The sequence below is a fragment of the Halomonas sp. AOP22-C1-8 genome (assembly GCF_052378905.1).
Lineage (GTDB): Bacteria > Pseudomonadota > Gammaproteobacteria > Pseudomonadales > Halomonadaceae > Vreelandella > Vreelandella citrativorans.
In genome coordinates this window covers 1-53,874 of the sequence record NZ_JBQSYD010000031.1, presented here as the reverse complement: position 1 = coordinate 53,874, position 53,874 = coordinate 1, and the positions used below count along the sequence as shown (strand labels likewise).

Below are 53,874 nucleotides of genomic sequence, written 5' to 3'. Positions count from 1 at the left end.
GCGTTGCTCACCACTTAACGCGGCGTTAAATTTTCAATCGGGTTTAGTGATGAATATTGAGATCGTAGAAAAAGCAGATCACCTTAAGCTGATAGACGTCTGGGAAGCGTCGGTCAGGGCAACGCATGATTTTCTGGCTGAAGATGATCTACAGGAGTTAAAGCCGTTAATTCTGAAGCAGTATTTTGACGCAGTTGATTTAAGGTGCGCTAAAAACGGTAACGGTGAAATTCAGGGATTCTGTGGAGTACATGACGGTAATATTGAGATGTTGTTCATCTCACCTGATGCACGCGGAAAAGGCATTGGTGCCATGTTAGCGGCCCATGCTATCAAAGAGCAGGGAGCATCAAGGGTCGATGTAAACGAGCAGAATGAACAGGCGGTAGGTTTTTATCAGCACATTGGCTTTAAAGTGACAGATCGGTCGCCAGTCGATGGCCAGGGTAAGCCTTATCCGCTGTTGCATATGGCGCTATAAAAATTTAAGGTTCTTCGTCACTTCATGTGGATTTGGCCTGATCGAACACGCGGCCCACCGGGCTGCCAATCAGGTAGATCATGGCGATGAAGTTAGCCTCGTTCCGATAGCCACGTGCGCGTGACCGAGCCGCCTGAAACAAGCCGTTCATCCCTTCCAGCCTTGCATTCGTCAGGCCCGAGTGCCAACGTCTGACCACCGCGTCGGCGTGCCGCTCAAGCGTTGCCAGGGCCTTCCCCATCGCCTTCAGTAGCGGTTTTTTAGACACCGCCGCCTGCATGACCTTCAGGTAATTTGTGATGCGCCATCGAGCCGCTCTGGGCGTCGGGGCCTTCTGGATCCAGCGTAGCTTTTCCTTGATTATCCAGGCATCGGCAGTGGCGCTCTGATCGGCTACCAACTCCTGGAGCGCCGCCAGCTGTTTGGGTGTCAGGTTCTCGTTTTCCAGGTTCTTCAGTAGTGCCCAGCGCAGCGACTTGGGGTGTTCCTGCTCGCGGCGCTCTTTCTTGCGTACCTCCTCCAGTCGCTTGGTGAAGGTCTGCACGATATGGAACCAGTCGACCGTGACCTCGGCCTTGGGAAGGTACTCGGTCACCCCGCTGAGGAAGGCTGGCGACATGTCGCAGACGACCTCGACCACATTGGTCGTATCGCCGCCATGGGTCGCCAGGAAGGCGCTGAAAGCCTTGATGGCGTCCTTGCCGCAGCCTGGGACGGCGAAGACCACTGGTTCCTGCTTGCGCTGCATGTCGAGGAACACCGTGACGTAGCGATGACCGCGCCGGGACGCGGTTTCGTCCACACCGACAGTCGCCACATTGGACAAATCCAGCTCCCTCAACATGCGGCCCACATAGTAATGCACAATGCGCCATAGTCGCTTGTCGGGAATCTCCAACTGCCGTGAGACGGCCAGCACCGGCATCTCCTTGACCAGCGACATGGCCGCTTGCTCGAACAGCAGGGTGAAGTCGCTGCCCGACCGTGCCCAGGGCACCTCAATACGTTTGACACCATGCTCAGGACACTTCGTGCGAGGCACGCGAGCATGCAGGTAGCAGTGGTGCTGGAAGAAGTTCAGATGCCGCCAGGTTTTGTCGGCAAAGTCGTGAGCTTGGCAGGCCTTACCGCACTCCGGACAGGGATACAGACTGCCTCGCTCCGCCTCGACATAGAGATCCAGACGGTGGGGCGACACGGAGGTATCCAGGTGCTGGTCCTTGAGGACCCAGGGCGCTTCCAGGCCCAGGCCGAGAGTTAGAATCTGGGTGCCGTCCATGCCATACCTACCGCTGTTGTGGAGCCCCTATTCTGGCCCAGCTCAGGAGACAAATTCCACACCCAACGTCGAAGAGCCAAATTTAACAAGGCCAGGCACGGCGACGTTTTTTTCGTAGCGGCTTCGCCTTCACTACAAAGCCGTGCGTGCTGGCGGCGTTATTGACCATAAATCAATAATGATACCGGAGCTGCGCAATCAGTAGCGCATCATCCGCCACCTTGTAAACGATCCGATGCTCGTCGTTGATTCGTCGAGACCAGTAGCCGGAAAAGCCGTGTTTGAGCGGTTCGGGTTTGCCTACGCCTTCGAACGGCTGCCGCTGAATCTCTTTGATCAGCTTATTGATGCGGCCGAGAATCTTCTTGTCGGTTTTCTGCCAGTACAAGTAGTCTTCCCAGGCATTCTCGGCAAAGATGAGCCTCACTCCAGGAGCTCCTTCTCTTGGCCACCACCTTGTTCCAGCTCGGCCATGGAGTCCATCAAACGGCGCGCGTTGTGGGGTGAACGCAGTAGGTAAGCGGTTTCCTGTAGCGCCTCATAATCTTCCAGCGAAAGCATGACCACCGAAGGTGCTTTGCTGCGCGTGATGATGACAGGTGAATGATCTTCGCAGACCTGTTCCATGGTCTTGGCCAAGTGGCTTCGGGCGGCGGTATAGCTAATAGCATCCATAATAATACTCCTGTACGCAATATTGTACTGTACAGATTATCGTACATGGATGGGCGGTAGACAACAACTTTCTACTCACGTGCCTGCTTTAACGCCAGTCAGACGTTTTGCTTGGGGCGCTTGATCATTCAACGGCCCGAGTCGATTTATCCCCCGGGCTGGTACCACCCCAACCACCCAAGCGTCATGAGCACGGCAAGCTGTACCGCGAGCCCCGCCTATGTCGTATTTCCATCGCTGCCAGTTAGCAATCGCGTCACGAGTGGTAAACCTGGCTGCGACCGCCATCAATCAGAATGTCGGTGGCATTGATAAAGCGTGCTTCGTCGCTGGCTAGAAATAGCGCCGTGTTGGCGACCTCATCGGCCTCACCGATGCGTTGGCACGGCAATAGATCGACTTGGTGTCGGCGTTCGGCTCCGCTTAAGCTGTCCAGCCAGGCCTGAGCGGGCGGCGTGCGGATTAGGCCGGGTGAGATAGAGTTGACGCGGATGCCGCGCGCCGCATATTCGATGCCCAGTGACCGGGTCAGGCCGATCAGGCCGTGCTTGGCGACCGGGTACGGAAAGGCGCCGGGAATAATCTTGTGCCCGTGAACTGAAGCGATGTTGACGATATGGCCATACTCGCGGGCCAGCATACCAGGTAGCGCAGCCTGAATGACCCGCCACGCGCCTTCCAGATTGACCGACAGGCAGCGCCGCCAAGTGGCTTCATCGGTTTCGAGCGGGTCTGAGAAAACATTGACGCCAGCGGCATTGATCACAATATCAATTCGCCCCAAGGCATTGCCAACCTCCGAAACTGCGCGATTTATCGTGGTCGTCTCGGCGACATCGGCTTCCACTCCCAGGACAGGGCAGCCGCTTTCGCGCTCAAGCCGGGCACATTCCCTGGCGAGCGCCAGGCTATCCCGGTCTAGCAGTGCCACGCTCGCCCCTTCGGAAAGAAAGCGCTCGGCCGTTGCCAGCCCGATGCCGCTGGCCCCGCCGGTAATGAGTGCTGTACGTTGCTTGAGTCTCATGCGTGGTAATCCCGCTATTTATAATTGAGCTGATAGGTAGAGTGCGTCAGGAAGTCATGGCTCCCTTTTCTATAATAGTTATTCCGTCCAATGTCATATTCGGTCGTCCATAGTGGTAAGTCCATGGTTGAAGCAGGATAGGTTTCAGCTTCGTCCTGTGTTCATCCGTGGGTATCCGTCGGGGCATGGCAAGCGCGCCTTCTATTGGCGTAGGAACCTTTATCCTGTGAGCTTGCCCCCTGCCTGGCTAAATCTTATTGTTGAAACGTCAACAAAGCCCAGGAAAATAAGAGGAATGACCCTTAACCAAGGCATCTGCATCATCGCTGTTATGTGTAAGCATGGAGATATTAATGGCACAAAAACTATTTTTTCCGGTGATTGAGACCGAGCGATTGACCATTAAACCGTTAGTAACAGGTGACGCGGATAGTTTACTGGAAATTTTTTCTGATCCTGAGGTCATGCGGTATTGGCACACTGCTCCTTGGGCAACGATTCAGGATTCACTTGAATTTATTAATGACAGCCACGATTCGATGCAGCGTCAAGAGTCACTTGTACTTGGTGTGTATCTGAAGTCTACAGGCGAGTTGGCTGGAAAATGCATGCTATTTAGCTACGACAAGGAATCCAAGCGAGCCGAGATCGGTTTTGGATTAGGCCGTTCTTGTTGGGGTAAAGGCTATGTATACGAGGCGGGAGAGGCGTTGATTCAGTACGGGTTCAACTCATTGGGACTTCGGAGAATTGAAGCTGAGATTGACCCAGACAATCAATCTTCTGCGAAAGCGCTAGAGAATCTTGGATTTTCTCAAGAAGGGCTTCTAAGGCAGCGTTGGGAGGTCAATGGCGTCGTCTCTGACTCTGCAATGTATGGGCGGCAAGCGATCACCCTGCATAGCCAAGCAATGCTTGCGGCAAGCGCCTGTTGTGGACGTTAGACCAAGAGTAGATTCTGGATATGACAATCCCAGAGATAACAAACGAAGCAATACAGGCACAGTTAGTCGTAGAAGACGTCCTGGGTGATTCGATCATCGGTATTTATCTCTTCGGCTCTGCTGTCGTTGGCGGTTTAAGGCACGAAAGTGATGTAGATATTTTGGTCGCCGTCTCAAGGCCTCCTGGCTTATGGCAAAGAAAAGCCCTGGTTGCTCGGTTGATGGGCGTATCTGGTGCGATTGGGAACTCTCAAGCTATCAGGCCGTTAGAGCTGACGGTGGTGACAATTTCTGATGTTGTCCCTTGGCAATTTCCGCCTCGGGCTGAGTTTGTTTACGGGGAGTGGTTGAGAGCGAAATTCGAGGCCGGAAGTGTTCCGGAAGCAGCCCGTGATCCTGATCTTGCCATTGTTCTGAAGAAGGTAAGGGATAACAGTCTTTCGCTGTACGGAAGAAGCGCCGCGGAGGTTTTTGAGCCTGTGCCCATGGCTGATATTAGACGGGCAATGTGTCACTCCTTGCCCACTCTTCTGGCCGACGCTGCGGGCGATGAGCGTAACGTGGTTTTAACCTTGGCACGCATGTGGCGGACAGCGGCCATTGGCGATATTGTTCCCAAAGATACTGCGGCAGAGTGGGCGGAAGGGCAAGCACCTCCTGACCATGCAAGGCTATTGAAATATGCTCGGGAAGGTTATCTGGGGATAATTGAGGATAGATGGCAGGATAAGCATGAGGACGTTGCAGCGCTTGCCTCCTATTTGAAAAATTCGATTGAGGGGTGCCTTGATCCCCCGTAGAACACTCCTCACATGCCTTTTTGCCCAAGTGGCGTTTGATGGAGGGGGCTCTTGTACCTGTTGTCGTGCCGTTGAGACTAAGAGTGACTACAGCCCTGCTGGGACAAGCAACTCCGCCGCTTCCATTACCCTAACACTTGCGGGTTAAGCTGTCACACGCTCCAGGTGAGCGCGCAGGCCAGGCTCACCCAAGCGAGGTAAGGTGCCAGCAGTACACCCGCCAACGGCTTGAGTCGCCAGAACATCACCAGCGTCATCAAAATCAGTACCCAAAGCGCGGCCACGCCGATAAAGGCGATAGCGCCCAACTGCCACGCGAAGAAGAGCCAGCTCCATAAGGCGTTGAGCGCCAGCTGTATGGCAAACACGACAAGCGCGGGCCGGGCGCCGGGTTCACGCCAGGCAAGCCAAGCGGCAATGCCCATAAGGCCGTAAAGTGTCGTCCACATCGGCCCGAATAGCCAAGCGGGCGGTGCCCAAGACGGTTGCACAAGCTCTGCGTAGAAAGAGGCCGCGTTGATGGAGGCCACCGATCCGATGGCGGCGGCAATATAGGCCAGGTATCTGTTTTTTGCGGGAAAGTGCACGCACGTGAGCCTCTGCTGTAAAGTATGAAAATCACTTCAAGCGTAGTGTAACGCGATGGGGTCGGCCACGGCGGCGGTTGAGAAAGAATGAAGCATGGTTGATGCGTGACAGGCGAGCTAGATAAGGCGGCATTAAACAAAGGGAGTGCAACGTGACTGAATCGCTACAAACGCTGTTACTTGAACTCGAACAGTTTGGTGTAAGCAACGATAGGGCCATCACCGACCGGCCTCGCCGTATGTTGAACATCACCCGTGACACGGGAGAATTTCTTTCCGTGATGGTTCGGGCCACGAATGCTCAACGCGTGCTTGAAATTGGAACGTCTAACGGCTACTCAACGCTTTGGCTGGCCTGGGCCGCAGCGGCAATTAACGGCCATGTGACGACCGTTGAACAATCCGATTTCAAACGTTCGCTTGCGGCGAAGAGCTTCGAGCGTTCAGGCCTTGCTCCGTTCATTACCCAGGTTCATGGTGAGGCGGGTGCCGTACTTGGTCGCAGCTCCACATCCAGTATCGATCTTCTCTTTCTCGACTCTGAGCGTTCTGAGTATCTGGAATGGTGGCCCGACATTAAGCGGGTTCTTCGTGTAGGAGGGCTTCTGGTGGTTGATAATGCCACGTCTCATGCTGAAGAGATGTTATCTTTTGTGGCATTGGTTTCCGCAGACCCTGATTTCGCCACGTGTACCGTGCCTGTCGGAAACGGCGAGTTTTTGGCTACAAGGAGCCGATAACATGAAAGATTTACCCCGTCAATGTTTCTCCCTATAAAAGAACGCCAGAATTCACCGAAGAGAGCGTTCCCACAGGGTTGTTGAATGACCACACGACCAAAGAGGGGGTGTGGGGAAAAATAGTGGTACTTGAAGGCTTGTTGGAATACACCATTCAAGAGCCAGCACTGGATATCATCGAGTTAAGCCCAGAGCGGTATGGCGTTGTAGAGCCAACGATAAAACATCACATCAAGCCGTTGGGCCCGGTAAGATTTTTTGTTGAGTTTTATCGTTAATAGGGAAGTACCTGCCAATCTGCTTACTCCCCTGATATTTCCTCACCTTGAGCGGATAGCTGCTGCCTGGCGTTTTCAATCGTTGGCTGCAGGTGATAAAGGCAGTTGCCGTTCCGGTAGATATCGGCTGGCCCGGTAAGGCGTTCGAGATCATTCGTAGTCAGAGTCGTTTGGCACGTTAGGTCATCTTGCGGCTGAGTCGTACCGAGTAGCATCAAATGGCCGAGCAACAGCCAGTCGCCATCGTGCTCGCCATACGCCTTGCCCACCGCGCTATAAGGTTCATAAACCAGCCACTGGAAGGGCGTGCCGCTGCTTATCTGTAGGGTTTGGCAGGGTTCTGTCTGGCTTAAACAGGCAGAATTCTGCTCAACCAACAGGTTCAGCAAGGGCTCTGGGAGAGTGTCGCCGTCAGGGCTTTCGCTGAACTGTTGGGCGACGTCATCCAGGTTCTGAGTATCCACCAGTGGTTCCTGGCTCCAGCGTTCGGTTTGCCTGAGCGAAAGTTCAATACGCCGAGCTAACTCAGGCTGCGATTGGGCAAATTTGCTCTCTACCAAGGCTTGCAAGGCCAGGATGCCCGGCTGGCCGAGTTGGTAGCGCAGGTAGTTAACATCAAACGCCTCGGCTGTTGTGCGGCCATCCTGCAACCGCTTGATTTGCTGCTCGGCAACCCAGTGGCGCATATCTGCCAGCGGCGTGTTAACCACGATCAACACAAGGGCCACCAGCAGGGCCAGGCCAACGTTGGCGCGCTGTAGGCTGGGAAGTGCTGCCTGGCGGCGCCACAGCAGAAGCAGGCTATAGCTTACGGTAAATGCTGCTGTTAGCACTTGCAGCAGGGCAGCCCATAGCCTGTCCAGGCTAAGGCCGTATTGATCTATACGCAGCCAGAGCGCCCAAGCGGCCAGCACGCTACCCACCGGCAGCAGCACAACGGCCAGCAAAACAAGGCGGCGTAGCCAGGTGGGATAGGGTGGGGAATCGTGCTGCGGGCCATGCGCTTGATGAAAGACCGCGTTGAAGAACAGCAGCAGGGTTAACATCAGCGCCATTAATATGCAGGAGGCTCTGCCTGTATCCCAGACGGGCTGCACACCGGTAAAAAGGAGCATGGCAAAAAACAGCAGAATGATAAGGGCTACCAGCGGCAGTAACGCTTTGATAAGTGCCTCGCTCATCTGCCGCACGCTTTGAATCAGGCGAAAGCGGTTACGAATCATCACTAGCGTTAAACCGATCACCAGCCAAGTGACGGGGTAAATAAACACGGGTTCACTGAAAAGCGTCTCAAAAAAGCTCACGCCAATAGCTGAAAACAGCGTTGCCCCCAGCAATAACAGGCCCCAAAACACGCCAATAAACAGCGTTAATTGTGAAAGCGTCTGGGTGAATTCCCAGGAGTAATTCAGCAGCGGTGAATAGGCGGTAGGCCAGGTTCTGCTAGTGGCGCTACTCCGAAAAAAAAGCGCCAGGATGAAAAGCGCTACGCCAAGCGATATACAAAAGGCAAACGTGAACGTATGCCGTGCCCACGCTAGCGGTTCGGGCGTCTGCTCTACCCAGCCAAGGTGCCAGCCCAACCAAAACAACAGCGGGGCCAGCAATAGCGGGAGAAAGTTGAGGCGATCACGTAGCCGCTCCATTCCGATTAGATAAAACGCGGGCAGGGCGATTGCTACAGTATAAAGCGCCTTGAGCCAGCGCTGGTCAGCGGCCAGCCAGTGCTCATGCTCAATCGCCAGATGAAGGGCCAGAAGCGCAATCCCTTGTACCACGGCCAGCAGAATCAAGCCCGCACGGGTGGGCTTGTCCAGCGTGTTTGCGCGATGATCATCCATGGCAGTTGTCCGTAGGTGAAGTCAGCGTAATAAAATATACGCTGCTTTAAACATAATCAGGGTAGCGTTGGATTAAATAACAACATCACCATGGCAGGGAATGAAAATGTATCGAATATTGCTGGTTCTTTGCAGAGGAGTACGTTGCCAATGGCGGAACGCTATTCCGCCGTGCTTTCTTAACGGCCTCTGTTAACATTCGTGGCTTGTCGCCTGCCATGTTGGACAGGGCGTTTGAAATACCACTGGGAATTACTAATGAGCCATCCACAACCCAATAATCCGTTACATGGTTTAAGCCTTGAAAAGATCTTGACGCGTTTGGTTGAGCGTTACGGCTGGGACGGCTTGTACGCAGAGATCAACGTTAACTGCTTCTTCAATGATCCTTCTATTAAGTCGTCGTTGAAATTCCTGCGTAAAACGCAGTGGGCACGGGATAAAGTAGAAGCGCTGTATATCAATACCTTTACGGATTAACGCAGAAATAAGTGTAGCGGCGGAGTGGGCTATGAGGTTTACGCTCCTCGCGCCGTTTATGTGGCCATTGAGAATAAAAAATACATTGTAGCTTGTCGATTTCTCTCACGCTCGAACGACTAGTGATAGTTCGCTCATGCAATCACAGACCGTTTGAAGTATCGGCTTTCGTGAGGAAATTAATGATGATTACGATGTATGGATTTGGAAAAGTAACGCCGCAAGTGGTGGGGATTACGAGGGATTTACGTGTGCTGTGGGCACTAGAGGAGTGCGAACTGCCTCATCAGGTTAATGGGCTTGATGATGTCGCTGGGGAGCTACATAGCGCTGATTATTTGGCAATCAATCCCTTTGGCAAAGTACCCGCGATTGACCATGATGGCGTGATCATTTTTGAGTCAGGGGCTATTGTTATCTACTTGGCGGAGCAATCAGGAAGGCTTCTGCCGACGAGTGAGTCAGAACACGCTAAAGCCCTGCAATGGACGTTTGCTGCCCTGGATACAGTGGAGCCACCGATGACGCAAATTGCCGTGATTGATTTATTTGAAGCGGATGCCGAGTGGGCAAAGCTGCGACGTCCGGCACTCGTGGAGATGGCTAAGAATTACCTCGCGGTGCTCGAAGACGTACTTATCAGCAAGCGCTATCTGCTTGGCGACCAGTTTACCTATCCAGACATTCTAATGGTTGCGGCGTTAAGTCAAATACAGCATACAAACCTTCTAGATGAGTTTCCTAATGTCACTTCCTATTTAACGCGCTGTCACGACCGACCAGCGTGGCATAAATGCCTTGATGCCTACAATCGGCGCTTGGCAGCGTGAGTGATCAGCATCACGCACGCCAGCACGTTGGCGAAGTTTATAAGTGTTGGTGCGGATCGACGTTAGGGTTTGTACGAAAAGTCGCTGAGCGAAGGCCAGACAAGGCAAAAATCAGCGAAAAAACGGAGTTTACATAGGTAAATGAGTATCTTGAGCTGATTTTTAACGCCGTATGGTCGAGCGCAAGCAGTTTTCGTACAAAGCCTAGACATGGAACACACCGGAGAGAAAGATCATGGCTATAACTAAACAACCATTGCCGAGTGTCGTATCTTTGGAAGAGTGGAAATTAGCGCTGGATCAGTTTCTTGTAAAAGAGAAAGCGCTAACCCGCGCGCGTGACGCACTGAGTGCTGAGCGTAGGAAATTACCTGTAGTGAAGGTGGCTAAGCATTATACGTTTCAGGGCGAAAACGGCCCGGTGTCTCTGCTCGATCTGTTTGAAGGGCGCCGTCAACTCATTGTGTATCATTTTATGTACGCACCTGACTGGAAAGCGGGGTGTGGCGGATGCTCGTGGGTCGCCGATGCCATGACTCACCCGGCTCACCTGCATGCTCGCGATACCTCGCTAGTGATGGTGTCACGCGCCCCATTGGAAAAACTCGAGCAGTATCGGTCTCGTATGGGATGGGCTTATCCTATTCCATGGTACTCGTCTTATGAGAGCGACTTTAACTATGATGTTGGCGTAACGACTGCGGAAGGTGAAAAGCACGGCGCCAGTGTATTTATTCGTGACGGCAACACCATATATCGCAGCTATTTTACAGGGGCGCGAGGCGTCGAATATCTCGGCAGTCTCTGGACCTATTTAGACTTGACCCCGTTTGGCCGTCAGGAAACCTGGGAAGATTCTCCAGAAGGCTGGCCACAAACTGAGCCGTATGGCTGGAATCGCCGCCACGACGAGTATGGCGTATAAGACTCATTATAGCGGCAACTTTTCTGTTTTGGCTTCGCCTACTCGGTATTACTTCACACCAGCTCCCGCTTATCGCGCCGCGCCGCAAGAATGTCTTTTAGTGTGGCCAGGCCGATGACGCCCAGTACGGAGAGTGAGATTAGCGGCCAGATCAATACATATAACGCCAATATAAAAGTTTGCATGTGTTTTCCTAATGTTTGGCTGGTGCGCTATGGCGCACCAGCGGATGAAGTGATTTCAACGTCTTACACAGGGCTTATTGCCCAGCCCTTATCACCCAGCCCTTGTCACAGAGAGCTTAGGCCCGAGTAGCAGGCTTAGCCGGGTCATAGTTGATGACATCCTGATTAATCTGCGCGAAGTCGAACTTGCTGGTGCTCATCAGGCTGACGCCGATGCACACAATCGTGCTGACGCCGTAGGCCATTAATGAGGCCAGTAGCACCGTGTAGTCCCGCAGGAAGCCAACACAGAAGTAGGCCAGGACGAGGGCGCTGAGTGCGCCGACAATCAAGCCGACACGGCGACCGCAGAAGCCAAAGGCCATCAGGCCAAGCACCACACCACCGCCTACGGAGGCCAGTAACTCAAATAGCCCTGCCATCAGACCGGCCATAGGCACCAGTTCAAATCGTGCGATGCAGAACATCACCAAGCCTGCGAGCACCGCTGAGGTAAACGCCGTATTGGTGACCCGGTTCCAGAAACAGCTGGCGATCACCGGGAATACAATTGCCCCCCACAGCGCACCCACGAAAACCAGCATGATCAGAATGTCCATGGAGAAACTGGCGAGAATCACCCCAATCAGCGTCGCCACAATCATGGTCAGCCTGCCAATAAACAGCATCTTGGTCGGGTCGGGCTTGTTTTTAGCGATGTTCTTGCCATACACATCGGCCATGACAATCGCAGACATGGCTGAAAGGTCCGAGTCAGCGGTCGAGGAGAGTGAGCCGATCACCAGAATAAAGAACAGTCCAATGAACACCGGCGAAAGATACATCGAGACCATCTGCGGGATCAGGTTGTTCATGTCGCCATTAATGGGCTCCATGCCGGTCATCAGCGCCATCAAGCCAATCATGCCCAAGCCGATAACAATCGCACCGTAGCCAATGGTCGCGGTGATAAAGGTCGGTTTGATATGGTCTTCACGCACGGCAAACAGCCGCTGGGAGATAGTCTGGTTGCCAATCGCGTAGGCCAGCACCGCCACAAAGAAAGGTGCGCCCTGATTGAGGATGGCGTCCATCGAGAACAGGTTCGCTTGCTCTGGAGTGAGCAGACTCATGCCGTCCGATAACGTTGCCGGCCCGCCGAGTGCGAACATCACTGCGGGGATGATTAGAATGGCAATGGCCATCATCGCCATCAGCTGGGCAAAGTCAGTAAGGACCGAAGCGCGGAACCCCGACCATAGGGTGTAGGACAGCACCCCAACGCCTGCGATCACCACCCCGGCTTGAAAGGAGAGTGGCGAGAGTACTGAGACCAGAGCGCCGGATGCGGTGAAGTTGACCATCAGGCTGATGATACTGCCCAGTATGTTGGAGGAGGCAAGAATCAACTGGCTGGAGGCGCCATGCCGGGCGTGAATCAGCTCACCCAGAGTGTGCGCATTGGGCGCCAGCTCGCGAAAGCGACGGCCAAAGGGATAGATAAACAGGATCATCAACGCGCCCCACAACCCGTAATGCAGGGGGCCTGAGATGCCATAGGTATAACCCGAGGTCGCAGCGGCGTAAAAAGAGGCAGCCCAGATCCAGGTGGCGGTCATGCTGGCGGCGCCAAGGCCAAAGCCGATCTGATGGTTAGACACCATGAAGGCGTCGGTATTTTCCTTTTTCTCCTTGATCAGTAGGGTCAGCAGATAAGTGCCGCCGTAAAAGAACACCAGTAAAGCGAGGACCGTCAGGGTCGAGAATTGATAGAAGTTTTCGTTGTTCATGGAATACCCATAGGCTTTGCAGCCCTAGCATCCTAAATAGCAACCAGCGTTCCGTTGTCGGAAGGGTCGCCACAGGACGTAAGCAAAAAACAGAACATCTTTCTAGGTATGTCTGTAGCGAGATGAGACTGCGGTTGGCAGTCTGGCCGTGCAAGCGTCAGGTGCTGAAAGCACCTTAAACCCTAAATAGGGGGGCCTGGTCAACGTTTACCATGAAGCGTAATAGCGAACGCAACAACGCGATGGCAAGGTCGAACCGAAGAGCTACCTTACGCTTTTACACTCCAATAGTACAGGTTGACTTTCGCGCCGCTGTATGCTAGGTGGGGCGCGAACATATCCGCCCCAGGTTGGCCCCACTTAAGCAGGGTCGGTTGATGGGACTTGCTCTTCCTGCAGGAAGGCTTCTAACGAATCGTCCATAGCACTCATCCATGGCGTATGGTGCGCAGGTGCCAAGGTACCCGTCAGCGTAGAGCGGTAGCTCTTGTTACGGTAACCAAGGATGTCCGCTTCCTTATGGTGCTCCCACTCCTTGAAGATATCGGCAACGCCAGTGACATCAAAAGGTGGGTAGTCGGTAGGCTCAAGCAAATTGAGGATATAGGCCGCTTGAAAATCAATGGCCTCAAAAGGATTAGCAACCTGCTCCTCACGCGCCACCCATTTCTGTGTATCGGCCAACATGGCATCGTTGGTGGGCAGCTTGATGCGGTTAAGTATAAGGTCTCGGGCATACCAGGCTTGCGCATCAAACATGTTGAAGGTGTAGTACTGGTCCTGCATGCCAAGGAAGAACAACTTCGGATTGGCCAGGGAAGCGATCCCCTTGTACAGACCTTCCGGGTAGAGCCGGTTGTGTGTGTTCAACGACAGCTCGTTGGGTAGGAACGGAAAGTGATGCTGATACCCCGTGCACAGGATAATTGCATCGACCGTTTTACGGGTGCCATCCTTGAAGTGAGCTGTCTTGCCTTCTACGCCAGTAAGCAGCGGCACCTCGGCAAACGATGCTGGCCAATCAAACCCCATGGGCTTGGAGCGATAGCTGAAAGTCACTGATTTGGCACCGTACTTGTGGCACTGAGTGCCGATATCTTCTGCAGAGTAGCTGCTGCCAATCAGCAGCAAATCCTTGCCCTGAAACTCGCAGGCGTCACGGAAATCATGGGCGTGCAACACACGGCCGGGAAACTGTTCCAGGCCTTCAAAGTAAGGTGCATTGGGGGTCGAAAAGTGGCCTGTGGCGACAATCACATGATCGAATGCTTCAGTACTCAGCGCGTCCTGTTTTAGATCCCGAACGGTAACCGAGAACTTGCCGGTATCTTCGTCATATTCAACCCAATGTACCGCTGTATTGAAACGGATGTGCTGGCGCATATTGCTCTTGGCGACGCGCCCCATGATGTAGTCGCGTAGCACCGCGCGCGGGGGGTAGGAGGCGATCGGGCGGCCAAAATGCTCTTCAAAGCTGTAATCCGCGAATTCCAGGCACTCTTTAGGGCCATTAGACCAGAGATAGCGGTACATGCTGCCGTGAACTGGCTCGCCGTATGCGTCCAGACCGGTGCGCCATGTGTAGTTCCACATGCCGCCCCAGTTGCTCTGCTTCTCGTAGCAAACGATCTCAGGGATATCTGCGCCATCGCGCTGGGCTGCTTCAAAAGCACGTAATTGGGCTAGGCCGCTTGGGCCAGCACCTAGAATGGCAACTCTAAACGTCATAATATTTCCTGTTTTCAGTCGCTGTATCGTACATTGGGCCAACGTTAGCCCGACGACGATGAAGCGCGAAAAAGAGCGCAGCTCAACCCGTTATGGTGATGCCATCAAGCTCTATAGTGATGCGCAAAAGATCGGATATGCCGAGAGCGCAATATGATGAAGGCTGCATCTGTATCTGTGAGTGAAACAGAAGGCCTGGGGCGGGCGGGCCGCTAATTGAACGCGAGGTATCGAGAAAACACCGGAAGAAGATGCTCGAATGGGGAAGCAAGGGAAAAGTACTTGATAACGCGTATACCAAGAGCGTTACTTTATCACAAAACGGGGATCGGCGCTTTGCGTCGTTACTTATTGATGATTCGCCAGAGCGGTACATTGTTTCCAATCCGTTGCTTTGGATTTCTAGCCAATCACCTTGTGCCGCCTCTGCTTTTCTCTTTTACTACAACTTGTTATGTCATTAAGGTCAAAAGATGCTAAACCCGGTTATTCAGGAAGAACAGACCGGCTGCGGAATTGCTTCTGTAGCGGCTATTCTGGGTAAAACCTACCCAGAGATGAAGGCCATTGCGAACGCGATGGGCATTGCCGCAGACGATGAATCGCTGTGGTCCGATACCCAGTATGTGCGCCAGATGCTGGCCCAAGCGGGTGTGGCTACCTCGCCGGATGAAACACCGTTTACCACGTGGCAGGCGCTACCGGCGCTGGCACTGCTGGCGATTAAATCCCATCAAAAGGAGGGCAAACACTTTTGGCACTGGGTGGTGTTTCAACGTATAAATGGTCAGTCTGTGGTGTTGGATTCCGCCAGCTATTTGCCCGCCAATATCCGCACGGATTTTGACGATATGCATCCTGCCTGGTGGATTGAGGTCCTTAATCCATGACTCAAGTGACGATAAATAACGCCACTCGCGCTGACTATTCTGCGCTTCTAGAGGTTTGGGAGGCTTTGGTTCGTGCCACCCACCCTTTCTGGAAGAGAGCGATTTGCTATTACTAGCTTGTGAGCGCATATAAAAAACGGCCCGTGGGCCGTTTTTTATACCGTGGCTAGCTGCTTGCTTGGCTAACCCTTATACGCTACAGCTTATCTTGGGTTTTATGCTCAAAGTCGCTGGCATCGTGGCGTTCATGCAGCTGTTCGCTGGGCTCGCCAAATGTGCGGTTAACCATACGACCACGCTGTACGGCGGGGCGTGCATCAAGTTCTTCTGCCCAGCGGAGCACATGTGTATAGGTGTGCGCTTCCAAAAACTCAGCCGCTTCGTAAACGCGGTTTTTCACCAGGGCGCCATACCAGGGGTAAATCGCCATATCCGCAATAGTGTACTCATCACCGGCCATGTAGCGGTTATTGGCCAAATGGCGGTCAAGTACATCGAGCTGGCGCTTTATTTCCATCGTGTAACGGTCGATAGGGTACTGGTACTTTTCAGGCGCGTAAGCGTAGAAGTGACCAAAGCCACCGCCGAGTATCGGGCCGCTGCCCATCTGCCAGAATAACCAGGAAAGGCACTCGGTACGCTTGGCTGGGTCGGTTGGTAGGAAGGCGGAGAATTTTTCAGCCAGGTAGAGAAGAATAGCGCCTGACTCAAAAACGCGCTGAGGCGGGTTGGTGCTGTGGTCCATCAACGCCGGGATTTTGGAGTTGGGATTAACGTCTACAAATCCGCTGCCGAACTGGTCGCCTTCACCGATTTGGATCAAGTAAGCGTCATACTCAGCGGCTTCGATGCCTTTTGCTAATAGCTCCTCAAGCATGATGGTCACTTTAACGCCATTGGGGGTGGCCAATGAGTAGAGCTGAAGCGGGTGTTTACCAACGGGCAGCGCTTTATCGTGAGTAGGCCCCGCGATAGGGCGGTTAATGTTGGCAAATTTACCGCCATTGCCCGGTTCCCATTTCCAAACGCGCGGTGGGGTGTAAGACGTATCGCTCATCATGGCCTCGCTGTGTCGTGTCGCGGGCAGCGCCCGGTGGTAAAAATAATCAATTCAAACGCGATAGGTACTCTATGAGGGTAGTAAAACGCAGGTACAAGGGGCGAGAATAATTAGCCGCGTAATAAACTGACGGATAAGTCACCAGGGAGGCAATCATGCAAACCATTGGAGTGCTGGGCGGAATGAGCTGGGAGTCCACGCAAAGCTATTATCGCGCCTTGAACGAGGGCGTAAAACACGCGCTGGGCGGTCTCCACTCGGCCAAAATTGCCATGGTGAGTGTCGATTTTGCTGAGATTGAGGCGCTGCAAAAGCAGGGCGATTGGGAAACCGCTGGAAAAATTCTTGCTGAGGCGGCGTACAATATTGAGCGGGCTGGCGCTGACTTTTTACTGCTGGCCACCAATACTATGCATAAAGTGGCGCCCGCGATTGAGCACGCTATCAGCATCCCGCTGTTACACATCGCTGATGCGACCGCAGAGCAGCTGCGAAAGGACGGTATAACGCGTGTTGGCTTGTTGGGTACGCGCTTTACGATGGAGCAGGATTTCTACAAGGCGCGTTTGCGGGACACATTTGGCATTGAGGTCGTGGTGCCAGAGGAGGAGCAACGCGAGATGGTTCATCGCATTATTTTCGATGAGCTATGCCAAGGGAAGATCAACGATGACTCCCGTGAGCACTATCTGAAGGTGATCGCCAGCCTGCATCAACAGGGTGCTCAGGCGGTCATTCTAGGCTGTACAGAAATTGCCTTACTGGTAGAGCAAGCACATACCGCTGTGCCGCTTTACGATACCACTGCCCTGCATGCCAGCGGAGCAGTGGAGCGTGCGCTTAATAATTAACGGGTGATTAACGCTAAAACGTTAAGCAAGCGTTAGGGTAACGTCGATATTGCCACGGGTAGCGTTGGAGTAAGGGCATACGACATGGGCCTTGTCGACCAGATCCTGAGCGATGCTCTTGTCAATGCCGGGAAGGCTGATTGTTAGCTCGACTTCGATACCAAAGCCGGTAGGAATGGCACCAATACCTACACTGCCTTCAATGGCGGTATCCTGGGGAAGCGTTACTTTTTCCTGGCTGGCAACATGTTTTAGAGCGCCTAAAAAGCAAGCAGAGTAACCCGCCGCAAACAGCTGCTCCGGGTTGGTACCCTCACCGCCTGCTCCGCCCAGCTCCTTGGGAGTGCTGAGTTTGACGTCCAGCGCGCCGTCAGACGACTTGGCACTGCCTTCACGACCACCGGTCGCGTGGGCATGGGCGCGGTAAGCAATTTTTTCGATAGACATAGCAGTTTCCTTTTTGGGACGAGTAATTGGGACATCTTTTAATGATGATCAAGTTCCAGCTCACTGCACGGCTCTCGCCTACAAGGTCCTAGGGTTTGTCTGAAAAGTCGACGAGCGAAGACAAGACAAGGCAAAAATTGGCGAAAAAACGGAGTTTACATGTGTAAATGAGTATTTTGAGCCAATTTTTAACGCCGTATTGTCGAGCGCAGACACTTTTCAGACAGAGCCTAACGCGGGCATGTCGGCTCCCTACTTGATGCAATGCGTTAATGTAGCGTGTCATACGTTCGCTTACCAGCGCTAGACGTTGGTTGTAAAAGGGCGGTTTTGCTTTGACACGTCTGTGTTGGGTCTTTTAATCTTCAAGCGCTTGTTACCGGTAACAGTTGGTGTTCAAGCTGTAGATATCCAGTCAATCCGCTACCTGCCAGGCACCCTGACAACGGTGGTTTTGTGCCCTCGCACATCAGGCCTTTTCGGAGAAATTATCTAATGAGCCCTACTTCTTATCGTATTTTGGTGATGGGTGCCTCCGGCTGCGGCAAATCCCACATTGGCCAGCAGCTAGCAGCCGCCATGAATGCCACGTTTATTGACGGTGACGATTATCACCCGCCTGCTAACGTAGCCAAAATGGCGGGCGGGACGCCGCTTAATGATGATGATCGTCAGGAGTGGCTTGAGAAGCTGTCGTCACTGTTTGCCCACTACCAGGCTCGAAATGAAACCGCTGTGATTGCGTGTTCGGGCTTAAAGCGGCGTTATCGGGATTGTTTGCGCAAGGGCGATTCAGCACTGCAAATTCTGTACCTGGAGGGGAGCGCTGAGCTATTACGCGAGCGCCTGGCCACCAGAGAAGGGCACTTCTTTAAAGGAGATAACATGCTGGCCAGCCAGCTTGCTGATTTACAACCGCCGGGTGATGATGAGGCCGTTAGCCTGTCCATTGCGCTCTCTCCAGAGGAGATTGTGAGCCGATTTAGTGGCACACTCGATGCGCGGCTACCTTCGCCATCCAGCTAATCGTTGTTACAGAGGCAGTATCCCGTTTGAAGAAAAAACGCCCAACGCTACAAACTATTGCTGACCAGGTCGGGGCAACCAAAATGACGGTGAGTCGTTGCCTAAGAGACCCGGAAACTGTTTCAGAAGGCTTGCGCGAGCGTATTCTTAGCGTGGCCGAGCAGGTCGGCTATATTCCCAACCGAGCGCCGGATCTACTTTCGCGTGCTACCAGCCACTCTATTGGCGTGCTGGTTCCTTCGCTGACGAACCAGGTCTTTGCTGATGTCATCGTGGGGATTGAGAAACGTACCGAGCCTGCCGGTTATCATCTTATGCTGTCTCACTATGGGTATAGCCCGGCCGTTGAAGAGCGAAGCTTGGCATCGGTGCTGTCTTACAACGTGGATGGGGTGATTCTTTCGGACCATCATCACACTCCCCGCACGCTGCGAATGCTGGAAACCGCCGGTATTCCTGTGGTGGAAATCATGGACACCCATCATAAGCCGTTACAGCAGGCGGTAGGCTACGACAACGTTGCCGCAGCGTTTGATATGGTGAGTGAAATGATTCGCTATGGTCGGCAGCAGATTATTTATCTGGCTGTGCGGCTGGATGAGCGCACGCTGCAACGTGAGCAGGGCTACCGCCAGGCGATGGAACAGCACGGCCTTACGCCGGTAACGCTGCATAGCAGTCAACGCTCCTCTTACAGCGTAGGCGCAGCGCTTCTAGAGCAAATTTTAAACGACTACCCTCATACGGATGGCGTATTCTGCACTAACGATGACGTGGCCGTTGGGGCGTATTTTGAGTGTCAGCGCCGCGGTATTAACGTGCCTGAGCAGATGGCGATTGCGGGTTTCCACGGCCACGACGTGGGGCAGGCAATGACGCCAAAGCTTGCGAGTGTCATCACGCCACGCCAAGCCATTGGCGAGGCTGCCGCGCAAGCACTGCTGGCCAGGATTCAGGGCGAAGCGGTGGCTGATCATACGGTCGACTTGGGCTATCGCATCGAAACAGGCGCCACGCTATAGCCGGTTTTCATCGGGCTATTACCAAGAGAAGCCGCACTGGTGATAAGCGCGCTGGCTGGTTAGAGTAACCATTTTCGTTTGTATCGAGGCTACCGTGCATATCTCCGAGCTCAATATTTATCCGGTCAAATCCTTAAAGGGTATCAGTCTTACCCACAGTGAACTGCTGCCCACCGGCCTTGCGTGGGACCGCCGCTGGATGCTGGTTGATACACAGCAGCGCTTTGTGACTCAACGCCAGCGGCCTGCGCTAGCCACGGTAGAAGTAGCCTTAACCACCGATGCCTTGGTACTTTCACACCCCCATGTTGAGCCACTTTCGATACCGCTTGCAGAACCGAGCGGCAACCTGCGTATTGTTCAGGTCTGGAATGATCACTGTAAGGCGTGGCCTGAAAGCAGCGACGTTTCAAGCTGGCTGGAAGCTGCTTTAGGTGAACAGGGCAGTGGCCTGAGCCTGGTCCGTTTCGACACGCAGTTTAAACGTCCGATAGAAACGGCGTTTTTAAACGGGGATGACGCCGACACGCTTTTTGCGGATGGTTACCCCTTTCTGATTGCTTCAACCGGCTCTCTCAATGCGCTCAACCGTGCCCTTGAGGAGAGTGGTTGTCAGGCTATTCCCATGAACCGTTTTCGGCCCAATATTGTGGTCGAAACCGACAAGCCATGGGCTGAAGATGGTTGGCAAGGGCTACAGGCTAGTAATGGAGCATTTGAACTTATTCTGCGAAAACCGTGTAAACGCTGCAAAATTACCACGGTAGACCAGCAAACGGCCCAGATACTTGAGCCTGCCGAGCCGCTTAAAACGTTAATAGGCCTGAATACCCAGCCTGAATTAAAAGGCGCTTATTTTGGACAGAACGCGACGCTGCATCGTGGTGAAGGAAGCATTATTCATGTGGGGGATACGCTGGTGGCTGAGGCGCGTGGCGCTTGAGGCGCAGCAGCCGGGTGGCCACAGCCGTGCCGAGCAGGGTAATTACCATGCCTATAGCGATCTGAAGGCTAAGTGTCTCACCCAGTAGTAAATAGCCCCACAACAGGGCGCTAACGGGTACCAGGAATGTAACGGTTGAGGCGGCCGTGGCACCTGCGCTGGCTAACAAACCAAAATAGAGTAAAAAAGCCAGCGTAGTGCTGAATACAGCAAGTGCTATGGCATTGCCCCAGGCAAGTGGGCTAATCGGCTCGCTGGGCCAAAGTAAAATGCCGGGGATAAGAAGCACCAGGGCTGACATTGCGCAGCTGCCTGCCGCAAGTACCCGAGGCGGCAAATGGCCCAGGCGTGTTTTAGAGTAATTGCCCGCCATGCCGTAGCAAAAGGTTGCCCCTAATACGGCAATGATAAACCAGCCATCGCCGCCCAAAGCAAAGTCCAGCCTATTAGCAGTAAGCACATAGGGAACCGCTGCATAAATACGGCCGTTGCTGCCTAAGTGCCACCGGCAGGGTAAAATAGAAATTTCCACTGTCCGACAGAGTTTCCGATGAAGCAGATCTCGTTTGCTCAGGCTGAGCACCAGAACAAGAAGAAGATCACTCGCCGGGAACGGTTCCCGGCACAGATGGATGCCCTAATGCCATGGCAACGCCTAATCAAGGCGTTGTCGCCGTCTTGCTTCCTTAAATCGGCGGGGGCAAGCGCGGTCGGCCACCGATTGGTCTGGAACGGATGTTGCGGGTCTATTTCCTTCAGCAATGGTACGGACTGGCCGATGAAGCGCTTGAAGATGCCATCCATGACAGTCAGGCCATGCGTGACTTCATCGGTATCGACCTTGCCATCGAGAGTGTTCCCGACGCGACCACGCTGCTTTGTTCTGGTCAATAAAACCGGACACATTAATTTGCTAATTTCTCATACTCCGCTGGAGCCTGATCACCTTTCGATGAATGCAGTCGCTCCAGGTTGTAATACTTCATGTAGGCCTCAACATCTCGCTTCATGTGAGCCCGTGTTGGCGGGTGTACTTTAAGTAGCCAATCGTGTTTCACGCTGCCGAAAAATCGCTCAACAACCGCGTTACCCCAGCAAGCACCTACATCGCCCATTGAGGCTCGTATGCCATAACCCTTCAATAGCTTCGCAAACGCTTTGCTGGTGTACTGGGACCCGCGGTCGCTGTGGAAGACCAAACCTTTCGGTGGTTGCCTGAGATTGCAAGCCTTGATCATGGCTCGGCAGATCACACTCGTCGTCATCCGCTTATCAATGGCTCAACCAACAATCCGGCGTGAGTACAAATCCATCACAATGGCCAGATACATCCAGCCTTCACCTGTTTTCAGATAGGTTATATCCCCAGCCCAAACCTGATTTTTGCCGAGTGGATTAAACTGTTGGTTCAGCAGGTTGTCCGCGACTCGATCGCTGTGTTTACGCTTGGTCGTGATCTTGTATGCCACTCTCTGTATCACTCGCAGCCCCTGTTTTTCCATGACCAGGCCGACCCGATACCGAGTCACCGAGAAACCTTCCTCCTTCAACCGTTTGGCCAGTTCGCGACTGCCAGGATTGTTTTTACTGGCTTCAAACAGCAGCCTGGTGCGCCGGTACAGTTTGAGCTCTTCTGCACTGATTACCCTGGCTGGGCGGGCTTTCCACGCGAAGAAAGCCGACGCCTTTTTTAAAATTTCTTTCTCCATGCGCAAGGTTTTGACTTCCTGGCGAAGGCGTTTCAATTCCTCCAGCTCCGTTTCTGTTGGTTTCGACTCACTGACCGACTGCTCGTGCTTGTCTTTCCAGCGATAGAGCAGGTTGGTGGCAATACCCAGCGATTTCGCCGCCTCAGGGACGGAGTAAGCTTGCTCGGTGACAAGAGCAATGGCTTCCTCTTTAAATTCTGGAGAGTACTGCTTGTAACTGCGTTTCTGACTCATGGTTGGCACCTCTGTTGGTGAAGAGTTTATCTCTTCTTGAGGTGTCCGGGATATTCAACCAGAACAGTGTCGGCGGTCGCCCCTGGCCGGACCACTTCGGAGGCAGAGGCTCACTGCCAGGCGGCCAGACACTGATACCCTCCGGCACGTCAACGCAATAACTCAAGCCCCATTCCGCAAGCTATTCTCGCCAAGGCGTCACTTTGCCGTAAGCCGCATCTGCTAGCACGATACCGGGCGTGATACCGGCCTCCAGTGTCTCGCGCACCTGCTGGAGGGCGATCTCCGGTTTGGTGGCAAAGTCGATCTCTTCTGGCACGCCAGCACGGCGACAGCGCGCCGGATCGTTTGTCCATGATGTGGACAAATAAAGCCGCCATGCGACCGGCAGGCTGGCCTGTTCGGTCGCCACCGATAGGCTAACGGCGACCTGACAATTGTCCTGTTTACCAATCTCACTGCAGTACTGGCGACTAACGCCCACCGAGTGTCGCCCTTTCTTGCGAATACCTGTGTCATCGATAATCCAAAAAGGCGTCGTATCGGGGGTAGCAAGTAGGGTAGCACCTGCTGCGCCACCCCACTGAGCATCCCTCGGCCAGACCATCCGGAGCGAGCCACCAGGTGATGCAGCGACTGATGACAGGCCTGAACGTTATCCGGATCGGCACTGGCGGCGATGGGCTCGATACTCTTGCGTTCCAGCGGCAGCATCAAGCCACGACAGTAATCCTGAAAACCCTGCACCCGATCAGCATGGCCCAGGCGAGGCGCTAGCTCATCAAGATACGTCTCGAAGCGGTCGTGAAGTGCGTCGTTTACCATAATGCGAAATCGCTATACAGATGACACAATACGTATTGATAACATGTCTATTTATGACACAGTAGTACTAGCGCGGCCTGGGAAGCACTCATCATCTGAGTTCGGCACGGTGCTAAAAATCAGCTACGCTGAACGGGGTGGTCAGTTGCTCTATGCGAGTGACCATTCAACCTTTTTTGATCATATCAGTATCCACTGATCAATCAGGTCTTTAGCTATCACTGATAAGGAGTTTTTCATGGATCGTAAAGCTAGCGCACGTTGGGAAGGTGGACTGAAGGATGGAAAAGGCACCGTTTCAACCGAAAGTGGCGTTCTCAGTGCTAATTACTCCTTCAAACAGCGTTTTGAAGACGAAAAGGGCACCAATCCGGAAGAGCTGATTGGCGCTGCGCATGCCAGCTGCTTTTCAATGGCGCTTTCCAAAGTTTTAGGTGAGGCTGGTTATACCGCTGATGCTATTGATACCACTGCCAGCGTTAAGCTTAAGCAGGATTCAGCAGGCTTTAGCATTTCTAACATTCATCTGGATGTCACCGCTGAAGTAAGTGGTGCCGATGAAGAGAGCTTCAAAGAGGCCGCCCAAAAGGCCAAGGAAAATTGTCCCGTATCAAAAGTGCTCAATGCTGAAATCAGCATGACGGCCCAGCTAAAAGGCTAGCACTTTATTGATTAGCGCTACGTTTAATAACGTAGCGCTATTTTTAATAGCCAAAATTTTATAATGGGTGGTAGGGCGCAATTATAAAACAATAAAACGCTAGTGCATGCCGTTTAGTGTGTAGGCTGATATAGCGGAAAGGTGAAGAGAGTGAGCTTTATAAGGTGTCTGAAAAGTAAAAATATTTGATGTTGTTGATTTTATACTAAGCGCTTGGTGTGCATGTTTGACTGCGTTATAGCGCTCAAATATACACTATATTTTAAACGCTAGATAAAATAAAAAGCCTTAGCAGAAGCTAAGGCTTTTAGAACTAGTGTACGAAGGCTGCTTTACGCGTCTACTTCGTCGCGCTCAAATTCAGCGGCTTCTTCAAGCGCTTCTTTTGAAGCGTTAACGCGGACATCATATTTGTTACCTTCCGCATCCCAGATCAGTTCGAGTGAATCCCACTCGATGGCGACATCTTTTTCACCCATGCCAAGGAAGCCGCCAACACCGATGATCACAGCGGTCACTTGACCACTCTCATCAATAATCAGGTCGTGGATAGTGCCGATGTTCTCGTCATCTTCGACAGTGCTTTTAACATGATGGCCCTTAAGGGAGTCTGAGTAGAAAACGTTTTCTGGCACACTGGTCAGGTAGGTTGCTTCAACTTCAACGGTCGTTGATGTTGTTTCTTCGGCGCTTACATTACCTGCTGCTAGCATGAAAGCAGGAACCATTAGTGTACCAATGACGGCTGATTTGATCATTTTCATTCCTCTTGCTCCTTGATAAGGCTCAGTATCTTACGTTGATGTCTAAATCAAATAGTGGAAGCTAACGATTCAGAACGATCCAGTTTATGAACCAGGCAGTGATGCTTGAATCGCTGCCTTTCCTTAAAATGCAGAATATACATTAGGTGTCAAAGGCTTGATGATCAGTTGCAAAGTATGCTTTAAGCGTTGTTTGCAATTAAAAAGCCTTGTTACGGTTGTGTGAAGCTCCGTATCTGACACAATATCAATGTAGTCGTTGTACTCTGTTTTTCAATAGTATTATTAATATATTTTTAAATATCGGATTTTTAAGGACGATTGGCAAGGCTTTACAATCAATGGCAAGTTCGTGGTGTTAGTTAACTGCAGCTGTGTCAGAGTGGCATGGAAGCCTGCCTCTTTCGAGAAGACTTCTCTGGGGTATGTATGCCGCTTTGATAGTGGTTAAGTAGCAGTTTTCGTACAAAGCCTAGCGGGCAGGGTCCAGTACGCCGCCTAGCGAAGCATTACGCCGAAACCAGCCAGCAATGCTGGCGCGTGGTTGGTGGGTGGGAAGCACCTCGTGAGGAACGGTTTCTGACAAAAAGCAGGCAAACGTTCCGGCTTCCGGTACAACACGGGCAACTTCCTTGCTGGCATCATCAGGATGATAGATCACCATTTCGCCGCCGCCATCGCTTGGCCATTGAGGATTTAAATAGCCGACGGTAGAAATTACCCGGTTGGCGCGGCCGCGAAAGCTGTCCAAATGGCGCTGGTAAAAAGCGCCCGCCGGATAGTGGGCAAAATGCGCTTCATACTCAAAAAGGCCTAAAAACAGCGCCTGGTTAAGCGACTGTTGTAGCTCGCCCATTGCATCAAGATAGTGGCGTTGGGCTTCACTTTGACGGTCCAGCCAGTGGATGGCATCACCGCGAATATCCTTGCGCAAATGATGCTGCTGACCTCGGCCAATCCCGGCTTCTTCAAGCGCATCATGCTCGGCCATGTGCGAAAGCTCACGGTGTAAGGCGTGGCAAAGATCAAGATTGATCGCCGCGCGCCCCACATACCAGCCTTGCTCCACCAGCGCATCAACAATCGCTACTTGTACAGCGGGCGTTAACACGGGCGACGTGGTGAAGTTTGAAAGCATCATTTGCGTATACTCTTGGGCATCGCCGGATGGTGGTCAGCGGACAGTTGGCTGGTACGTTCAGGGCTAGTACGCTCAGGATAGTGCCGTAGTATACCTGGGGGTTGTTGATATAAGTCGATGGGCATGCCAAATCCTTCGGCTAACAACTCGACAAGCATCATCGCTGAAAGCCCCCAAATCACATGGCCATCCACGTGGTAGCTAGGCACGTAATGAGGCACGCCATCGACAGGAATGACATCTGTATGGGTACGCTGGTCCTCTAAAAAGTGGCTAAGAGGGACTTCAAAGATAGCGTCTAATTCACCGAGGTCTGCGACCAAAGGCAAGTCCGGTGGAATAATGCCCACCCACGGAGTTACCCGCAGGCCATGCAGCGAAATCACATCTGAAAGTCGGCCTAGCGGCTCGACCACCGCTGGGTCAAGAGCGATCTCTTCCTGAGCTTCGCGCAGCGCTGTGGCGTAAAGATCCGTATCTTCCGGCTCGCGTTTGCCCCCGGGAAACGCAACCTGACCGCTATGGGTAGCTAAGTGGCTTGCCCTGCGTGTAAACAGCAAGGTAGGCGATGCGCGATCAACCACAGGAATTAGCACAGCGGCTTCGCGCATCTGAAATTGGTCCAGCCTTTGAGGGTTGAGCTGTTGCAGCCGTTTGCGTAGATTCTCTAACATGGGGTATCCCGTCACTTTGTCCCTTTTTACCCAGCAGTGGTTATGTGCGTCAAGCATCGATAACGTGTGCCATTTAGCCGTAGGAATATGCCATGAATTTTTGCAGCCAGTGCGGCGATAACGTACGTTTCGCGGTCCCCGAAGGTGACGACCGGCCGCGCTACCTATGCGATGCCTGCGGTACTATTCACTACCAGAACCCGCGCATTGTCGCTGGAACGCTGCCCGTCAGTGGCTCCAAGGTCTTGTTATGCAAACGTGCCATTTCACCTCGTAAAGGCTACTGGACGCTGCCTGCCGGGTATATGGAAAACGCGGAAACGACGCAACAGGCTGCCGCCCGCGAAACCCGTGAGGAAGCGCATGCCGAGGTGCTCCTGGGCGACCTTTATACCCTGATTGATTTACCGCATATTAATCAGGTGTATATGATTTTTCGCGCAGAGCTTGTCGGTGGCTTTAGCGCTGGCGTTGAAAGCCTTGAGGTCGCCTTGTTTGATGAGCATGAAATCCCTTGGGATGAGATTGCCTTTCCAACCATTGAGCGAACGCTGCATCATTTCTACCGGGACCGGCTCCACCATCACTTTCCGCTACATACGGGCACGATCACATCTGAGGATCGTGAACGTTACTTTGGTAGCGCCTGATTGAGCAAGCGTTAAAGCTCGGCAAGCTGCCAAACATCATAAGCGACTTCTTCATAAGGGTGGGCAAGCTTAAGCGCGGCGATAGCCGCGTGGATGCAGGTGTCTTGGCAAACGAGTTCCACCTTGACCTCTTCAACGTACTCAAGTGTTCCGACTGCGCCGATATGCGGGTCAGCACCCGAAAGCGGGCGAAACTGACCGGTGCCACGGGTTTGAAAGCAGCAGGCTTCATAGTTGCCGATTCGCCCGGCGCCCGTCTCGAAAACGGCTTCTTTAACGCTTTCGGCATCGTCAATGGGCACAAAAAACGCAAGCTTATACATGCCATGCTCCTGTTAAAACGTGACTTTAAAAAAATGGCACTTAAAACACAGCCTGGTGACATACCTGGTGACATAGTAGTGAACAACAGTAGTGAACAATAGTAGCGAACAGACGGCTTCTGGTCGCATGATTAGCTTTGTATGATGACGCGTTTGTGAATATGGTTATTGTCACGTTATCAATGAAAGGCAGGACGCCAACCGATGGATAAATTTGAGGTGAAGTTGGACCAAGCGGCCAGAGCCGCCTGGATGTCGTATGTGGGCGGCCTAACGCAGGATGAAATCGCAAGCCAGTTGGGTGTTTCCCGGCCAGGCGTACAGCGTCTGTTGGCGTTTGCGCGCCAGGAAGGGTTGGTGAAGGTGCATATTGACCATCCTATTTCGAGCTGCATGACGCTTGGTCACACGCTGCGTGAACATTTTGGGCTGACCTTTTGCGATGTAGTGCCCGCTGAGACGGCATCTTCGGAAAATGCCACGCACTACCTGGGTGTTGCCGGGGCAGAGCGCATCGGCAAGTTGGTTGAGCGTAGCGAGCCGTTGACGCTATCACTAGGTAGTGGACGCTCTGTGCGGGCAGCGGTAGAAGCGCTTGATCGAACGGAGCGGCCCCAGCACCGGTTTGTGTCGCTGGTGGGGAATGTCGCCCGGGATGGCTCGGCCAACCGCTACGACGCGGTGATGTTATTGGCTGACAAAACCGGCGGTGAGCGGTTCTTACTGCCAGCGCCGGTGGTGGCCGAATCGATTGACGAGAAAAACGCAATGCTTTCCCAGCGCCTGTTTCAAGCTATCGCCAATGTGGCTCGGACGTCGGAAGCCGCGTTTATTGGGGTAGGGCGCATCGACCGCCAGGCGACGTTGTTCCAGGACCACTTTATTAGTGAGCGCGAGCTTGATGAGTTGTTGGGCTTGGAAGCCGTGGGGGAGCTGCTCGGCTGGCCGTTAAATAGCCAAGGCGAAGTCATTGACTGCTCCATTACTCGGCGCGTGACAAGCTTGCCGCTTGAGCATTTTGGAAAGCATCTTATGGTCGCGATAGCCGGTGGCTACGATAAAGCGTTAGGCATTCATGCGGCGCTAAAAGGCGGCTGGTTAAAAGGGTTAATCACCGACGAAGTGGCGGCACGGCGCATTGTTGAGCGGCTACCTTCCCGCCAAGCGTAGCGCGTTAAAAAGAGGCGTAACCATAAAGTCTAAGCCGTAGGGCTTTGATTTTTTTTGTCCTACGTACGATCATTTGTTCGAAACATGATCAAAATGATCAGGCGATAATAATGCCAACATTAGCCAAAGGAGAGTTATATGCGACTCGCGCGTCACTTGCCCGTCACCACCTTAGCAGCGGCCATTGCTGTGGCAGGCCATGCTCAGGCACAAACTGAAATCACGGTCGCCACCGTTAATAATAACGATATGGTGATCATGCAGAGCTTGACCGATGCGTTTGAAGAGACGCATCCCGATATCAAGCTGGACTGGGTCGTGTTGGAGGAGAACGTTCTTCGTCAGCGCATGACCACCGATATTGCCACGGGTGGTGGCCAGTTTGATGTTATGACGATTGGCGCTTATGAAGCACCTATCTGGGCGGAGCGCGAGTGGCTTGAGCCCTTGAATGACCTGCCTGATGAGTACGCCGTAGACGACTTGTTGACCTCCGTACGCGACGGGCTAAGCCTTGATGGCACGCCATACGCGCTGCCGTTTTATGCGGAAAGCTCGATGATGTACTACCGCAAAGACCTCTTCGAGGAGGCTGGGATTGAAATGTCCGAACAGCCGACCTGGAGCGAGGTACGTGATTGGGCCGAGCAGCTCCATGGCGCGCAGGAAGGAGTGGCGGGTATCTGCCTACGGGGCAAACCCGGTTGGGGTGAAAACATGGCCTTCGTCACCACGCTGGTCAACACCTACGGTGGCCGCTGGTTTGATGAAGGGTGGAACCCCGAAATCAATTCTGAACCCTGGGTGAATGCTATCGAGTTCTATGTGGACCTGCTAGGTAACTATGGCCCGCCCGGCGCCAGCTCCAACGGCTTTAATGAAAACCTGGCGCTATTCTCACGGGGAAACTGTGCGATGTGGGTGGATGCTACCTCCGCCGCGGGAACGCTTTATGATGGCGACGAGTCCAGCGTAGCCGACAACCTTGGTTTTGCCCCAGCGCCCGTGGCACAAACGCCAAAAGGCTCGCACTGGTTATGGACCTGGGCACTGGCGATTCCGGCCTCCTCCGAGCATAAAGATGCTGCTAAGCAGTTTATCACTTGGGCGACATCACAAGAGTACATTGAGCTGGTTGGCGAAACCCAGGGTTGGACCAACGTACCGCCGGGCACTCGCGAATCCACCTACGCCAATGAGCATTACACGGAAGCGGCGCCTTTCGCTGATTTTGTGCTGAGCGCGATTCAAAATGCCGACCCGACCGACTCCACGCTAGAGCCGAACCCTTATACCGGCGTGCAAATTGTCAATATTCCTGAATTCCAAGCGATTGGCACCCAGGTAGGGCAGAGCATTGCCGCTGCGTTAACCGGTGACACCACGGTAGAGCAAGCGCTAAACAGCGCTCAGCGCGCCACTGAGCGCACTATGCAGCGAGCGGGTTACAACGACTAATAAGTAAAAGCGCCTACCCGTTACGCGGGTAGGCGTGTTGTAACGGTTTCTCGTTGGTTTTTTCGCGCAGGTATTCCCATGACTAAAACACGTGCTTCTGGCCGTACGGTTGGCGGGCTAAGAACGTTATCGCTTCAAGCCCCCGCTGTGACGCTGCTGTTGTTATGGATGATCATACCGTTAGGCATGACGATATGGTTCTCCTTCCAGTACTACAACCTGCTAATGCCAGGCATGAGTGGCTTTGCCGGGGTTGAAAACTACGAGTATTTGCTAACCGACCCCGCACTTTGGAAGGCAATGGGCAATACCTTGCTGCTGGTAGGCTGGGTATTGGCGATTACCGTAGTGGGCGGCACGCTGCTGGCCGTTCTTTTTCAACAAGACTTTGCCGGGCGCGGTATTGCCCGAGTGCTGGCAATTTCACCCTTTTTTGTGATGCCCACCGTGAGTGCGCTGGTGTGGAAAAACATGATGATGCACCCCTCCAACGGGGTGTTGGCGTGGTTGGCAAACTCGCTTGGCTTGCCTGCCGTTGATTGGTTTTCAACGCTCCCGTTAACCTCCATCGTGATTATTGTGGCGTGGCAGTGGCTACCCTTTGCGCTGTTGATTCTGCTCACCGCCATGCAGTCCTTGGATGAAGACCAGGTGGAAGCCGCACGGATGGATGGTGCGGGGCCTATCGCGATCTTCTTCTTTATAACGCTCCCTCACCTTAAGCGAGCCATCAGCGTGGTGATCATGATTGAAATGATCTTCCTGCTGACCATTTTTGCTGAAATTTTTGTGACTACCTCGGGCGGGCCTGGGCTTGCGACCACCAATTTGGCCTATCTGATCTACATGCGGGCGCTGCTCGATTTTGATGTGGGTGTTGCTTCTGCAGGCGGGGTAATCGCGATTATTCTTGCCAACATCGTGGCGATTTTCCTGGTGCGGATGGTTGCGAAAAACCTTGAAGATTAGCGCTTTGGGCACTTGGAGAATATAAATGTCATTATTACGTTCCACTACGCCAGCGCAAAACGTGTCGGGGGTGGGTACCGCCCGCGGGTCAGCCGGCATGAAAACGCTCGTGATTACGTTGGTGGGTTGGTCGGTAGCGCTGGTGATTTTCTTCCCGATTTTATGGATGATACTCACCGGGTTTAAAACCGAATCGGCCGCAATTGCCGACCCAAGCTTTATCTTTACGCCCACGCTTGAAAGCTATGAAGCCGTGCAGGCGCGCTCAGGCTACGCGCGCTTTGCGCTCAACAGTGTCGCCGTCGCCTTTGGCTCGACGTTTCTGGCGCTGTTAATTGCTATTCCTTCGGCCTATGCCATGGCCTTTCTGCCCACTAAACGCACCAAGGGCACGTTGCTCTGGATGCTCTCTACCAAGATGCTGCCGCCTGTTGGCGTGTTGGTGCCGATCTATCTTATTTTCCGAGATGTAGGGCTGCTGGATACCCGCACGGGGCTGATCATTATCTACACGCTAATGAACCTGCCGATTGTGGTGTGGATGCTTTACACCTTCTTTAAGGACATGCCCAAGGACATCCTTGAAGCCGGGCGAATGGACGGTGCCTCGACGCTACAAGAAGTGTTCTTCTTGCTCTTGCCGCTCACTCTGCCAGGCATTGCCTCTACCGGTTTGCTCTCGGTTATCTTGAGCTGGAACGAAGCGTTCTGGAGCCTCAATCTCACCTCTTCCAAGGCAGCACCGTTAACCGCTTATATCGCCTCGTTCTCAAGTCCTGAAGGGCTGTTCTGGGCCAAGCTCTCGGCGGCTTCTACCATGGCCATCGCCCCTATCCTCATTCTTGGCTGGATGACCCAAAAACAAATGGTGCGTGGCCTGACCTTTGGCGCCGTCAAGTAAAGGAGTTTTGCATGGCAACCTTACAACTTAACAATATTACCAAGCGCTTTGGCGACACCGCGGTCATCAAAGGGATCAACCTTGAAGTCAACGACCGCGAGTTTGTGGTGTTTGTGGGGCCTTCCGGCTGCGGCAAATCAACGCTGATGCGCATTATCGCGGGGCTTGAAAGCGCCACCGATGGCGACATCGTGATTGATGGACAGCGAATGAACGATGTGGGGCCTGCCGACCGTGGCCTGGCGATGGTGTTTCAAAGCTATGCCCTGTACCCGCACATGACGGTAGAAGGCAATATGGGCTTTAGCATGCGCCTGGCCGGTGTGCCCAAAGAGGAGCGCCGCGCCAAGGTGCTGGAAACCGCTAAAATACTTCAGCTTGAGCCGCTGCTTGACCGCAAGCCCAAGGCGCTTTCCGGCGGTCAGCGCCAGCGCGTGGCGATTGGTCGAGCTATCGTGCGCAACCCGAGTATTTTCCTGTTTGATGAGCCGCTTTCCAACCTGGATGCCGCGCTGCGCGTACAGATGCGTATTGAGCTTGCCCGCCTGCACGAAAAACTCAACGCCACCATGATTTACGTGACCCACGACCAGATTGAAGCCATGACCATGGCCGATAAAATTGTCGTGCTGCATGACGGCGTGGTTGAGCAGGTCGGTTCACCCATGGCGCTCTACCATCACCCGGCAAACCGCTTTGTGGCCGGATTTATTGGCTCTCCAAAAATGAATTTCTTTGATGTTGAATTAATCAGTACCTCGCCGGAAGGTGTTCAGGTTCGCTTGCCTGGTGGTGGCGAGTGCACGGTGCCCGTCAACGCCCAAGCACTTGAAAACGCGTCTTCTGAAAACACACCTATCGAAAGCCAGCCAGCCCTTGAGCTGGGCATTCGCCCCGAGCACCTGGTGCTTGATGAGGCGGGTGCGCTCAGTGGCCAAATTGAAGTGCTTGAGCGCTTGGGTGGGCAAACCTCGCTGTATGTACGTATGGGTGACCTGTTGGTAACGCTGATGACGGATGGGGATGTGGCCTATCGCGTTCACGAGACCATACGCTTTGGCTTCGCTCCTGAGCGAGCACACTTGTTTGCGGCCGATGGCCGCGCGTTGCCCAGTCTTGCTCAGCATCCGCTGGCCGGGCTTACGCGACACGATAACCGCACATCAGGTGACGCTGAGGCGCTGGCATGAAGGCGGTTATATTTGATTGCGATGGCGTGTTGGTCGATAGCGAAGCACTGGCGGAAGGTGTGCTGGAGGAGTATCTCGGTAGGTGGCTACCCGATTTGAACATTGCCGAGCGGCTTGGCCAGGCGTTGGGAATGACCACCGGCGATATTCTTAAGCATCTGGAGCAGCACAGCGTGTATACGCTGCCTGATAACGCCACTGAGCAGGTGGACTCGACTATTGAGGCGCGCTTGGCGCGTGAGCTTACCCCTGTCGCGGGCGCGCACGATGCCGTGTTGGCAATTCCCTTGGCCAAGGCGGTGGTATCCAACAGCCGCCGTCAGCGGGTTGTAGCGTCACTTGCGTGCACTCAGCTGGCCGATGCCTTTGGCAAGGACACGCCTATTTTTACGGCGGACCAGGTAGCCAACCCCAAGCCAGACCCCGCGCTTTATCTGCTGGCCGCCACGCAGCTGGGCTATCTCCCTGGTAATTGTCTGGTCATCGAAGACAGCGTGGCGGGTGTCACCGCCGCTCACGCGGCCGGTATGTGTGTCATTGGTTTTGTCGGTGCCAGCCACGTGGATGCCGAACAGCCAGCACGGCTTTTACACGCAGGCGCATGGCGTATTTTGGAGCACATGCAGGGGCTGAACGCGCTGGTGAATGAGTGGCAAGTACGCATTGCTAGCTAAGCAGGCGGCTGTTAGCACTCAACAACACTCAAATAAGACGGGGCGATAATGAAACTGACCGATAAAGTAGCGGTGATTACCGGGGGCGCACGGGGCATCGGCTTGGCAATTGCGCAACGCTATTTGGAGGAGGGGGCCAAGGTGGTGGTGGCGGATATTGATGCCGCGGCCATTGAGGAAGCCCTTGCCGTGTTGCACCAGCAGGCCCGTGGGCAGGAGACGCTAGGGGTCGTGCTTAATGTCTGCCAGCGCGCCTCTATTGATGCCATGGTGGAAAAGGTCGTGGCGCATTTTGGCGGTATCGATATTTTGGTCAATAACGCCGCAGTTTTTGATTTGGCACCGGTGCTTGAAGTGACCGAGGAGAGTTTTGATAAGCAGTTTGCGGTGAATACCAAGGGGCTTTTCTTTACGCTACAGGCGGTTGCTCAATGGATGGTTGAGCAGGGGCGGGGCGGCAAAATTATCAATATGGCCTCCCAGGCAGGAAGGCGGGGCGAGGCCTTGGTGAGCGTTTACTGCGCCAGTAAAGCCGCCGTGATTAGCCTGACGCAATCCTCTGGCCTGGACTTGATCAAACATGCGATCAACGTTAACGGCATTGCCCCAGGTGTCGTCGATACTCCGATGTGGGAAGCGGTGGATGCGCTGTTTGCTCGCTATGAAAACCGCCCCTTGGGCGAGAAAAAGCGCCTGGTCAGTGAAGCCGTACCCTTTGGCCGCATGGGCTTGCCGGAAGATCACACCGGTGCCGCAGTCTTTTTGGCTAGTGCCGACAGCGATTACGTTGTTGCTCAGACGCTCAATGTGGATGGCGGTAACTGGATGAGCTGAGGTGGTTATGACACCCGAACTTGATAGCCTGGCCCGCCAAATTATTGGTTCAGCCGAGGGCGCTTCGCGCTATCTGGTTGCGCTGGCAGGGCCGCCCGGCGCAGGTAAGTCCTATCGTAGCGCTTTGCTTTGCGAGGCCATTAATCAGCTGCTTCCAGGCCAGGCGGGGCTCGTGCCGATGGACGGCTACCATTTCGACAATGCCGTGCTGGGCAAGCAGCAACTGCCGATAAAAGGCGCGCCTCATACCTTCGATGTGGACGGGTTGTGCAGCGCCCTTGAGCGTATTCGCCAGGCGCAGCATCCGGTCGCGGTGCCCGTCTTTGATCGGCCGTTGGATTTAGCACGGGCAGGAGGGCGGCTCATCACCCTTGAGCAACGCATTGTGATTGTCGAGGGTAACTACTTGCTGCTCGACCGCTCCCCCTGGCGTGAGCTACGTCCGCTGTTTGACTGGACGCTGTTTCTGGACGTCGACGATGAGATATTGGTGGACCGGCTAATCCTGCGGTGGCTTGAAATGGGCCAGGACCATGCGGGGGCGCTGGAGCGTACCCACCGAAAAGATATGCTCAACGCGCAACTCGTCAAACGCTGCTCCTTACCTCCCGATCAACACTGGCACTAATGCCAATGCGCTGCTTCATCCTCTTTTTAACCGTTTTCAAACCTACCCATCGCGCCAAGCAGGTTTTGGCTGGAGAGTACCCATGACCCGACTTAATAATCACAATCTGGGCAATTTAAACGACGATGTTGCCATACCATGCTATGAGCGTGCGAAGCTAACGCCCGGCATTGTGCATGTTGGCGTAGGCGGCTTTCATCGGGCTCATCAGGCCATGTACCTTGATGAGCTGATGCAGCAAGGGCTGGCGCTTGATTGGGGGATCGTTGGCGTGGGCGTTATGCCGGGTGATAAACGCATGCAGCAGGCGCTTGCCGCGCAGGATTACCTTTATACCCTGGTGGTTAAGCATCCAGATGGCCAGTACGCGCCCCGGGTTATCGGCAGCATGGTTAATTACCTGTTTGCCCCGGAAGACGCAGAGGCGGTCATTGAGCAGATGGCCGACCCGGCCATTCGGATTGTGTCACTCACTGTGACGGAAGGAGGCTATAACTTCCACCCGGTAACGGGCGAATTTAACCTGGAAAATCCCCAAGTGCGTGAGGATCTTGCGCACCCTGAAAAGCCCTCCACCAGTTTTGGCCTGATTGTCGAGGCGCTGGTACGCCGCCGTGAGCGCGGCATTGCTCCGTTTACCGTCATGTCGTGTGACAACATTCAGGGCAATGGCGACGTGGCCAAGCGCATGTTCACCGCCTATGCCCGTGCCCGCGATAGCCAGCTGGGCGAGTGGCTTGCGTCAGAGGTTGCGTTTCCCAACGCCATGGTCGACCGCATCACTCCCGTTACCGCACCGGCGGATATTGACGAACTGTCTCAGCGCTTTGGGGTAGAAGACGCTTGGCCGGTGGTATGCGAGCCGTTTACGCAGTGGGTGCTGGAAGATCACTTTCCGCTGGGTCGTCCGCGGTTTGAGCAGGTCGGCGTGCAGGTGGTTGAGGATGTCGAGCCTTACGAGTTAATGAAGCTGCGGCTTTTAAATGCCAGCCATCAGGCGCTCACCTACTTTGGCTATTTAGCGGGCTATCGCTATGCCCACGAAGTTTGCCAGGACCCCTTGTTTGTGGATTTTCTGCTCGGCTATATGCGTGAAGAGGGCTCGCCCACGTTGGCGCCTGTGCCCGGTGTCGACCTGGAAGCGTACCGCTTAACGCTGATTGAGCGGTTTGCCAACCCCGAAATTAAGGATACGCTAGCGCGGCTGTGTGCCGAAAGTTCAGACCGTATTCCCAAGTGGCTGGTGCCGGTGATTCATCATCAGTTGGCTCACGGAGGCGAGATCACGCGCAGCGCAGCGGTAGTGGCCAGCTGGGCACGCTACGCTGAAGGGGTTGATGAGCAGGGCGAGCCCATCGAGATTGTAGATCGCTTGAAGGAAACGCTGACCGCAATCGCCGCTGAAAACCGTACCCGGCCCAGTGCATTTATCGACAATCGTGAGCTGTTCGGCGACCTGGTCGACCATCCGCGTTTTTATGAGGCTTATGTCCAAACGCTTAATTCGCTGCATAAGCACGGCGCACGGGCTACGCTTGAGGCGCTTGTGGCATCCAAAGGAACGCTGTGATGTATATTGGTGTGGATTGCGGTACCCAGAGTACCAAGGTCGTAGTGGTTGATGTGGAGCGCGGCGTTATCCTGGGCGAGGCAAGCCGCCCGCATCGGCTGGATGAAGGTGAAAATGGCCGCCGTGAACAGGCGCCCTCTGAATGGTTGGCGGCTTTAAAGGGTGCCTTTTTTAGTGCCCTGGAGCGCGCTGGGGTCAATGCCTCGCAGGTTCGCGGTATCGGTGTGTCAGGTCAGCAGCATGGCATGGTGGCGTTGGATGCCGATGGCGTGCCGGTTTACCCCGCCAAACTATGGTGCGATACCGAAACCAGCGCCCAAAACAGTGATCTTGTCGCCCGCTTGGGCGGTGAAGCAGGGTGCCTGGAGAAGTTGGGGCTGGTGCTACAGACCGGCTATACCGCCTCTAAAGTCGCCTGGCTGCGCGAGCATCAGCCGGACGCCTACCGGCGCATCGACAGTCTGTTATTGCCCCACGATTACCTGAATTTTTGGCTGACAGGCGAGCGTGTGACCGAAGCGGGCGATGCCTCGGGCACTGGCTATTTTGATACCCGCACGCGGCGCTGGCAGCTGGAGGTATTTGCTGAAATAGCCCCTGAGCTTGACCCGCAACGCGTACTACCACGCTTGTTGGAAGCTCATGAACCGGCAGGGATGGTGCGCCCACTGATTGCCCGCGAGCTGGGGCTTGGCGATAACGTGGTGGTCTCTTCAGGCGGCGGCGACAACATGCTAGGGGCGATTGGTACCGGCAATATCACCCCAGGCCTGATAACCCTTAGCCTGGGTACCTCGGGCACCGTTTGCGCTTATTCGCCTGAGCCTATTCTCTGCGATAACGCCATGGTGGCTAATTTCTGCTCAAGTACCGGCGGGTGGTTGCCGCTTATCTGCACCATGAACGTGACTTCGGCCACCACGCGGATACGTGAACTGTTTGGTTTGGATTTAACAACGTTTAGCAACCTGGTGGCCAGCGCCCCGGTAGGTGCCGAGGGCGTTACCGTGCTGCCGTTTTTCAACGGCGAGCGCGTACCCATGCTGCCGGAGGCGTCGGCTGATTTTCTAGGTTTGAACAGTATCAATACCCACCAGGCAAACCTGTGCCGTGCGGTGGTTGAAGGGGCTACCTTCGGGCTGCGCTATGGGCTTGAATTACTGGGCGATTTAACCGCAGGCGCCAGCCAAATCCGGCTGATCGGCGGCGGGGCTAATAGCCCGGTATGGCGGCAGATGGTGGCCGATATTACGGGCACGGAAGTGATATGCCCTGAGATTACCGATGCCGCTGCGCTAGGTGCGGCCATTCAAGCTGCATGGTGTGATCAACGTGCACAGGGCGTAACGCTTGACGCGTTATGTAACCGCCTCGTTCATCTTGATGCGCACTCGCTTGCTGAGCCGAACCTTGCACGCGTTGAGGCGTATCAAGAGGTCTATGCGCGCTATACGCAAGCGCTAAAGCAGCGCCATCAAAACGTATAGCGGCTTATAAAATTTTCAAAAAATCGACGTACACAGGGGTTAGCAGGCACACTGGGGAATACTATCCAGCGGAGACGGCGATGGATGCTACCCTGCGAAGGCTACTCGATGCCCAAGCGATACGGCCAACCGGTGAATTAATGCCGCTTGGCGGTGGAGACAGTGCGGCGGTATATGCACTTGAAACCTCCCAGGGGCAGGTGGTCGTCAAGCATGACAAGGCCGAGCGCTTGCGCGGAGAAGCGGAAGGGCTACGTGCCCTTAGAGGAGCCTGCAAAACGCTTATTGTGCCGGACGTGCTAGGCTTGGATGAAGAGTGGTTGCTGCTTGAGTCGTTAAATACCCAACCCAGCGGGCCCACCAGTGACACCCTCTTGGGCGAAGGGCTGCGTGAGCTGCATAGCGCCATTGGCGAAGCCCACGGCTGGCATGAGGATAATGCCTGTGGGCAAACGCCACAATCCAATACGCTGCATAAGGATGGGCGCGTTTTTCAGCGCGAGAGGCGCCTATTCCCGCTTAGTGATGCCTGCTTTCAACACGGCTTGATTGATCATGCACTACGCGCCCGCATTGAACACATTGCTTATCAGCTTGAAGAGTGGCTGCCAGAGGCGCCTGCAAGCCTTTTGCATGGCGACTTATGGTCGGGCAACGTATTGATAACTACCCGTGGCCCTGCCTTGATCGACCCTGCCGTGTATCGTCATTATCCCGATGTGGATATTGCCATGCTGACGCTGTTTGGTTTGCCGGGCAGCGGCTTTTTTGATGCCTACTGGGAGGGCAGTGCCCCGGCTGATTGGTCGAGGCGTGAGGCATTGTTTCAGCTGTACCCGCTGCTTAATCATTTACTGCTTTTTGGAGCGACCTATCGCACCGGTATTAAGCAGCGCGTAACTCTACTTGAAACCTGCGCTCACTAAGCTGAAAGCGAAGTGGCAGTAATAGCAGTAATAGATGTAGCAAAAGAAGTAGTAATAGAAGGATTACCCACTAAAGTACAAACAGTAAAATATAAACAAAGGGGCAGGACGATAGCATGAAGAATAGCAGAGAAGCAGTGCTGAAAACCCCGGTGTCATGCTTTGGTCCAGGTTAACCGGATGAGGCTTGACAAGCTCTTTGTTCATACAATTTGGTAGACTTCAAGTCTAGCATACATACATGAATGTAACTATAATGCCATCTTCCATAAATAGTTTACTAATAGCACTCCCATCGTTGACACCTAGAGGCACCTCCATGCGACTGGCACACTGGGCAGTCAATGCCCCTTTACGACCCTTATTACTAGCCGTTTTCACTGCGTCTATTGCGCTGCCTGCTCAGGCGGCAGACCTGATAACGGTCACGCGTGAAGCGCTGAGCAATAACGCCACGCTAAATTCAGCTCGTGCTCAGTACTCTGGGGTCGAAGCCGGTCGGGATGTTGCGAGAGGCGCGCTGTTGCCGCAGGTGAATGCATCAGGCAACGTGGCGCACCATGAACAATTTGAAAGTCAGTCAACGCGCACCACACCGGGCGTCGGAGGGGGAGATGATCGCTATAACAGCGTATCGCTGACCCTGGAAGCCACTCAAATGCTGTTTGATGAAGTGGCGCGCCAGCAATTCAATCAGGCTGATCGCGAAATCGACCAGCAGTTCTACCTGCTGGCTGCGACCGAACAACAGCTGCTTTTTGATGTTGTTAACGCCTATTTCGACATCCTTCGTGCGCATGATGTACTGACCACCCGACAGGCCCAGGAGCGTGCTATTGAACGCCAGTTGGAGCAGGCCAGTGAGCAGTTTGAAGTTGGTTTGATTGCCATTACCGACGTCGAAGAAGCACGCTCAAGCTATGATCAGTCGCGTGCTAATCGGCTCGCCGCTGAGAGTAACCTGCAGGTGGCTTTTGAGGTGCTTGAGCAGTTAACCGGTCAGCGTTACCCGAACATCAACGCGCTAGGCGATGCGATGCCGGTGGTGAAGCCTTCAAGCAATCGTGACTACTGGGTTGAACAAGCGATTGAGCTTAACCCTCAAGTCCTTGCTCAGCAGGCGGGCATCGAAATTTCACGCGTGGGTGTTGATATTGCCCGTGCCGGTCGCCTGCCCACGTTCCAGGCATTCGCCAACTATCAGCATGCCGATAATGATCGCGATGCGGTTAGCGGTTATGACGCCTCCGGTCAGGTCGGGATATCGGCCAATCTGCCTATTTATACCGGTGGCAGTACCAGTGCGAGTATCCGCCAAGGCACTTACCAGTTGGAAAGTACGCAGTACGAGTTTGAGTCTCAGCGCCGTACCACGATCCAGCAAGTGCGCTCGCTCTACACCCAGGTCAGCAATAACGTTGAAACGGTAGAAGCGCGTCAGCAAACTATCGTATCAGCGCGCAGTGCGTTGGAAGCCACGCAGGTAGGGTATGAAGTCGGCACACGTAATATCGTCGATGTGCTGAATGCCGAGCAGAATTATTACGACGCCATTGCTGATTATGCTGAGTCACGTTACGACTATGTCGTTAACTTCCTTGGGTTGCGCCAGCAGGCAGGGTTGTTGGATGTACCGGCGATCGAAGAAGTGAATGCCTGGCTAACGGATGATCAGGTGACCTTTGCAATACCTGATACCGATGGTGGCAGCTATGAGCGTGCCATGAATATTGGTGCGCCACCGACGCTGGATCGTTGATCACAACGAACCGTCGGCGTTTTTAAAACACGGCTTTATGAGTCGTCTGCATTTGAATAAAGCGTCATTGGACACCAGGGCAGCCGCCAGCGCCGTCAATCAACGTTTTGAAAAGATCAAGGGAACCCACGCATGAGAAAAATGATTCACTCACGCCGAGCGAGTCTAGTAACGCTGATTGCCGCGCTAGTGTTGACGGCCTGTGGCCAGGACCAATCGCAAGAGCAGCAGGCCGAGCAGCCAGAGGCTCCGCCTCATAAGGTGGAAGTGACGGAAGCCGTACGTCAGGATATTCCGTTAAATAAATCGTACCCTTCGTTACTGCGTAGCGATAGCGAAGTGACGCTGGTGGCACGTGTTAACGGTTATCTTGAAGAGCGCCACTTCCAGCCTGGCCAATTGGTGGAAGAGGGTGATTCGCTGTATACCATTGAGCCTGATCTTTACCAGTCAACGGTTAACCAGCGTGAAGCTGACCTGCAAAGTGCCCGTGCCGAGTTATCCCGCGCTCAGCGTGATGCCCAGCGCTTTGAGCAGTTGCTCAGCCAAAATTCTGTAAGTCGCCAGCAGTATGACCAGGCGCAGGCAGAGCAGCGCGTGGCACAAGCCAATGTTGCCCAAGCTGAGGCTGCACTACGCAGTGCTAACCTGGACCTTGGCTATTCAAATGTAACGGCTCCTGTGTCGGGCATGATCAGTTTGAGCCAGGTTAACGTTGGCAACCTGGTTACCTCAGGAACTGAGCTTGCCACTATCACCCCGCTGGACCCGCTTGAAGTGCGTTTTCAACTGCCCCAGCGTGATGCCTTTGAGCTACGCCGCCAGTTGCGTGAAGAGGGCGATTCGTCCATTACCGCGCTGTTAAGCGTGCCCGGCGTAAGCGGTGCCAGCGGGTCTGAACTTGAAGGTCAGCTCGACTTCCTGGGCTCCCGCGTGGATGCCGGTACCAGTACCGTTCAGGCGTCTGCCAGCTTTGCTAATCCGGATGGCGCTATCCTGCCCGGCCAATTTGTGCGTGTACGTCTTGATGGTCTGCGCCGTTTTAACGTAATGGCTGTACCTGAAATTGCGGTCACCCAAGGCTTAATGGGCCCTCGCGTATTTGTCCTGGATGAAAATGACCAGGCGCGCGAGCGTACGGTGCAATTAGGCGAAGTCGCTGGCCCTTGGCAGATCATTGTTGACGGCCTTGAAGAGGGCGACCGTGTGATTGTGGGCGACCCTGCTGGCATTGAGCCTGGTATGGCCATTGACCCGCAGCCGTTTGATGGCGACGCCAATGAAGTAGTTGAGCGTGTTGAAGAGGCTGACGCTCAGGAGCAACAAGAGCAAGCCGCTGCCGCTTCCCAAATGACAGAGGGTGCTGGTGATGTGCCTGCAGGGGAAGAGGAAGAGGGTACTCAATAATGAATTTCTCCAACTTCTTTATCAGCCGGCCGATTTTCGCCACGGTACTTGCGATTATCCTCACGCTGATAGGTGCCATGGCCATGCGGATACTGCCCATTGAGCAGTATCCAAGTGTGGTGCCGCCCACCGTATCCGTACAGGCTCAATTCCCAGGCGCTGACGCTGAGACGGTCGCCCAGACGGTCGCTGCACCGCTGGCTGAGGCGATTAACGGCGTAGAGAACATGCTTTACATGACCTCTAACAGCGCTGATAACGGCATTATGAGTTTGAGTGTGGCGTTTGATATCGGCACTGATGGTGATATCAACACTATTAACGTGAATAACCGTGTTCAGGGGGCGCTTTCTCAGCTGCCCGAGCAGGTTCAGGCTCAGGGCGTTAACGTTTCACTGCGCTCTGACTCGATCCTTATGTTGATCGCCCTAACGTCCCCGAACGGCGATTACAACAACGTGTATATGCAGAACTACGCCACGCTTAATATCCTCGATGACCTACGCCAGGTGCCTGGCGTAGGTAATGCCGAGGTGCTGGGGGGTGGTGAGTTTGCCATGCGTATCTGGATGGACCCTGACAAGCTGGCGCAATACGACCTCACGCCGAGTGAGGTAGCTAATGCTATCCGTTCACAAAATACCGAAATCCCTGCCGGTAATTTAGCCGCCACGCCGCAAGGTAGCCCGCGCGCTTATACGTATACCATCACTGCCGGTGGCCGTTTATCGGATACGGATGATTTCCGTAATATCTATTTGCGCACTAACCCTGATGGCTCATCGCTACGCCTGGAAGATGTAGCACGCATTGAGCTGGGGGCATCGTTCTACGGCATTGATGCACAGCTTAATGGTTCAACGATGACGCCGATCATCATCAACCAGCAGCCGGGCGCCAATGCGCTGGCCACGGCTGATGCCGTGCGTGAAACCATGGCAGATCTTTCCAACCGTTTCCCGCCAGGGCTTGAGTATGTTACGCCGTACGACACCACGCAGTTTATCGATGCGTCGGTAGAAACGGTATTGCATACCTTTATTGAAGCCTTCCTGATCGTTATCGTGATCCTGTTTATCTTCCTGCAGAACTGGCGCTTTACCGTGATTGCCATGTCGGTGGTGCCGGTGTCGGTGATTGGTACCTTTGCAGGCTTTTACCTGTTTGATTTTTCTATCAACCTGCTAACGCTATTCGCCCTGGTGCTTTCAATCGGGATAGTGGTGGATGATGCGATATTGGTGGTGGAGAACGTTGAGCGTGTATTAGGCGAAGATGACGAGGTTACCGTTAGAGAAGCAACGATTCGTGCCATGCGCGAGGTTGGCGGGCCAGTTATTGCCACCTCACTAATCATGGCCGCTGTTTTCGTACCGGTTGCGTTTATGGGCGGCTTTACTGGGCAGATCTATCAGCAGTTCGCGATTACTGTCGCGATCTCGGTAGCGCTGTCAGCGCTAATGGCGTTGACGTTTACACCGGCGCTGTCTGCCATCTTCATCAAGCATAATTTGCATCATTCTCGCCAGTCAGCATTCAAGCGGGCGATTACTACGCCTCTGCGTCTATTTGATCGCTTGTTTGCAGGTATCACCGCGGTTTATATGTGGTTTGTGGTGCGCCTGGTACGCTTTTGGGTGCTCGCCTTGGCGCTAACGATCGCAACCGGTGCCGGCTCCTACTGGTTGTACGCCAATACGCCCTCAACATTGGTGCCGGAAACCGACCAGGGCATCGTGCTGGTCAGCGTGTCGCTACCCGATGCCGCCTCGCTTGACCGCACCGAGAACTACATGGCAAAACTTAGCTCCGCTATTGAGGATATTCCCGGGGTGCAATACTCCTCGGCGATAGCGGGCTACGATATTCTTGCAGGCTCGGTCAATACGGCGCGCGGGATTATCTTTGTCAATATGGTGCCCTGGGGGGACCGTGATCTAACGGCAGCGAGCCTGGTGGGGCAAATTATGCAGCTGGGGGCCAGTATTGATGGCGGTACTGCCATGGCCTTTAACGTACCGCCGATTATGGGGCTTTCTACCACCGGTGGGTTCACCGGCTATCTGCAGTCGTTTGACGGCGCCTCACCTCGCGAGCTTTACGAAGCCTCACTACAGATTATGGGCGCGGCGAATCAGCATCCAGCGTTAAATCAGGTCTTTACCACCTTTAACGTGAACGTGCCTTCCTATCGAGCTGAAATTGACCAGCAGAAAGCGCTTAGCTATGGCGTGGCACTGGAGAATATCAACTCGGCGTTATCCAACACCTTTGGTAATGGCTTTGTGAACTTCTTTAGTTACCAAAACCGTAACTTCCAGGTGTATCTACAAAACGAGGATCAATTCCGTAAAACGCCTGACGACTTAAATAGTGTCTTCGTGCGAGGGGGCAATGGTGAGCGTATCCCGCTCTCTGAGTTTGTCACGCTGGAGCGTCAGGTAGGTCCATCGGTCGTATCACGCTTTGGCGTGTACACCGGCGCGCAGTTCCAGGGCGGCGCGGCGCCTGGCTATAGCTCTACCCAAGCCATTGAAGCCATGAATGAAGTCGTCATGGATACGCTCGGGCCTAACTGGGGCATGGGCTGGACCGGTACGGCTTACCAGGAAGCAAACATGGGTAATACAGCGATGCTTGCCATTGTGTTTGGTATCTTGATGGTCTTCCTGATTCTGGCGGCCCAGTATGAAAGCTGGTCGTTGCCCTTGGCGGTACTTACCGCAACGCCGTTTGCCTTCCTGGGCGGGATTGGAGGCATCGCGTTGCGAGGCTTGGATACCAGTGTGTATGTGCAGATCGGTATGTTGGTGGTCGTAGGACTGGCGGCGAAGAACGCGATCTTGATCGTGGAGTTTGCCGAACTGCAGCGTAAAGAGCAGGGCAAAACGATTCGCGAAGCTGCGATTACGGCCGCTGAGCTTCGTTTCCGTCCTATCGTCATGACATCGCTTGCGTTTATTTTTGGTACCTTGCCACTGGCCTTGGCAACCGGCGCCAGTGATGTAAGTAGCCACCATATCGGGACAACCGTTGCGGTGGGCATGGCCTCTGTGGCCGTTTTGGGAAGCGTGTTTATTCCCAGCTTCTACGCCATGATCGCCACTGTGTCCGACTGGCTCTATCGTAAACGTCATCCGGATCACGATAACCAGAAACCGGCACTGGAGCACGACCAACTGTAACCGCGTTTCACCACTAATGAGCGGGCACTACCGAAAGGGAGTGCCCGTTTTTTTATGGCGTGATGAGCCGCATCAAGGTAGTTAAGAGCAAAAAAGAATAATTTGGGCTATGCTAAAAGAGACCACACGTTTTTAGCCTGGACCAATAATATAATCCCAGGCGGAAACAGCACCGGACGAAATGTCTGGAGGAGGACACGCCATGCAACCTGTTATTTCTGCTGCGCTACAGTTTCCAACCATTGTGTTTACGTTTCTACTGGGACTGTTAGTGCTTTATTGGATGTTGGTGCTGCTTCGAATAGCCCCTCTTGAGTTATTTGAGCGCGACAGCCTGCGCGATGATCACATGGCCAGTACGCTGGTGTCGTTAGGGTTTGCAGGTGTGCCGGCAACGCTTGCGCTGACGTTTCTTGTCGTGATTGCGGGGAGTTTTGCATTAGCGGTAGAGCTTTTAGTGCTGCGTTGGCTATCGTTGGGGATGTTGCGTGTGCCGGTAGGCGTACTGATCCTGTGGGTATCCTTTGCTGTTGCTTCACCCATTGCCGCCGCCTTATGCCATAGCTTGCACCGGGGCTTGCATCGCTATCAGCCCTTTACGCGGCGCTGCCTGTTGGGTTCGGCGGTCATCGTGTCCGGGCGTCAGGGCGATGGATTTGCCATGGCAGTGATTGAAAACGAGCCTAATAGCCATGTCAGGCTGCACTGTAAAGAAGGGGATTGCCCACAAGAAGGTGAGCGTCGCGTTTTGGTGAAATACCTCGCTGGTGAGAGCGCTTATCGCAGCGTAATGGAGCAGACCTATCTGGATACTCGGGTACGTTTAAATAAGCTGCGTCTTCGCTATCACCACCAGGATGAAGGCTACTCAACCTAACGTTATTAGCGATTAACGTTCACTACTCGCACCAGCGCCGCCACTGTCTTGTTAGCCATTGCCTTATGGATGATGTGTCAGTGGCGGCGTGGCTTTATCCAACGGTGTTGAATGCTTGCCACTAATCATCACAATGGTGGGTCATCCCAGCATAGGCAGGTTGCTGCATTGCAGCGAATGGCGTGGATTAGCGTTGCATAATGCGTATCAATGTATCAATCAGTTCGCCGCCGCGTTGGTGTATGGAGAACGCATCCGGTGTGCGTAGCCAGTCGTGGAAAAGGCCTCCCAGTGCCGACTGCAACATGCGCGTCGCGACCTCTGGCGTTACATCTTCACGCAGCAACTGCTGATGCTCCGCTTCTTTGAACACGATCAGCATTTCTGAATAACACTCTTCACCAATATCATCCTGCATGGCAAGTGGGTTGATATCGCTAAAAAACTCGCAGCGGTGGAGCAAAATGGAAAGAATCCGCTGGTGAGAAGGTTGCTCAAGACGCGCCAGACCTGCATGGCAGGCAAGCCGGATGGCTTCCATTGGAGAGATAGTTTCATCGGCCTTGCTGACAGCTTCCATTAGCGACTGGAACGGCATGTGTACGCGCTCCACCAGTGCCATAAACAGGTCGCCCTTGTTTTTAAAATGCCAGTAGACCGCGCCACGGGTTAATCCCGCATGGCGTGCAACCTGCTCAAGAGACGTGCGTGCAACACCCTTTGCAAAAAATACCTCTTCGGCCGCATCCAGCAACGCTTCTCGGGTAGCAGCGGCTTCCGCTTTGGTCTTTCTCGCCATGGAAACGCAACCTCATTAATGACACAAGATGAACATATTTTATCCGATATGGTGTAATTTTTACATTCAAAACTGTATGGATAGATGATTAAACGCATGGCTTGTGTTATCAAAACCTCATGTCTCGAAACCGCTGGGGCTCACTGCGTGCGGTAGGCGCATCGCCATGCCCTCATTAATGCCATTTTCTTAGTGGTTAATCACGCTGAAAAAGGAGACTCAGGATGGCGCGAGCACCTTTTCAACTTGCCGGGCACACCATACTGCCTGGCCAACGTTCCCAAATTGATGTGCCGGTGGCGCGTCTTTATACCCATACACCCCTGCATATTACGGTCGAAGTGGTACACGGACGTAAAGAGGGGCCCGTTATATTGGTGTGTGGTGGCATTCACGGGGATGAGATCAATGGCGTTGAAATTGTACGTCGCTTATTACGCTCAAAGGCCATCAAAAGCCTAAGAGGTACCTTGATTGCCGTGCCGGTGGTTAACGTTTTTGGCTTCCTGCAGCAAACGCGCTACCTGCCTGACCGACGCGATCTCAACCGCTGTTTCCCGGGCAGTGAAAACGGCTCCCTCGGGGGGCGAATCGCGGCGTTATTTCGCGAGCAGATTGTCGATCAGGCGACGCATATTATTGATCTTCATACCGGCGCAATTCATCGCACGAACCTTCCCCAAATACGCGCGCAGTTAAGTCCTGGCAGTGAAACCGAGCGCATGGCCGATGCCTTCGGCGCGCCGGTGATTCTGAATGCAGAGCTGCGCGAAGGTAGCCTGCGTCACTATGCACAAACGCGTGGCATTCCGGTACTGACTTATGAGGCGGGGGAAGCGCTGCGCTTTGATGAGTGGGCCATTGCCCCCGGTGTACGCGGCATACTGCGCGTAATGCGTCGATTGGATATGCTCACCGGCGAACAGCGCCGCCGTTCGCTCGCGCCTGCCGAGCTTGCTAATGGGTCCAGTTGGGCGCGTGCACCTATAGACGGGATATTAAGACCCAAGGTGCGCTTGGGCGCGCGAGTCGCCAAGGGGGAGGTGCTCGGTATAGTGGCCGATCCATTTGGCAATCAAGAGGGCGAGGTCAAGTCGATGGCCGATGGCATTGTGATTGGCATGAGCCGCCTGCCGTTAGCCAATGAAGGCGAAGCGCTTTATCACATTGCTCGTTTTGATGAGATAGAAGAGGCCGAAACGGCGATTGAGAGTTTTCAATCAAGCCTGACACCGCCCCCTGACGCACTCTATTAAATATCTGATAAGCGCGATAAAAAAAGGTTACTAGCGCAATAGCCAAGGAGTACATGAGATCGCTGGCGGGAAGCAGCTCCTTTGACTATACCTGTGAGGGGGGGCAGTTATCCTAAATTAAAAATAATAAGCAAAAACGTATTATTTGTTTTTATAAAGCGGTGCCTTGAGCACCGCGCCAGCCGTGACATGGAGGAAAAGCGATGACGAGCGATAAACCCAGACATACGACGACAGGGGCTGGCATTCCGGTATCCAGCGACGAACACTCTCTTTCGGTAGGTCCGGATGGCCCGATTGTACTGCACGATCATTTTCTGATGGAGCAAATGGCGGCTTTCAACCGAGAGATGATCCCCGACCGTCAACCGCATGCCAAGGGCAGTGGCGCTTTTGGCCACTTTGAAGTCACCCATGATGTCAGTAAGTACACTAAAGCGAAGTTTCTGAAAAAAGGCACAAAAACCGACGTGCTCATTCGCTTCTCAACGGTCGCGGGGGAAGGCGGCAGCCCGGATACTTGGCGTGATCCACGTGGGTTTGCGGTGAAGTTCTATACGGAAGAGGGCAACTTCGACATGGTGGGTAACAATACCCCCGTGTTCTTTGTCCGTGATCCGATGAAATTCCAGCACTTTATCCATTCGCAAAAGCGCCGCGCCGATAACGGCCTGCGTGATCACGATATGCAGTGGGATTTCTGGACGCTGGTGCCGGAATCTGCCCACCAAGTGGCTTGGTTAATGGGTGACCGTGGCGTGCCCGCTACGTGGCGGCACATGAACGGTTACTCCAGCCACACCTATATGTGGGTGAATGACGAGGGTGAACGGTTCTGGGTGAAGTACCACTTCAAAACCGACCAAGGCATCAAGTGCATGACCCAGGAACAGGCCGACCAGATGGCCGGTAGCGATGCGGATTACCACCGCCGTGACCTGTTTGAAGCTATCAAACGCGGCGAGTATCCCACCTGGACACTGCAGATGCAGATTATGCCCTTCGAGGATGCCAAAACGTATCGCTACAACCCTTTTGATCTCACCAAGGTGTGGCCCCACGGCGACTATCCGCTGATGGAAGTGGGCAAGCTAACCCTTAATGAAAACCCCACCGACTTTCATAGCCAAATCAATCAGGCCGCCTTCGAGCCTAACAACATGGTGCCCGGTACCGGCCTTTCACCCGACAAGATGCTGTTGGCGCGCTCTATCTCCTATGCCGATGCGCACCGGGCTCGCTTGGGGGTGAACTACAAGCATATCCCGGTGAATACGCCCAAGTGCCCGGTCAATAGCTATACCCAAGGCGGGGCGATGCGGATGCACCATGCAACGGACCCCGTGTATGCGCCGAACAGTAAAGGCGGCCCCAAAGCCGATGGCGAGCGTTTCCCGGAAGATGCCGTATGGGCGACTAGCGGCGAGTTTGTGCGTACCGCCTATACGTTACGCAAAGACGATGACGACTGGAGCCAGCCGCATACATTGGTACGTGAGGTAATGGATGACGCCGCGCGTGACCGGCTGGTATCCAACGTGGTGGGGCACTTGTCGGGTGGTGTAACCGAGCCAGTGCTGGAGCGCGCCTTCGAGTACTGGCGCAATATTGACCAGGAAGTCGGTGAGCGCATCGAAAAAGGCGTGCGCGGCAACTAAGCCCACGAGCGTGGATTAATCGCCGCACACTAAAGCCCGCTACGTTAAGACGTGGCGGGCTGTTCTCGTTCTTGCATCGGCTCTTGTGATGGCTCGTTAACCAACCCGATAGCATCATCAAACAAGCGTAACCCCGCGCCTTCTTTATGCGCGTGTTCCGATAGGAGACGCCGAAAACGCCGCCCGCCCGGGCAACCCTGAAAAAGCCCCAGCAGATGGCGGGTAATATGGTTAAGCTTCGCGCCTTCATCCAACCGCTGCTGTATATACGGGCGAAATGCCTGGGCCGCCTCAACCCGGCTAACGGCTGGGCCGGGCACGCCATAAAGCAACGTATCTACCTCGGCCAGTAGCCAGGGGTTTTGGTACGCTTCACGGCCAATCATCACGCTATCCACACGCTCAAGCTGTGCCTGACACTCTTCAAGCGTTTTAATCCCACCGTTGATGCCGATATGCAGCTCAGGGCGGTCCTGCTTTAAACGATGCACACGCGGGTAATTGAGCGGCGGCACGTCGCGGTTCTCTTTGGGCGATAGACCTTTCAGCCACGCTTTGCGCGCATGCACAGTAAAAATCTCACAACCGGCGCCCGCGACTATGTCGATAAAGCGCGCCAAGTCGGCGTCTTCATCCTGGTCATCAATCCCGATACGGCACTTCACCGTAACCGGAATCGAGACCGCCGCCTGCATGGCGCGCACGGCATCGGCGACTTTTTCCGGGTAGCCCATCAGGCAAGCGCCAATCATGTTGTTCTGCACCCGGTCGCTTGGGCAACCTACATTCAGGTTAACCTCGTCATACCCCCACGCCTCAGCAATCGCCGCGCACTCGGCAAGCTCCCCGGCATCGCTACCGCCAAGCTGTAAGGCAATGGGATGCTCCACATCGCTATAACCCAAAAACCGCTCACGCGGCGAGCCATGCAAAATAGCGCCCGTTGTCACCATCTCGGTATACAGCAGTGCCCGCTTGGTTAACGTGCGTGCAAATGCCCGGTAATCGCGGGTTGTCCAGTCCATCATGGGCGCGACGGAGAAAGTTCTATCCAGCGCAGGGCGGGCGGTGCCAGACTTCATGCGGGTTTGCTGTGTTGTGCTATCATTCATAACTGTTCATATTTACAGTGGTTTGACCACGTTTTAAGCAAATTAGTGTCACAAATTTGGCACCACATGGCACTTTTATTTGTCACATTTTCGAGGCTGTAATGGCGACGATCGTGAAGCGTCCAAAAAGGGACGGCAGTTTCTCATACCTGGCGCGTATTCGCATTGCGCGTACGGGTCAACCTGACTACTCAGAGTCCAAAACATTCCCTAAAAAGGCAATGGCCGTTGAGTGGGCGAAGCGTCGGGAACTGGAGTTGGCCGCGCCAGGTGGTGTGCTGGCTGCTAAATGGAAGGGCGTTACTTTACACGATGCCATTGAGCGGTACCTACATGAATTTGCTGACGGTGCTGGCCGTAGCAAGCGGGCCACCATTGAGCAGCTGCAGCGTTTCCCCATTGCTCGCGTCAAAATTACCGAGCTTAGTAGCGAGCAGATTATTGACCATGCGCAAATGCGGCGGCGTAGCGGCGTTAAGCCTTCAACTACGTCGCAAGATATCACTTGGCTGGGCATCATTTTGAAAACGGCGGTCGCTGCCTGGCGTATGCCGGTAGATCTTAATGAGTTTGAATCGGCGAAGCTGCTTTTGCGTAGTAAAGGCTTGATCAGCCGCCCGGACTCGCGGGATCGTCGGCCAACGCTTGAGGAGATCGAGCAGGTTCGCGCTTATTTCCAGCGTTCGCAGAAGATCCGGCCGAGCGCGATTATTCCTATGGAAGACATTATGGACTTTGCTATCGCCTCAGCGCGTCGCCAGGGGGAGATTACCCGGCTCTCATGGGACGATCTGGATGTAAGCGCCATGACGTGCTGGGTTCGTGATGCTAAGCACCCACGCAAAAAGTGGGGTAACCACAAGCGCTTCAAACTGACAAAAGAAGCGATGGCCATTATCCAACGACAACCGCGCTTGCTGGGTGAGCCGCGTATTTTTCCATACAGTAGTAAATCTATAGGTACTCGTTGGCAAGCCGCGACAGCATCCAAAGGCATTGAAGATTTAACTTTTCATGACCTACGCCATGAGGCGACATCCAGACTATTCGAGGCAGGGTATGAAATTGTAGAGGTGCAGCAGTTCACGCTCCATGAGAGTTGGGATGTGTTGAAGCGGTACACGCACTTAAGGCCAGAAACGCTGCAGCTACGTTAGTCTTATACCGTTATTTTAAGATGGGTAAAAACCGCCTAAAAAGGCGGCTTACTTAGTCAGGGTACCCGTTCCTCTCGCACTTTTTTACCCGGGCGCGGCAATCGCCCAGCTGTTTCTCCAGCTCCTTGATACGCCTTACCAATACATCTTCTGGGGGTAATTGGTTGCTTTCCAAGGCGCGTATTGAGGCACTTAGGCGTTTGATCTCCTCGGGGTGGAGTGCACGCTGACTAGCCACTTCGAGGAGACGCTCAATATTTCTGTTCATGTCAGGTTTCCTCTTGATGGGAATACGGGAGGCTATCCACAGCGGGCGTGTAGATATGATCAGTTCCGTTCCACTTCTCTAATGGCTCCGTCGGCATGCCCAGAGCATTGTTCACCTGACGTAGCGCGCAATGGATATTGAAGCGCTCACGTGGGTGCTCACAGCTTGCCAGTTGTCGGGCAAGAGTCAGGCTCTGCTCCTGCAGGATCAGAAAGTAGCGAAATTTAGGCGTGTCCTTGATGAGTTTACGCACCTGCTCAATAGGTTGCACTTCGGTAGCCTGCTGTTGCAGCAGCTCGATAGCCTGGCGTTCGCGCTGGATAAAGTAGCGCCGAACGCGACGGCCCATGGCGTTGTTTTCGATCATGGCGAGTTCTTTGGCCATATCGAGAGTTAAGTGGTACTCAATGCGACCCTGTTGGCCGAAGTTTTCAGCGTAAGTGATTGATTCTAGGGCTTCCCCGTTTTGGGAGGAGGTTTTATGACCTATTCCAGGCTGCATGTTATGCGAGATGAAGTCTAAACCTTCTTCAAATTCGTACTGTTCGATACGTTCTTTAATCCAAGTCGTGAAGCGTCGCCCCACTTCCAAGAAGGCGTGCAGGTCGCGGGCGTTGCAAAGCAGCTGCTGATCATTGGCTTGGAAAACGGGGATAAGGCTTTGGTCCATGGTTGGCTCCGTAGGGCGATGCGGATGAAGGGAAGTTAAGGAAATGGTGCAGGCAGGTGGGGCAGAGGTAAAGGCCAGCCGGCTACAGGTTTAGCCGGCGCAACCCTCAATCATTCACTAGCTTCCACTGCTC

Annotated in this window: 52 protein-coding genes and 4 pseudogenes; 34 read left to right on the top strand and 22 right to left on the bottom strand. The window is 53.9% G+C overall.

The genetic code is table 11. The features are described 5' to 3' along the window. Nucleotides 1-49: 49 nt before the first annotated feature. Complete coding sequence (locus ACT3TY_RS15210; RefSeq protein ID WP_192528621.1) at nt 50-481, top strand: acetyltransferase; 432 nt, start codon at nt 50-52, stop codon at nt 479-481. A 22-nt stretch (nt 482-503) separates the two neighbouring features. Here the strand turns inward: ACT3TY_RS15210 and ACT3TY_RS15205 are convergent, their stop codons facing one another. From ACT3TY_RS15205 to ACT3TY_RS15190, 4 genes are all read right to left on the bottom strand, one after another. After that, nucleotides 504-1,760: an ISL3 family transposase gene (locus tag ACT3TY_RS15205; protein ID WP_172119103.1), complete on the bottom strand. Its 1,257-nt coding sequence runs from the start codon at nt 1,758-1,760 to the stop codon at nt 504-506. Nucleotides 1,761-1,932: 172 nt separating this feature from the next. Beyond that, nucleotides 1,933-2,187 (bottom strand): Txe/YoeB family addiction module toxin, encoded by a 255-nt coding sequence (locus ACT3TY_RS15200; RefSeq protein WP_172115981.1) that lies wholly within the window; start codon nt 2,185-2,187, stop codon nt 1,933-1,935. Further along, on the bottom strand, nt 2,184-2,435 hold the full coding sequence (locus ACT3TY_RS15195; protein ID WP_172115982.1) for a type II toxin-antitoxin system Phd/YefM family antitoxin: 252 nt from the start codon (nt 2,433-2,435) through the stop codon (nt 2,184-2,186). The genes ACT3TY_RS15200 and ACT3TY_RS15195 overlap by 4 nt, the downstream gene beginning before the upstream one ends. 256 nt (nt 2,436-2,691) lie before the next feature. Then, nucleotides 2,692-3,459 carry an SDR family oxidoreductase gene (locus ACT3TY_RS15190; RefSeq protein WP_444628801.1) on the bottom strand — a complete coding sequence of 256 codons (768 nt, stop codon included), beginning with the start codon at nt 3,457-3,459 and terminating at the stop codon, nt 2,692-2,694. A gap of 353 nt (nt 3,460-3,812) precedes the next feature. Between ACT3TY_RS15190 and ACT3TY_RS15185 the strand changes: the two genes are divergently transcribed. Then, nucleotides 3,813-4,403: a GNAT family N-acetyltransferase gene (locus ACT3TY_RS15185; protein WP_444628800.1), complete on the top strand. Its 591-nt coding sequence runs from the start codon at nt 3,813-3,815 to the stop codon at nt 4,401-4,403. A 20-nt stretch (nt 4,404-4,423) separates the two neighbouring features. Continuing rightward, a complete protein-coding gene (locus ACT3TY_RS15180) occupies nt 4,424-5,203 on the top strand; it encodes an aminoglycoside adenylyltransferase family protein (protein WP_444628799.1) in 780 nt (259 codons plus the stop codon). Between the two features lie 152 nt (nt 5,204-5,355). Here the strand turns inward: ACT3TY_RS15180 and ACT3TY_RS15175 are convergent, their stop codons facing one another. Next, the gene (locus tag ACT3TY_RS15175) at nt 5,356-5,790 is read right to left on the bottom strand and encodes a TspO/MBR family protein (RefSeq protein ID WP_444628798.1); all 435 of its coding nucleotides are present in this window, start codon (nt 5,788-5,790) and stop codon (nt 5,356-5,358) included. A 152-nt stretch (nt 5,791-5,942) separates the two neighbouring features. Here ACT3TY_RS15175 and ACT3TY_RS15170 point away from each other — a divergent pair, with 152 nt between their 5' ends. Next, a complete protein-coding gene (locus ACT3TY_RS15170) occupies nt 5,943-6,530 on the top strand; it encodes an O-methyltransferase (protein WP_444628797.1) in 588 nt (195 codons plus the stop codon). 77 nt (nt 6,531-6,607) lie between these two features. Beyond that, nucleotides 6,608-6,808, top strand: coding sequence for a DUF1971 domain-containing protein (locus ACT3TY_RS15165; RefSeq protein ID WP_444628796.1), 201 nt, complete (start codon nt 6,608-6,610; stop codon nt 6,806-6,808). Nucleotides 6,809-6,831: 23 nt separating this feature from the next. On the opposite strand, the gene ACT3TY_RS15160 is transcribed toward ACT3TY_RS15165, so the two are convergent. Further along, a complete protein-coding gene (locus ACT3TY_RS15160; RefSeq protein ID WP_444628795.1) occupies nt 6,832-8,649 on the bottom strand; it encodes a DUF4153 domain-containing protein in 1,818 nt (605 codons plus the stop codon). 258 nt (nt 8,650-8,907) lie between these two features. Between ACT3TY_RS15160 and ACT3TY_RS15155 the strand changes: the two genes are divergently transcribed. The 3 genes from ACT3TY_RS15155 to ACT3TY_RS15145 all read left to right on the top strand — a co-directional run bounded on the left by ACT3TY_RS15155 (nt 8,908) and on the right by ACT3TY_RS15145 (nt 10,884). Beyond that, nucleotides 8,908-9,129 carry a VF530 family protein gene (locus tag ACT3TY_RS15155; protein ID WP_444628794.1) on the top strand — a complete coding sequence of 74 codons (222 nt, stop codon included), beginning with the start codon at nt 8,908-8,910 and terminating at the stop codon, nt 9,127-9,129. Between the two features lie 182 nt (nt 9,130-9,311). Next, entirely contained in the window at nt 9,312-9,959 is a 648-nt protein-coding gene (locus ACT3TY_RS15150; RefSeq protein WP_444628793.1) for a glutathione S-transferase family protein, read from the top strand. A 235-nt stretch (nt 9,960-10,194) separates the two neighbouring features. Continuing rightward, nucleotides 10,195-10,884 carry a DUF899 domain-containing protein gene (locus tag ACT3TY_RS15145; RefSeq protein WP_444628792.1) on the top strand — a complete coding sequence of 230 codons (690 nt, stop codon included), beginning with the start codon at nt 10,195-10,197 and terminating at the stop codon, nt 10,882-10,884. A gap of 53 nt (nt 10,885-10,937) precedes the next feature. On the opposite strand, the gene ACT3TY_RS15140 is transcribed toward ACT3TY_RS15145, so the two are convergent. The 3 genes from ACT3TY_RS15140 to ACT3TY_RS15130 form a co-directional block, all read right to left on the bottom strand. After that, nucleotides 10,938-11,069: a putative transporter small subunit gene (locus ACT3TY_RS15140; protein WP_441679424.1), complete on the bottom strand. Its 132-nt coding sequence runs from the start codon at nt 11,067-11,069 to the stop codon at nt 10,938-10,940. 116 nt (nt 11,070-11,185) lie between these two features. Further along, nucleotides 11,186-12,838, bottom strand: a complete 1,653-nt coding sequence (locus ACT3TY_RS15135; RefSeq protein ID WP_444628791.1) for a sodium:solute symporter family protein — start codon at nt 12,836-12,838, stop codon at nt 11,186-11,188. Between the two features lie 360 nt (nt 12,839-13,198). Then, on the bottom strand, nt 13,199-14,566 hold the full coding sequence (locus tag ACT3TY_RS15130) for a flavin-containing monooxygenase (protein ID WP_087111714.1): 1,368 nt from the start codon (nt 14,564-14,566) through the stop codon (nt 13,199-13,201). Nucleotides 14,567-15,039: 473 nt separating this feature from the next. Between ACT3TY_RS15130 and ACT3TY_RS15125 the strand changes: the two genes are divergently transcribed. Continuing rightward, nucleotides 15,040-15,456, top strand: coding sequence for a hypothetical protein (locus tag ACT3TY_RS15125; protein WP_444628790.1), 417 nt, complete (start codon nt 15,040-15,042; stop codon nt 15,454-15,456). Nucleotides 15,457-15,652: 196 nt separating this feature from the next. On the opposite strand, the gene yghU is transcribed toward ACT3TY_RS15125, so the two are convergent. Then, nucleotides 15,653-16,513 carry a glutathione-dependent disulfide-bond oxidoreductase gene (yghU, locus tag ACT3TY_RS15120; RefSeq protein ID WP_442353002.1) on the bottom strand — a complete coding sequence of 287 codons (861 nt, stop codon included), beginning with the start codon at nt 16,511-16,513 and terminating at the stop codon, nt 15,653-15,655. Nucleotides 16,514-16,671: 158 nt separating this feature from the next. Between yghU and ACT3TY_RS15115 the strand changes: the two genes are divergently transcribed. Continuing rightward, complete coding sequence (locus ACT3TY_RS15115; protein WP_444628789.1) at nt 16,672-17,367, top strand: aspartate/glutamate racemase family protein; 696 nt, start codon at nt 16,672-16,674, stop codon at nt 17,365-17,367. Between the two features lie 21 nt (nt 17,368-17,388). Here the strand turns inward: ACT3TY_RS15115 and ACT3TY_RS15110 are convergent, their stop codons facing one another. Next, nucleotides 17,389-17,814 carry an organic hydroperoxide resistance protein gene (locus tag ACT3TY_RS15110; protein ID WP_193053979.1) on the bottom strand — a complete coding sequence of 142 codons (426 nt, stop codon included), beginning with the start codon at nt 17,812-17,814 and terminating at the stop codon, nt 17,389-17,391. 495 nt (nt 17,815-18,309) lie between these two features. Here ACT3TY_RS15110 and ACT3TY_RS15105 point away from each other — a divergent pair, with 495 nt between their 5' ends. The 3 genes from ACT3TY_RS15105 to ACT3TY_RS15095 all read left to right on the top strand — a co-directional run bounded on the left by ACT3TY_RS15105 (nt 18,310) and on the right by ACT3TY_RS15095 (nt 20,805). After that, entirely contained in the window at nt 18,310-18,840 is a 531-nt protein-coding gene (locus ACT3TY_RS15105) for a gluconokinase (RefSeq protein ID WP_444628788.1), read from the top strand. Between the two features lie 26 nt (nt 18,841-18,866). Continuing rightward, nucleotides 18,867-19,862 (top strand): gluconate operon transcriptional repressor GntR, encoded by a 996-nt coding sequence (gene gntR, locus ACT3TY_RS15100; RefSeq protein WP_444628787.1) that lies wholly within the window; start codon nt 18,867-18,869, stop codon nt 19,860-19,862. 94 nt (nt 19,863-19,956) lie between these two features. Next, complete coding sequence (locus ACT3TY_RS15095) at nt 19,957-20,805, top strand: MOSC domain-containing protein (protein ID WP_444628786.1); 849 nt, start codon at nt 19,957-19,959, stop codon at nt 20,803-20,805. On the opposite strand, the pseudogene ACT3TY_RS15090 reads toward ACT3TY_RS15095, so the two are convergent. Further along, nucleotides 20,759-21,268: pseudogene (locus tag ACT3TY_RS15090) on the bottom strand (DMT family transporter); the annotation flags it as partial. The gene ACT3TY_RS15095 and the pseudogene ACT3TY_RS15090 overlap by 47 nt on opposite strands. An 87-nt stretch (nt 21,269-21,355) precedes the next feature. Here ACT3TY_RS15090 and ACT3TY_RS15085 point away from each other — a divergent pair. After that, a pseudogene (locus tag ACT3TY_RS15085) lies at nt 21,356-21,684 on the top strand (transposase); the annotation flags it as partial. Nucleotides 21,685-21,710: 26 nt separating this feature from the next. Here the strand turns inward: ACT3TY_RS15085 and ACT3TY_RS15080 are convergent. Together ACT3TY_RS15080 and ACT3TY_RS15075 are read right to left on the bottom strand one after the other, a co-directional pair. Next, nucleotides 21,711-22,748 (bottom strand): annotated as a pseudogene (locus ACT3TY_RS15080) (IS3 family transposase). 64 nt (nt 22,749-22,812) lie between these two features. Further along, nucleotides 22,813-23,573 (bottom strand): annotated as a pseudogene (locus ACT3TY_RS15075) (IS701 family transposase); the annotation flags it as partial. Between the two features lie 238 nt (nt 23,574-23,811). Between ACT3TY_RS15075 and ACT3TY_RS15070 the strand changes: the two are divergent. Next, nucleotides 23,812-24,234 (top strand): OsmC family protein, encoded by a 423-nt coding sequence (locus ACT3TY_RS15070; protein ID WP_087111732.1) that lies wholly within the window; start codon nt 23,812-23,814, stop codon nt 24,232-24,234. Nucleotides 24,235-24,566: 332 nt separating this feature from the next. Here the strand turns inward: ACT3TY_RS15070 and ACT3TY_RS15065 are convergent, their stop codons facing one another. The 3 genes from ACT3TY_RS15065 to ACT3TY_RS15055 form a co-directional block, all read right to left on the bottom strand. Continuing rightward, nucleotides 24,567-24,998, bottom strand: a complete 432-nt coding sequence (locus ACT3TY_RS15065) for a PRC-barrel domain-containing protein (protein WP_087111734.1) — start codon at nt 24,996-24,998, stop codon at nt 24,567-24,569. Nucleotides 24,999-25,470: 472 nt separating this feature from the next. Continuing rightward, nucleotides 25,471-26,139: a 2OG-Fe(II) oxygenase gene (locus ACT3TY_RS15060; RefSeq protein WP_192528439.1), complete on the bottom strand. Its 669-nt coding sequence runs from the start codon at nt 26,137-26,139 to the stop codon at nt 25,471-25,473. Continuing rightward, nucleotides 26,136-26,813, bottom strand: coding sequence for a CoA pyrophosphatase (locus ACT3TY_RS15055; RefSeq protein WP_444628785.1), 678 nt, complete (start codon nt 26,811-26,813; stop codon nt 26,136-26,138). Before ACT3TY_RS15055 ends, ACT3TY_RS15060 begins: the two co-directional genes overlap by 4 nt. A 92-nt stretch (nt 26,814-26,905) precedes the next feature. Here ACT3TY_RS15055 and ACT3TY_RS15050 point away from each other — a divergent pair, with 92 nt between their 5' ends. Then, nucleotides 26,906-27,463 carry an NUDIX hydrolase gene (locus ACT3TY_RS15050; protein WP_192528441.1) on the top strand — a complete coding sequence of 186 codons (558 nt, stop codon included), beginning with the start codon at nt 26,906-26,908 and terminating at the stop codon, nt 27,461-27,463. 11 nt (nt 27,464-27,474) lie between these two features. Here ACT3TY_RS15050 and ACT3TY_RS15045 read toward each other — a convergent pair whose 3' ends face one another. Next, on the bottom strand, nt 27,475-27,786 hold the full coding sequence (locus ACT3TY_RS15045; protein WP_441679409.1) for an NGG1p interacting factor NIF3: 312 nt from the start codon (nt 27,784-27,786) through the stop codon (nt 27,475-27,477). A gap of 204 nt (nt 27,787-27,990) precedes the next feature. Between ACT3TY_RS15045 and ACT3TY_RS15040 the strand changes: the two genes are divergently transcribed. The 15 genes from ACT3TY_RS15040 to ACT3TY_RS14970 all read left to right on the top strand — a co-directional run bounded on the left by ACT3TY_RS15040 (nt 27,991) and on the right by ACT3TY_RS14970 (nt 46,821). Further along, nucleotides 27,991-28,956, top strand: coding sequence for a sugar-binding transcriptional regulator (locus tag ACT3TY_RS15040; RefSeq protein WP_441679408.1), 966 nt, complete (start codon nt 27,991-27,993; stop codon nt 28,954-28,956). 138 nt (nt 28,957-29,094) lie between these two features. Beyond that, a complete protein-coding gene (locus ACT3TY_RS15035; protein ID WP_441679406.1) occupies nt 29,095-30,414 on the top strand; it encodes an ABC transporter substrate-binding protein in 1,320 nt (439 codons plus the stop codon). 78 nt (nt 30,415-30,492) lie between these two features. Beyond that, nucleotides 30,493-31,383, top strand: coding sequence for a carbohydrate ABC transporter permease (locus ACT3TY_RS15030; protein WP_441679405.1), 891 nt, complete (start codon nt 30,493-30,495; stop codon nt 31,381-31,383). Between the two features lie 25 nt (nt 31,384-31,408). After that, on the top strand, nt 31,409-32,284 hold the full coding sequence (locus tag ACT3TY_RS15025) for a carbohydrate ABC transporter permease (RefSeq protein ID WP_192528445.1): 876 nt from the start codon (nt 31,409-31,411) through the stop codon (nt 32,282-32,284). 11 nt (nt 32,285-32,295) lie between these two features. Next, nucleotides 32,296-33,474, top strand: a complete 1,179-nt coding sequence (locus ACT3TY_RS15020; protein ID WP_441679404.1) for an ABC transporter ATP-binding protein — start codon at nt 32,296-32,298, stop codon at nt 33,472-33,474. Then, nucleotides 33,471-34,148 (top strand): HAD family hydrolase, encoded by a 678-nt coding sequence (locus ACT3TY_RS15015; RefSeq protein WP_441679403.1) that lies wholly within the window; start codon nt 33,471-33,473, stop codon nt 34,146-34,148. The genes ACT3TY_RS15020 and ACT3TY_RS15015 overlap by 4 nt, the downstream gene beginning before the upstream one ends. Before the next feature lie 48 nt (nt 34,149-34,196). Beyond that, nucleotides 34,197-34,982, top strand: a complete 786-nt coding sequence (locus ACT3TY_RS15010; protein ID WP_172116011.1) for an L-iditol 2-dehydrogenase — start codon at nt 34,197-34,199, stop codon at nt 34,980-34,982. A 7-nt stretch (nt 34,983-34,989) separates the two neighbouring features. Continuing rightward, the gene (locus ACT3TY_RS15005) at nt 34,990-35,610 is read left to right on the top strand and encodes a nucleoside/nucleotide kinase family protein (RefSeq protein WP_172116012.1); all 621 of its coding nucleotides are present in this window, start codon (nt 34,990-34,992) and stop codon (nt 35,608-35,610) included. 82 nt (nt 35,611-35,692) lie between these two features. Beyond that, nucleotides 35,693-37,180, top strand: a complete 1,488-nt coding sequence (locus ACT3TY_RS15000) for a mannitol dehydrogenase family protein (protein WP_444628784.1) — start codon at nt 35,693-35,695, stop codon at nt 37,178-37,180. Beyond that, entirely contained in the window at nt 37,180-38,667 is a 1,488-nt protein-coding gene (xylB, locus tag ACT3TY_RS14995) for a xylulokinase (protein ID WP_444628783.1), read from the top strand. The genes ACT3TY_RS15000 and xylB overlap by 1 nt, the downstream gene beginning before the upstream one ends. An 80-nt stretch (nt 38,668-38,747) precedes the next feature. Further along, nucleotides 38,748-39,593, top strand: coding sequence for a fructosamine kinase family protein (locus tag ACT3TY_RS14990; RefSeq protein WP_444628782.1), 846 nt, complete (start codon nt 38,748-38,750; stop codon nt 39,591-39,593). 319 nt (nt 39,594-39,912) lie between these two features. Continuing rightward, complete coding sequence (locus ACT3TY_RS14985; RefSeq protein ID WP_444628781.1) at nt 39,913-41,352, top strand: TolC family outer membrane protein; 1,440 nt, start codon at nt 39,913-39,915, stop codon at nt 41,350-41,352. 132 nt (nt 41,353-41,484) lie between these two features. After that, nucleotides 41,485-42,759 carry an efflux RND transporter periplasmic adaptor subunit gene (locus tag ACT3TY_RS14980; protein ID WP_172116017.1) on the top strand — a complete coding sequence of 425 codons (1,275 nt, stop codon included), beginning with the start codon at nt 41,485-41,487 and terminating at the stop codon, nt 42,757-42,759. Next, on the top strand, nt 42,759-45,944 hold the full coding sequence (locus ACT3TY_RS14975; RefSeq protein ID WP_444628780.1) for an efflux RND transporter permease subunit: 3,186 nt from the start codon (nt 42,759-42,761) through the stop codon (nt 45,942-45,944). Before ACT3TY_RS14980 ends, ACT3TY_RS14975 begins: the two co-directional genes overlap by 1 nt. A 202-nt stretch (nt 45,945-46,146) precedes the next feature. After that, complete coding sequence (locus ACT3TY_RS14970; protein ID WP_444628779.1) at nt 46,147-46,821, top strand: hypothetical protein; 675 nt, start codon at nt 46,147-46,149, stop codon at nt 46,819-46,821. Between the two features lie 187 nt (nt 46,822-47,008). Here the strand turns inward: ACT3TY_RS14970 and ACT3TY_RS14965 are convergent, their stop codons facing one another. Further along, on the bottom strand, nt 47,009-47,620 hold the full coding sequence (locus tag ACT3TY_RS14965) for a TetR family transcriptional regulator (protein ID WP_441679396.1): 612 nt from the start codon (nt 47,618-47,620) through the stop codon (nt 47,009-47,011). A gap of 224 nt (nt 47,621-47,844) precedes the next feature. On the opposite strand from ACT3TY_RS14965, the gene ACT3TY_RS14960 reads away from it, so the two are divergent. Together ACT3TY_RS14960 and ACT3TY_RS14955 are read left to right on the top strand one after the other, a co-directional pair. Beyond that, the gene (locus ACT3TY_RS14960; RefSeq protein ID WP_444628777.1) at nt 47,845-48,876 is read left to right on the top strand and encodes a succinylglutamate desuccinylase/aspartoacylase family protein; all 1,032 of its coding nucleotides are present in this window, start codon (nt 47,845-47,847) and stop codon (nt 48,874-48,876) included. A 203-nt stretch (nt 48,877-49,079) separates the two neighbouring features. Next, a complete protein-coding gene (locus ACT3TY_RS14955; protein ID WP_192528457.1) occupies nt 49,080-50,534 on the top strand; it encodes a catalase in 1,455 nt (484 codons plus the stop codon). Nucleotides 50,535-50,578: 44 nt separating this feature from the next. On the opposite strand, the gene dusA is transcribed toward ACT3TY_RS14955, so the two are convergent. Beyond that, nucleotides 50,579-51,646 carry a tRNA dihydrouridine(20/20a) synthase DusA gene (gene dusA, locus ACT3TY_RS14950; RefSeq protein WP_444628775.1) on the bottom strand — a complete coding sequence of 356 codons (1,068 nt, stop codon included), beginning with the start codon at nt 51,644-51,646 and terminating at the stop codon, nt 50,579-50,581. Nucleotides 51,647-51,759: 113 nt separating this feature from the next. Between dusA and ACT3TY_RS14945 the strand changes: the two genes are divergently transcribed. Beyond that, entirely contained in the window at nt 51,760-52,803 is a 1,044-nt protein-coding gene (locus ACT3TY_RS14945) for a tyrosine-type recombinase/integrase (RefSeq protein ID WP_444628773.1), read from the top strand. A gap of 52 nt (nt 52,804-52,855) precedes the next feature. Here the strand turns inward: ACT3TY_RS14945 and ACT3TY_RS14940 are convergent, their stop codons facing one another. After that, a complete protein-coding gene (locus ACT3TY_RS14940) occupies nt 52,856-53,071 on the bottom strand; it encodes a hypothetical protein (RefSeq protein WP_444628771.1) in 216 nt (71 codons plus the stop codon). 1 nt (nt 53,072) lies between these two features. Further along, nucleotides 53,073-53,741 carry an antA/AntB antirepressor family protein gene (locus tag ACT3TY_RS14935; RefSeq protein WP_444628769.1) on the bottom strand — a complete coding sequence of 223 codons (669 nt, stop codon included), beginning with the start codon at nt 53,739-53,741 and terminating at the stop codon, nt 53,073-53,075. Between the last annotated feature and the right edge of the window lie 133 nt (nt 53,742-53,874).

Coding starts and splice junctions, on each gene's coding strand:
- ACT3TY_RS15205 (WP_172119103.1), bottom strand. CDS start 1,760: ATGGACGGCACCCAGATTCTAACTCTCGGCCTGGGCCTGGAAGCGCCC.
- ACT3TY_RS15010 (WP_172116011.1), top strand. CDS start 34,197: ATGAAACTGACCGATAAAGTAGCGGTGATTACCGGGGGCGCACGGGGC.
- ACT3TY_RS15135 (WP_444628791.1), bottom strand. CDS start 12,838: ATGAACAACGAAAACTTCTATCAATTCTCGACCCTGACGGTCCTCGCT.
- ACT3TY_RS14975 (WP_444628780.1), top strand. CDS start 42,759: ATGAATTTCTCCAACTTCTTTATCAGCCGGCCGATTTTCGCCACGGTA.
- ACT3TY_RS14965 (WP_441679396.1), bottom strand. CDS start 47,620: ATGGCGAGAAAGACCAAAGCGGAAGCCGCTGCTACCCGAGAAGCGTTG.
- ACT3TY_RS15045 (WP_441679409.1), bottom strand. CDS start 27,786: ATGTATAAGCTTGCGTTTTTTGTGCCCATTGACGATGCCGAAAGCGTT.
- ACT3TY_RS14955 (WP_192528457.1), top strand. CDS start 49,080: ATGACGAGCGATAAACCCAGACATACGACGACAGGGGCTGGCATTCCG.
- ACT3TY_RS14960 (WP_444628777.1), top strand. CDS start 47,845: ATGGCGCGAGCACCTTTTCAACTTGCCGGGCACACCATACTGCCTGGC.
- ACT3TY_RS15180 (WP_444628799.1), top strand. CDS start 4,424: ATGACAATCCCAGAGATAACAAACGAAGCAATACAGGCACAGTTAGTC.
- ACT3TY_RS15130 (WP_087111714.1), bottom strand. CDS start 14,566: ATGACGTTTAGAGTTGCCATTCTAGGTGCTGGCCCAAGCGGCCTAGCC.
- ACT3TY_RS15005 (WP_172116012.1), top strand. CDS start 34,990: ATGACACCCGAACTTGATAGCCTGGCCCGCCAAATTATTGGTTCAGCC.
- ACT3TY_RS15185 (WP_444628800.1), top strand. CDS start 3,813: ATGGCACAAAAACTATTTTTTCCGGTGATTGAGACCGAGCGATTGACC.
- ACT3TY_RS15050 (WP_192528441.1), top strand. CDS start 26,906: ATGAATTTTTGCAGCCAGTGCGGCGATAACGTACGTTTCGCGGTCCCC.
- ACT3TY_RS15125 (WP_444628790.1), top strand. CDS start 15,040: ATGCTAAACCCGGTTATTCAGGAAGAACAGACCGGCTGCGGAATTGCT.
- ACT3TY_RS15060 (WP_192528439.1), bottom strand. CDS start 26,139: ATGATGCTTTCAAACTTCACCACGTCGCCCGTGTTAACGCCCGCTGTA.
- ACT3TY_RS15155 (WP_444628794.1), top strand. CDS start 8,908: ATGAGCCATCCACAACCCAATAATCCGTTACATGGTTTAAGCCTTGAA.
- ACT3TY_RS14940 (WP_444628771.1), bottom strand. CDS start 53,071: ATGAACAGAAATATTGAGCGTCTCCTCGAAGTGGCTAGTCAGCGTGCA.
- ACT3TY_RS14980 (WP_172116017.1), top strand. CDS start 41,485: ATGAGAAAAATGATTCACTCACGCCGAGCGAGTCTAGTAACGCTGATT.
- ACT3TY_RS15030 (WP_441679405.1), top strand. CDS start 30,493: ATGACTAAAACACGTGCTTCTGGCCGTACGGTTGGCGGGCTAAGAACG.
- ACT3TY_RS15150 (WP_444628793.1), top strand. CDS start 9,312: ATGATGATTACGATGTATGGATTTGGAAAAGTAACGCCGCAAGTGGTG.
- ACT3TY_RS14985 (WP_444628781.1), top strand. CDS start 39,913: ATGCGACTGGCACACTGGGCAGTCAATGCCCCTTTACGACCCTTATTA.
- dusA (WP_444628775.1), bottom strand. CDS start 51,646: ATGAATGATAGCACAACACAGCAAACCCGCATGAAGTCTGGCACCGCC.
- ACT3TY_RS15000 (WP_444628784.1), top strand. CDS start 35,693: ATGACCCGACTTAATAATCACAATCTGGGCAATTTAAACGACGATGTT.
- ACT3TY_RS15065 (WP_087111734.1), bottom strand. CDS start 24,998: ATGAAAATGATCAAATCAGCCGTCATTGGTACACTAATGGTTCCTGCT.
- ACT3TY_RS15025 (WP_192528445.1), top strand. CDS start 31,409: ATGTCATTATTACGTTCCACTACGCCAGCGCAAAACGTGTCGGGGGTG.
- ACT3TY_RS15160 (WP_444628795.1), bottom strand. CDS start 8,649: ATGGATGATCATCGCGCAAACACGCTGGACAAGCCCACCCGTGCGGGC.
- ACT3TY_RS15055 (WP_444628785.1), bottom strand. CDS start 26,813: ATGTTAGAGAATCTACGCAAACGGCTGCAACAGCTCAACCCTCAAAGG.
- ACT3TY_RS15015 (WP_441679403.1), top strand. CDS start 33,471: ATGAAGGCGGTTATATTTGATTGCGATGGCGTGTTGGTCGATAGCGAA.
- ACT3TY_RS15210 (WP_192528621.1), top strand. CDS start 50: ATGAATATTGAGATCGTAGAAAAAGCAGATCACCTTAAGCTGATAGAC.
- xylB (WP_444628783.1), top strand. CDS start 37,180: ATGTATATTGGTGTGGATTGCGGTACCCAGAGTACCAAGGTCGTAGTG.
- ACT3TY_RS15195 (WP_172115982.1), bottom strand. CDS start 2,435: ATGGATGCTATTAGCTATACCGCCGCCCGAAGCCACTTGGCCAAGACC.
- ACT3TY_RS14990 (WP_444628782.1), top strand. CDS start 38,748: ATGGATGCTACCCTGCGAAGGCTACTCGATGCCCAAGCGATACGGCCA.
- ACT3TY_RS15115 (WP_444628789.1), top strand. CDS start 16,672: ATGCAAACCATTGGAGTGCTGGGCGGAATGAGCTGGGAGTCCACGCAA.
- ACT3TY_RS15070 (WP_087111732.1), top strand. CDS start 23,812: ATGGATCGTAAAGCTAGCGCACGTTGGGAAGGTGGACTGAAGGATGGA.
- yghU (WP_442353002.1), bottom strand. CDS start 16,513: ATGAGCGATACGTCTTACACCCCACCGCGCGTTTGGAAATGGGAACCG.
- ACT3TY_RS15040 (WP_441679408.1), top strand. CDS start 27,991: ATGGATAAATTTGAGGTGAAGTTGGACCAAGCGGCCAGAGCCGCCTGG.
- ACT3TY_RS15140 (WP_441679424.1), bottom strand. CDS start 11,069: ATGCAAACTTTTATATTGGCGTTATATGTATTGATCTGGCCGCTAATC.
- ACT3TY_RS14935 (WP_444628769.1), bottom strand. CDS start 53,741: ATGGACCAAAGCCTTATCCCCGTTTTCCAAGCCAATGATCAGCAGCTG.
- ACT3TY_RS15020 (WP_441679404.1), top strand. CDS start 32,296: ATGGCAACCTTACAACTTAACAATATTACCAAGCGCTTTGGCGACACC.
- ACT3TY_RS15190 (WP_444628801.1), bottom strand. CDS start 3,459: ATGAGACTCAAGCAACGTACAGCACTCATTACCGGCGGGGCCAGCGGC.
- ACT3TY_RS15035 (WP_441679406.1), top strand. CDS start 29,095: ATGCGACTCGCGCGTCACTTGCCCGTCACCACCTTAGCAGCGGCCATT.
- ACT3TY_RS15105 (WP_444628788.1), top strand. CDS start 18,310: ATGAGCCCTACTTCTTATCGTATTTTGGTGATGGGTGCCTCCGGCTGC.
- ACT3TY_RS15110 (WP_193053979.1), bottom strand. CDS start 17,814: ATGTCTATCGAAAAAATTGCTTACCGCGCCCATGCCCACGCGACCGGT.
- ACT3TY_RS14970 (WP_444628779.1), top strand. CDS start 46,147: ATGCAACCTGTTATTTCTGCTGCGCTACAGTTTCCAACCATTGTGTTT.
- ACT3TY_RS15145 (WP_444628792.1), top strand. CDS start 10,195: ATGGCTATAACTAAACAACCATTGCCGAGTGTCGTATCTTTGGAAGAG.